Here is a 43,596-nt window from a genome sequence, read left to right on the forward strand (position 1 = left end):
TGCCTTTGCCCCTTCTCGCCCCCTCTCCTACGATGAACTTGTTTTTATCTACATTGTCTACACTGATCCTGCAAACAGCTGTTTCACTGAGTGATACGAATGTAGACAAGCCTTTTTTTCGTCTACAAAACCTACACGTTGTCTACATACCGATGTTCGCGACAGACGGAGAGCGACCATAAGCTCTCCCCAAACAATGAAGAAAGATGTAGAGTGTCTACATCGAAGAGAGGCTGATAATCAGCGGATTGAAACAAAAGAAATGTAGACAACTTTTCGTTGTATACATTTCTATCCCACTGAAATGCAACGAAATAACACAGAAAATGTAGGTATGTAGAGAAAAAACAAAAAAAGACAAGAAAGGAGAGGGAGGGAAGCGGAAGAAACGACACCCGAAAGAGAGGTACGGCGACGGTGGGGACAGGGGAAAGAAAAAGAAAAAATGTTTTTTCAGATGATGCCGCCGAAGTTTTACGCTCATGTCGTAAGTATTCAAAAAAAGGTAAGAGATAGAAATTTCTAAGTCTTACCTAAATTTTTCTGCGCCTTACCTAAATTTCTCCGCGACTGACATAAGTTCTTCCGGTCGCATCTCAAAGCCCACTCCGCCTACCGAAGTCGGGACGGAAGAAGAGGGGGTTGCTCCGTGAATCAATCGGCCTCATCACGGAAAACCGGCCATGTTTTTTCCGAAAATGCCCGGACGCATTGTGCAGGTGGTGCAAGCGTGTCGGACGGAGAAAACGAAGAAAGCATCGTCGAGGGAAATTCGCCACGACAGATTTAGCGACAGAAGGAGTCGGCCGGTCGGGCACGAAACACCGACGGCAGACAAACGCGTCATTTCAGTTTCTTCCAATAAACGCGTTTGAAAAAAGGCCCCAGCTTCCCTTTGACGGTCAGCACGTCGGGCGCGTCAAAATACATATCCACGGCATAGACCTTTCCGCTTGTGGGGTCGTAGATCTTACCGTCTGTCCATTTTCCGTTTTTGAACACCACCTTTTCCACCAACACAATCTTATCCGAGGGGGTGTTGCGTTTGGACGGATCGGGATTCTTTTGATCCGTGCGAAGTGTGCCGTCGGGGTTCTTCATGTTTTCGAGCCAAATGACTTGTGCCCGATAACCGTCGGCATACTTGAATATCTTCACTTTGGAATTGCGGCCTTCTTTTTCGGCTTTGTAAACACCGAGAATTTTATCCGCTTCATGTTGTGCACGAGCCGCAAATCCGAAGCCCAAAACCAACACAAGGAGAATGAGTATTTTCTTCATAATCGTCATTTTAGAATGCAATAAATCTGCACAACGCAGACCATTCTGTGCAAAAATACGACATTATGCTCATATCATCAAAGAGGAGGGGGATATTTTTTCGGCCGACACGAGAAAAATCGTATCGGCCGAAAACCAAAACTATTCAAGGCTGAACGAGGGAGATGTCTACTCTTCGTCCGATTTGCCGCTGTGAGCCGTGGTCTATTTTCCCCTGCGTGGCATGGCGCAAACGACTGCGCCCCACTCCCTGCCTTTGGAGATAATCTGCAACAGCTTCCATGCGCGCACGCCCCAAATAGAGGTTGCGCCTCCTGCCGCCTTCGGGCGAAGCATAGCCTCGGAGGTCGAAAAGGACATTCGGAAACCGATGCAGAAAACGTGCCGCCTCGTCCAGCGTGGCTGCGGCCTGCGGAGTGAGCCGGGCTGTGCCGACGTAGAAGAATACGGAGCGTTTGAAATCTGCCGGGAAGCGAATCAACTTCGCATCGGTCGAAGAGGGCGTTGGCAAGGTGTCAGCTCCCGGCACAGCGAGCTGTTGCAAACGCGCTATGATGGCTTGCTGTTGGGCTTCGATGGCAGCCAATCGCTTGTCGGTGTCATCGGCGGTTTTCCGAAGTGTCGCGAGCAAGGCGGCAGTGCCGGCTGCGTCCGGCAACAGATCGACCGCGCCCCATCTTGAACGCGAGGATTTCGAGAGATCCTCCCCGCTGGCCGATTGCTGCAATGCTGCCAGTTGCTCCGTATTTCGAGAGGTTTGTTCGAGTAGTTGGCGAAGCAAAGGTGACAAATCTTCGGGATTTTGCCGATAGGGCGAAACGCTTTGCGGCACACCGACATTCGGGCGTTGAGCGGTCAATAGATGAATGAGCATCTGATAGCGCAACATCTGTTCCGCCGTCAATCGCTCCGCAGGAGGGGGCGGCTGCGAGTGAGTTGCGGAAAGACGGCTCAATGCTTGGAGCAAGACATCTCGGTCGATTTCGTAAAGTGTGCCGGTGTCCGTCACGATCGTATCAACGGCCAATGCCGGCACAACGGTTGTGTCCGTCTGCACCCAACGCGCCGGCATCGGAAGCGCATTGATCAAAACGAAAAGAAAACTGTAAAATAGGGGATGGCTCATGACAATGATGAATGAAAGAGGTTATTTACCCGTCGGTTTCGGTTTGCTCTTCGACAGTTCCTTTTCGAGTTGCTCGATCCGTTTGCGCAAGGCTTCTATTTCTTCCGCCGAAACGCCCAACACCTCCACACTTCCGGCAACACGCCCCGATGCGCCGAGGGCATTCGCCCCGCTTGGCACAAGACTGTGTCCGTTGTTGACCAACGCAAAAAGCAAAATTTTATCCAAATCGCTCAATGTGACGGGTGCGGATGCCGTAGCATTTGCATGCGTCGGCCTTCCGGCCACAACACTATCGATGATTTCATTGAGCTGTGCCGCCGTGAGCACCACAGTGTTGCGCTTTTTGCCCGCTCCCGAGGTTTCTCGCATCAGCTTTGCGTTTTTCAACGAGTCGGCCTCGGCTTCCATTTTCTTTCGAGCGTCCGGATCGAGAATGTTCAACATTTTTTCTTTGGAATCACTCAACAGTTCTCTTTCCTCTTCAAGGCGACGAATGAGTAAGGTGTCTTCTTCCTGTGCGGAATACAAAATCAGAGAATCAAGCTGGGCGATGCGTTCGTCATAGAAGCTCATCAAGCGAAGTTTTTTCTGACGTTCGGCATCTTCCCTCACCGCCTGTTCCTGCATGTCTATGTTGCGCAAACGCGCCACCTCGCTCATGGCATAGTCGTCGTAGAGTTTGCTCGCATTTTGCGCTCCCTTTCCGATGCGCAGGCGCACTCCCATTCTATACATCATATTGGCTCTGACCTGCGAAGGGCGGTAGGCTTTGGAAAATTCGGGATTTTCATTTTCGCAAAGCATGGCATTGACAGCCCCGAAGATGGAGGCATGGCGGTGAATCGGCATTTCCAAACCGGCTCCGGCGAGTGCAAACCACCCGCTTTCGGCGTTGTGTTCTCCATATCGGTCTACATAAGAGTTTTTTACATTCATGTAGCCTCCTCCCAACGAGAGATAGGGCGTCAGACCACGCAAATAGTTGAGCCTGCCGATGAAGTCCGCCCCATAGAGTTGAACTTTTCCATCGATTTTAAGGCTGAGTTGCGAAGGGTTTTCCGTCGAAGCATAATAGAAAGCGCGCGCGCCCAAGACCGGTGTGAAATCCACCCCTGCCGCAGTTCCCCAAAACCATTGGTCTTGCAGTCGGGAGTTGTGGCTGAAATTGATGTAAGCCACGCTCGGATCGGCCACATACACCCAGCCCTTCAAACCTCCGCTGTATTTGGCACGAAGTGCTTCTTCCAGCGGATTTTTGGAACGGCTCGTTCCGCCCAAATAAAGGTTGAACGACGCCGAGAGCGACCAGTTGTGCAACGTTTTGTCCGTAGAACTGAGGCTGTTGCGATAATGGCTCGACTCGTCAAGGTTGAAGAGCGTGTTGCGCACTTCGAGGCCGAGCGTGAGGCGATGGGTGAGGTTGAACTTCGCTCCAAGACCGAGCACCCCGAAGAGCTGTTCTTCGCGATAGTCCGATTCGCCGATCTCCAAGGCATCGTGGCGTATGGTCATGGCACCTGCTCCTCCGAGTGCATAAGGCGTGAAGAGCGTGTTGGGTAGAAAGTTTACTTTCACCTCTCCTCCCCAACGATCCATGCGCGCGGTCGATCCCTCCATACGGTCGGCAATCGTGTTCAGTACGTTCCAATTTCCTTCACGCAATTTCCCTTTTAAGTCGAAAGTTCGATCGTAAGTACCGTAGACCTCCACGTTTTGCCCAAAGCTCCACCCCACTCTCGCGCCCCAATATGCCGTAGCTCCGAGGTTGGCATGTTTGCTCCAAGAGGTATAGCCCAACGTCGGAGAAACGATAAAGTTAATATCGTTCGTTTGCGCTTGCAACAGCCCCGAAGGAAACAAAACGGACAAAACAAGCCATAGAAACGAGAAATAGTTCTTTTTCATCGTGTGATAGTTTAGAATTTTCTTTGATATAGTGAATGTTATCGGCAAAGATACGCAAAAATAACAAGAAAGCCAAAAAACAATCCCTTGCAGCAAAAGAAACGGCCGCGGCTTGCTCGGCACAGGGGGCTGTCTGCCCGATATCGCCCACAACTCATACCCTCCACAGCCCACAATGGTCAAGAAGAGCTGTCAGAAACCGGGGAGCGGACAGTGGTTTATATCGCTTTTTTTTATTGAAATTTGGCGTTATAACGAGTTCGTTGTACCTTTGCGCGTCAAAAGCGACATAACTCATGTATATCATTCACTCCGTTCAGGAACTGAAACAACTCGTTTCTGCCGCCAAATCGGCAGGAAAAACGGTGGGGCTCGTCCCCACAATGGGAGCACTGCACGAAGGGCACGCTTCGCTCATCGACCGCAGTGTGAAAGAGTGCGACACCACGGTGGTAAGCGTATTTGTAAACCCCACTCAATTCAACGATCCCAACGATCTCAACCACTATCCCCGTACCCTCGACGCCGATTGCCGGCTGATCGAAGAAAGAGGGGGAGATATCGTATTTGCCCCTTCGGTGGAGGAAATCTACCCGGCTCCCGACACGCGCGTATTTTCTTATCCTCCCATCGACACGGTAATGGAGGGCGCGAAACGTCCCGGGCATTTCAACGGCGTGTGCCAAGTCGTGTCCAAACTGTTTGAAATGACAACTCCCGACCGCGCCTATTTCGGCGAAAAAGACTTTCAGCAAATCGCCGTGATCAGAGCCATGATGAAAGATTTGGGCTTCGATTTCAACTTGGTAGCCTGCCCCATTGTGCGCGAAGAGAGCGGTTTGGCATTGTCGTCGCGAAACGCCTTGCTTTCCGAAGACGAACGAGAAACGGCCGCTTCTATTGGTAAGGTGCTCTTCGAGAGCCGCCGACAGATGGCTGATCGCGACGTAAGAGCCACACACGACTTTGTGGTCAATGCGCTCAATGCCATCGACGGTTTGGAAGTGGAATATTTCGACATCGTCAATGCCGACACGCTGCAACCCGTCGCGGCATGGGACGAAGCGCAACGCGTGCAGGGCTGCATCACCGTTTTCTGCGGAAAACGCCCCGTCCGTCTGATAGACAACATCGCCTACAAGGCTTCCTAAAACGAGCAATCGGCATCGCCGAATCTACCCACAACGAGATCTCATCATGACTCTTAGTATTCTCAAATCGAAAATTCATTGCGCCACCGTCACCGAAGCCAACCTCCACTACATCGGCTCAATCACAATCGACGAAGACTTAATGGAGGTCGCCGGACTGCTGCCCAATGAACACGTCCATGTGGTCAATAACATGAACGGCGAGCGCATCGAAACCTACGTCATTCGCGGAGAACGCGGTACGGGCTGCATTTGTCTGAACGGAGCTGCGGCACGAAAATTTCAACCGGGCGACGAAGTGATCATCATGGCCTATGCCGACATGTCGCCCGAAGAAGCGGCCGACTTCCAACCCAAAGTCATTTTTCCGCACGAAAACAACCGCCTCGCCCAATGAAACGCATCGGAGTTTTCGGAGGATCCTTCAACCCAATCCACAACGGACACCTCGGCTTGACACATGCCATTCTCCGACAAACGTTGGTCGATGAGATTTGGTTGCTGGTTTCGCCGCAAAATCCTCTCAAATCCCCCGACGACATGGCGGAAGAGCACGTACGTTTCCGATTGGTGCAAAAAGCGATTGAACACGAAGCAAAAATCAAGGCTTCCGATTTTGAATTTCGGCTCAAACGCCCGTCTTACACTTGGAAGACCTTGGCCGCATTGCGATCGGCGCACCCTGACGTTTCGTTTTCACTGATCATCGGCGCCGATAATTGGGCGTTGTTCGACCGTTGGGCACACCCCGAAGAAATTCGGCTTCATCACCACATCATTGTCTATCCGCGCAACGGCTATTCCCAGCAAAGCGAAACATCCGCTTCCGGCATCTCCTATGTGGACGCTCCGCTCTTCCCTTTCAGCAGCACCGACATCAGACGCGCCATTGCCGCAGGAAACGATATTTCCGCAATGGTCCCCTCCACGATCGTTGAAGAGTGCCGCAAAATTTACTCCGCCTCATAACAGAAGGCCTGTCATCATCTGCCACGACTTGCAGACAACGACAGGCTTTCTGTCATTTATGTTCCGTTCTCTCATCCGTTGTCCGCACCGCCCTCCGTCGAAAACGGGAGAACCAACGGACTTCTCCCGAAAAGCCGATCAACACTCCTTCCTGCTCCGATAACGGCAAGGCCTCTCTCCCTCGAAATTTACATTTTGCCGTCGGGCAGGCAGTGCACTCCAATCGGATTTTTCGTTTCAAAAACTTCGGGAAGGATAAGAAAACATTCAGAAAAAGCACAAGAAACAAAAAATATAGTTACCTTTGTATGCAAAATGGGGAAATCCACCCATTTCACCGTTATCATCACCGGGCATTCAATTTGAAAAAAACTTATAAACAATCCTTCGCATTATGAGAGTTATCATCGAACCCAATTACGAAAAGCTATCACAATGGGCAGCCGACTATGTCGTGGCCAAAATCAATGCGGCAGCCCCCACGGCCGAAAAACCATTTGTATTGGGACTGCCGACCGGTTCCAGTCCGCTCGGCATGTATAAAGCCATCGTCAAAGCCTATCAAGAAGGGCGCGTAAGTTTCAAAAACGTCATCACGTTCAACATGGACGAATATGTCGGCCTTGCCGAAGATCATCCCGAAAGCTACCACTCGTTCATGGCCAAAAACCTGTTCGACCACATCGATTGCCCGAAAGAAAACATCAACCTGCTCAACGGCAACGCCAAAGATCTCGTGGAAGAGTGTGCGGTCTACGAAAGAAAAATCGAAGCAGCCGGAGGCATTGATCTCTTCATCGGCGGCATCGGCCCCGACGGACACATCGCTTTCAACGAACCTTTCTCTTCGCTCACCAGCCGCACAAGAGAAAAGACCTTGACCACCGACACGCGCATTGCCAACAGCCGATTTTTCGGAGGCGATCCGAAGGCCGTGCCCGCCACAGCCCTGACCGTGGGAGTGGGAACCGTGATGTCGGCCAAAGAAGTGCTCATTCTTTGCAACGGACACGGCAAAGCTCGCGCGCTGCAAGCTGCCATTGAAGGCCCCGTTTGCCAGGCATGGACGATTTCGGCACTTCAAACTCACCAACACGGCATCATCGTTTGCGACGAAGCCGCGTGCGAAGAACTGAAAGTAAGTACCTACAAGTACTTCAAAGACATTGAAAAAGACAACATCTGATTAGATCTTTTTCTGCGAAATTTGTGCTGACACTCCCAACCGCTCATGGGAGTGTCGGCACATCTTTTATTCGCTCCGAGAACTTTTTCCCCTACTGCTTTTCTCTCATTATCTTGATCGCCTATGCATCCCATACATCTCATGCCCAAGCCGGCCGGATCCATGTGCAACCTGAATTGTGCCTACTGCTACTATTTGGAAAAAAAACATCTTTACGCACAGACGGCACGGCAGGAAATGAGCGATGCGTTGCTCGAAAAATACATCAAAGAATACATTTCATTGCAACCCTCCGACAACGTGCTCTTCACATGGCACGGAGGCGAACCCTTGATACGCCCCATGGCATTTTATGAAAAGGCACTGCGGTTGCAGGAGAAGCACGCCAACGGAAAACTGATTGAAAACGCCCTTCAAACCAACGGAACACTGCTTACGGAAAACTGGTGCAAATTTCTGAAAAACAATAATTTTCTCGTAGGAATTTCCATTGACGGAACGGAAGAGATGCACGACCGGTACCGAGTGGCAAAAAGCGGCAGAGGAACTTGGAAACAAGTAATGAGAGGAGTGGAACTGCTCCGAAGATTTGCAGTGGACTGGAATGCTTTGGCCGTCGTCAACGACTACAACGCCCACTACCCGACGGAGTTTTATCGTTTTTTCAAGTCAATCGACTGCGCCTATCTGCAATTCACGCCCATCGTGGAACGCTTTCACCGACATCCCGACGGCCGTCTGTTGGCATCGCCCATAGAAGGACTTACAACGGCCGAAATGGCATCTTTCAGCGTCGGTGCGAAAGACTGGGGAAATTTTCTGTGTGGAGTTTTCGACGAATGGATCAAAACAGACGTAGGCAGCACTTTCGTACAAATCTTCGACTCTACTCTTGCCGGTTGGATGGGGGTGCCGGGGGGATTATGTACCATGGCGGCCACCTGCGGCCATGCCACGGCCATTGAGCACAACGGCGATGTCTTTTCGTGCGACCACTATGTGTTTCCTGAATTTAAGTTGGGCAATCTCAACAAACAGACATTGGCGGAAATGCTGTACAGCGAAGAACAAGTGGAATTTGGCGCCAACAAACGAAAGCTACTCACAGCCCAATGCCGGGCTTGCGAATGGAGATTTGCCTGCAACGGCGATTGCCCTCGCACCCGAATAGCCGCCAGTGAAAACGGAGAAATGGGACATCCCTATCTTTGCGAGGGCTGGAAACATTATTTTGCACACGTGGCACCGGCCATGGATTTCATGAAACAGCAACTGCTGCGCGGTCTGCCACCGGCCGACATCATGAAACTGCCCTCTCCTCTTTCTCCTATGTAAAGCTTCCGTTTCACACAACGAGAACGGATGAATTTATAGTTTTTTTTTCTTAGTTTTGGAGAAACGAATATTAAATGGTATATTTGCATCAATTTTAGAGATAATGTTCAACTGCGACAAACTAATACGCTGATAGACATTCTTTTCTCAGGAAACAAAACAAGATAAGACAAACAACACCAAATGGGTATATTCTCAAAGATATTCGGCCAAAAGAAGCAAACGGCACAAGAGCCCGGATGGCGCGTGGGAGGAACGGAAGACTTCATAACACTCATCCGCGTTTACTACCAAGCCGTGATGGCTTCCAACTTCGGCATCAGAGATATGCGCCTTCTTCCCGATTTGCACATATTCAAACACACGTTCAAAGTGCAAACCGTCAATAATCGCATCGGTTTGGGAGAAAAAAGCAGGTGCAAAAAAATGCTGAAAGAAATATATGGCATCTCGGACGATTTTTTCAAAGAAATCGACAACAGCATCAAACGCCGATGCAAAAACATCAACGACATGCAAACCTACCTGTTTCAGTTTCAAGGTTTCTCACAAGAGTTGATGATGCTGATGGGCAATTTGATGAATTGGAAATTCCGATTGCCCGGTTTCTTGAAAGCGACGCTCAAACGACTCACGGAAAAGACAATCAACGACATTTTCACCAAAGAAAATTGGAAAGACGAAGGAGTTCGGCAAGCCGTAGGGCATGTGCGGAGTTATCAAAAACAGCTGGGGTATTCGGCGGCGTGGATGACGGAATTTGTGTATAACGTCCTCATTTTGGCAAAAAAAGAACCCAAAGGCGACGCCACCGCAGAAAAATAATCCTCATTCAACCCAAAGCTTCCGACCGCCATGACTCTTGAAGAAGAAAAAAAACTACATCAGTTTGAGACGCGTGTGCGCCAGCTTGTGATGAAGCATAAAAGTGTTGTGGAAGACAACAACAAACTCCGAATTATGCTTGACGAGCGCGACACACAAATCAATGCGCTCAAAAATCAAGTGGCAGAAATCGAGAAGCAATACGCCACGCTAAAAATGGCCAAGATGATAGAAATCACCTCGGCCGAAACAGAGTCTGCGCAAAAACGCATAGCCAAACTTATCAGGGAGATAGATAAGTGCATAGCCATGCTCAACGTATAAGGCAAACCATTATGGCAGAAATCAGCGACAAACTCGTCATACAACTGCGCATCGGCAACCAGCTGCACCAAATCACCGTGCAACGAGATAAAGAAAAAATCTTTCGAGATGCTGCGGAATTCATCAATGAGAAATTCAATAAATACAGCGCGACCTTTCCCAATCAAAGCCAAGAGAAATACAGCGCAGTGGTTTTGATTGATTTGGCCGTACAAATCTTGCAAATACAACACAACAACGACACCCGTCCCTTCGTGGAAGCGATGGAACAACTCACCAAGGAAATCGAAGAAACCTTGGAAGAATCATAACCTCGACACAACAACCTACAAACAATGAATATTATCACCCTCATCATCGCCACCGTTGGTGCTTTGGCACTTGGTTTTGCGATGGGCTACGGACTATTCAGATATGTGATCGGAGCCATCTATAATAAAAAGATGGAAGCCGCACAACGAGAGGCCGAAGTCATCAAAGAAAAGAAATTGCTCGAAGTTAAAGAGAAATTTCTCAACAAAAAAGCCGAGTTGGAAAAAGAAGTGCAGCAGCGCAACCAACGCATATTGCAAACTGAAAACAAGCTCAAACAAAAAGAACTCGGCATCACCCAACGACAAGAAGAATTGGGACGACGGAAACAAGAGTTGGACTCGCAAATGGGACGCCTGAAAGCGCAAGAGCAGCTCATTGCCCGAAAAGAAGAAGAACTGAACAAAATGCAGCAGAGAGAAATCGAAAAACTCGAAGAGTTATCCGGACTTTCTGCCGAAGAAGCAAAAGAACGCTTGATGGAAGGGCTCAAAGCCGAAGCACAAACAAGGGCACAGAGCTACATCAACGACATCATGGACGAAGCCAAACTCACAGCCAACAAGGAGGCCAAACGCATCGTCATCCAAACCATTCAACGAGTGGCAACAGAAACGGCCATCGAAAACAGCGTCACCGTGTTTCACATTGACAACGACGAGGTGAAAGGGCGCATCATCGGACGCGAAGGTCGAAACATCAGAGCACTTGAAGCAGCTACCGGAGTGGAAATCGTGGTAGACGACACGCCCGAAGCCATTGTCATCAGTGCCTTCGACCCCGTTCGTCGCGAAATCTGTCGTTTGGCTCTCCACAACCTGATTTCAGACGGACGCATACACCCGGCACGCATCGAGGAAGTGGTGGCCAAAGTGAGTAAGCAGGTGGAGGAAGAAGTTATTGAAACCGGAAAACGAACCGCTATTGATTTGGGAGTCCATGGCCTACACCCCGAACTGATCCGCATCGTCGGAAAAATGAAATATCGCTCTTCTTACGGGCAAAACCTTTTGCAACACGCACGCGAAACGGCTAACCTCTGCGGCATCATGGCAGCGGAACTCGGCCTAAATCCGAAAAAAGCGAAACGTGCGGGTTTATTGCACGACATCGGTAAGGTGCCCGACGAAGAAACAGAACTCCCTCACGCTCTCTATGGGGCAAAACTCGCCGAAAAATACAAAGAAAAGCCCGATGTATGCAATGCTATCGGTGCGCACCATGATGAAATCGAGATGACGAGCCTTCTTGCTCCCATTGTGCAAGTTTGCGATGCTATCTCGGGAGCACGCCCCGGAGCACGACGCGAAATTGTTGAGGCTTACATCAAACGCCTCAACGATCTTGAAAATATAGCCATGAGCTATCCCGGCGTTGTCAAAACCTATGCTATTCAAGCCGGCCGCGAACTGCGTGTGATTGTGGGAGCAGACAAAATCAGCGACAAAGAGATCGAAAACCTGTCTAACAACATAGCTACCCGCATTCAAAACGAAATGACTTATCCCGGTCAGGTTAAAATCACCGTCATACGTGAAACCCGTTCTATAAGCTATGCCAAATAAAAGGTAACAGAATAAAAAAGCAGATGAAAGAGACGCGCCGACCTCGGACGCGTCTCTCTGTTGAAACCGCTGCAAAGCCACCCCTATTTTCGTGATGTACTCGAACGCACCTTTGGCTACACACCAAATGCGTTTTTAGTTTTTTAGGGGGGCAGGATTGCCGTTATGCGGACTTCCCCCTATGGTTTATCTCGTAAAACGTCGAAAAACATACACTATTTCTTGCATATTATTGAAATTCAGCAACATGTAAGTGTACATAACAGTTTGACGGCATACACAAGGAGTGTTTAAGTCTTTGATGCACAGACAAAAACGAATGTAGACGGATTTTCCCAAAACCTACACTGTCTACATGGTCGGGGGGGCGAGCATCTGCACACCTTCCCGATAGAGTGTGTAGGTTGTAATGACGAATGTAGTTGAAACCTCGCATTGTCTACATTCCCAACGACCTATATATCTGCGACTTAACAAATAAAATGTAGACAATGTAGATAAAAACAAGAAAAAGTCCCGGTAAAGGCTGAAAGTTCCTTTTTTATAGAAGAAACTCCTCACCTCCTCTTCGGCTTGTCCGAATATATTTTCAATGCGTCGGAGCACATCTTACCTAAGGAGTAGAATAAACGGAGTAACGAGTAGAAAAATCTATCACTGACCTAAATTTCGCAAGTCCTTCATCGGCTCTCTCTCGGTGATTCGGATTTCCCGTAATCGTCTAAAAGGCCTTTCCAATGTATGGAGGCCCTTCACCCTCAAAAATAGAATGAAACTTTTGCAGAAATCTCCTCTGATCTGTCAATCAACCGATCGCATGCACACAAAGAATACAAAAACGAATGCCGGGTAAGCAATGTTTCTTCAAAGCAAATTGCCCTATTTACCACAATAAAACAAACCCAAAAGCGTTTATTCATTAAACCTTGCCTTCGCATTGATACAACGAAACTACTCTTTCACTTCCTTTATCGGAAAAGGAGAAAGGAATAGCTCCGTGAACTGCGAACAGACCTTAAAACAAGAATGAACGCCCATCATTTTATCATGCCTGACACCAACGTAACAGACGACGTAAACAACCACAAACGACTTTCTATCGGCCAACAATATACGAAAAGAGCATTTGATATTTTCTTCTCCTTCTGGGCACTCATCTTTTTGGCTCCCGTATTTTTGAGCATAATCATCCTGCAAAAAGCCACTTCGAAAGAATCCGTTTTTTTTCGACAAGAAAGGATAGGATTGAAAGGAAGACCTTTCATGATTCAAAAATTTAGGACGATGAAAGAAGATGCAGAAGAAAACGGGCCACAGCTGGCCAATGAGAAGGAACTAAACAAATACACCAAGTTGGGACTCTTTCTTCGCAGAACTCATCTGGATGAACTCCCACAATTATGGAACGTTCTGAAAGGAGAAATGTCGTTTGTGGGCTATCGACCGGAACGCCGGTATTTCATCGACCAAATTCTGAAAATAGACAACAGATACATCGAACTCTACGATATGCGCCCCGGCATCACTTCCGAAGCAGCGATCTATAACGGCTATACCGATACGATGGAGAAAATGTTACTTCGTCTTGACATGGATTTAGCCTATATGAAAAAAAGTTCCATCAAAACCGACTTGATCATACTTTTCAAAACTATCGGTATGTTTTTCTAAATAAAGACATACAACATCATAGCTTGCAATACTTTCAATAATGAATATCAAGAAAATTTTCTTTCTGCTTGTTTTGGGCTGTTTATTTGTCCAAACAAGTTTTGCACAAAATACGATGAGCGACGAACAAATCATGTCGTTCGTAGCCAGAGAAAGAGCCAAGAATACTCCAAACAGTCAGATTGTCACACTATTGATCGAAAGAGGAGTTTCCATTGACCGCATCAGGAAGATCAAGGAAAAATACGAAAAACAAAAAAATAAGACCATCCAAGGTGCCATCAATATTTCGGGAATAGACAAAAAGACAGAAAGCAGATTGCGCAAAAACAACGGAGAAAAAACGCAAGAACAAAATCCCAACTTCAAACATACGGCAAAGGAGACAGAAAACGAAATTGAACTTTCCGATTATGAAAAAGAAAGATTAAAAATAAAACGCCGAAAGGCGATGAGAAAAGAGCTTGATTTCGTTTTGGAAGACAGTATAGACTACGACGAAATAGAAGAAGAATATCTGCTCCCCAAGAAAAAAGAGAAACAAGTTTTTGGAAGAAATATTTTCAAAAACAAAGAACTGACCTTCGAACCGGAAATGAATATTGCCACTCCCTCTGATTACAGATTGGGAGCGGGAGATGCCGTATATGTAGATATTTGGGGAGCTTCCCAAAAACAATATATAGCCACAGTCAGTCCCGAAGGAGTGATCAATATTGAAAATTTCGGGCCGATTCAAGTCAGTGGAATGACAGTAGGACAGGCGAACAATCATGTTCGTTCGATACTGGGACAACGCTTCGGAGGTTCAAACATTAAACTCACCGTCGGACAGACCAAAACCATCACCGTCAATGTGATGGGAGAAGTAGAACACCCTGGAACCTATACCCTATCGGCTTTTGCCACCGTATTCCATGCACTTTACATGGCAGGAGGAACCAATGAAATCGGAACGATGCGATCTATCAAGGTATATCGCAACAACAAACTGATTTCCAACATAGACCTTTATGACTATATTCTCAACGGAAATCTCAAAGGAAACGTTCGCCTCGCCTCCAACGATGTCATCGTGGTGGGAGCATACGAATGCTTGGTAAACATCACGGGAAAAGTAAAACGCCCCATGTTTTACGAAATGAAAACTTCGGAAAGCGTTGCCACCTTGCTCAAATATGCAGGCGGATTTACCGGCGATGCCTACGAGGATCAAGTGAAACTCGTGCGCAAAAACGGAGGTCTGATCAGTGTCTATACCCTTGGAGATTTTGAAAGAGGGAAATTCCAATTGATGGATGCCGACTCTATCAGCGTAGATTCCGTGCTCAATCGTTATAAAAACATGGTCGATCTGCGCGGCGCCGTGATGCGTCCGGGATTATATCAAATGGATGGCAACATATCTACCGTTCGACAACTCATCGAAACCGCAGGAGGGCTTACGGAAGATGCCATGACGACGCATGGCTTGATTCATCGTCGCAAAGAAGACCGTACCTTGATGACCGAACGCTTCAACATCGGTGCTTTGCTTAACCACAGCGCACCCGACATCGCGCTTCGTAATGAAGACGCCGTATTCATTCCATCACGAAAAGATCTGAATGAAGAACTCACATTGAGCATCGAAGGAGAAGTACGTTATCCGGGGAAATATCAATTTTCCGAGAATACGACCATCGAATCTTTTATTCTGCAAGCCGGCGGACTGACAGACAAGGCCAGTTTGGCAAAAGTAGACGTATCCAGACGCATTCGCGACAAAAAAGCAATGGTCACCGGCAATCAAATGGCCGAATTTTTCACATTCTCGCTCAAAGAAGGTTTTGTGATCGACGGAGAGTCTAATTTTATACTACAACCTTTCGACGAAGTATTCGTGCGCACTTCTCCCGGATACTACGAACAACAACATGTCATCATCGAGGGGGAAGTACCTTTTGCCGGTCGCTACACCATTACCAAGAAAAACACGCGTCTTTCCGATCTTGTCCAACTTGCCGGCGGAGTAACCAAAGATGCCTTTTTGGAAGGTGCCCGATTAGAACGCCAAATGACCGACATCGAGAAATTGAAACAACAAGAAATTATCAAAATTTCCAGCATTAACGACTCGACCGATGTCCGCAAGATACATATCGGCGAACAGAAGAACGTCGGAATACACCTTGAAAAAGCCCTTGCCAATCCCGGCAGCAACCGTTGGGACATTATTCTCAAAGACGGCGACCGTCTGATTATCCCCCAATTCGACAATACGGTCAGCATCAGCGGAGAAGTCATGTTTCCCAATACCGTGGCTTATAAACCCGGCGCAAACTTATCTTATTATATCAACCAATGCGGCGGATATAGTTTAAAAGCCAAAGAGCGACGTACATTTGCCGTCCACATGAACGGTACAGTGGGAAGAGTTCGTTCTTCAAAAGACATAAAACCCGGTTCCAACATCGTGGTGCCGGCCAAACGCAAGAGCAACATCCCATTCACCTCTTGGGTTTCGCTCTCCATGACCATAGCCACTTTGGCCGCAGTAGTTGTCAGTGCTTTCAAGAAATAAGTACCTTTGCCAATGCAAGATCTTAAAAAACTCTTTTTAAAAGGCATGGGATGGGGAGTCATTGATAATCTCTCCGGCACAGGGATCAACTTCATTGTGGGAATTATCTTGGCTCGACAACTGTCTCCGCAAGAATTTGGCATTGTGGGAATAGCCCTTGTTTTGATAGGCATTTCCAATGTCATTATTGATGGCGGTCTCTCCAATGCACTTATCAGAGATTCCAAAGCGGGAGAAAGAGAATATGCCACGGCATTGACCCTCAATATCACTGTCGGTCTCACCTTATACATGCTCTTCTTTTGGGGAGCTCCTTGGGTTTCTGCATTCTATAAGATTCCCCAACTTACTCAGGTCATCCGCCTGCTATCTTTGGTACTTCTTTTTAACAGTATCACAATTGTTCCCAAAGCCAGATTGAGCAAAGCCGTAGATTTTCGGAAACAAGCAATAGCTTCTCTTTGCTCTTCTTTGATCAGTGCCGCAGTTGGAATTTCCATGGCATTTCGCGGTTTTGGCATTTGGTCTTTGGTGGCACAACAAATCACTCGCCAATCCATTTACGCACTTTGCTTATGGTGGCAGGTTCATCTTCTCCCTCGCCTCGGATTAAATTTCCGAATAGCACAACATTTGCTCTCGTTTGGGCTGCGCATCTTGCTTTCTGCCTTATTGGACAGTTTATACAACAACCTTTATTATATGTTCATCGGTAAGCTCTATTCTCCGCGTCAACTGGGTTTATATACACGAGCAGAGCAATTTAGTTCTATTCTTGCCATCAACTTTGGCATGGTATTACAAAAAGTATCTCTCCCCATTTTAACTCAAAGTCACGAGAATGAGAAAAAGATGCAACACACTTTCATCCGCTTACTGAACTTTTCCACCTTATTCTCTGCCCTTCTTTGTTTCTCCCTTTCGGCCACAGCCGAACACTTAATTGTCGTATTGATCGGGCCAAAATGGATAGAGAGTATTGACATTCTGCGCATTTTATGTTTTGCGGCTTTTTTTCAGCCTCTCATCATTGTTCATCAAAACATTTTGCAAGTATACGGAAAAGCCAAATTATTCTTACACTTGGAAATCTTTAAGAAATCCTTTGCTGTCTGCATCATTGTCGCAGGTATTGCTTGGAGCTTTACGGCATTGCTTTGGGGTATCGTGCTGATCTCCGTTCTTTCTTTAATGATTCATGCTTATCATAGCAGAAAGCTCATTCCGGCAATCACCCTCACCCTGCAACTACGTTCTATTCTCCGTTATCTGTTGAGCATCGGTTCATGGATGGGATTGGTCTATATCGTGGGAACGTTTATCGAAAATCCTTATATGGGGCTTTCGGTCCAACTCGGAGTGCTTGCTCTTGGTGGAGGAATAATGTTGCGTTTCATATTCAAAGAAGAACGCGCACAAATATACAGTCTATTGAAAAGACAAAACGCATGACGACACAGTTTCCATATTTACTAACGATCATAACGGTGGTAAGAAATGCGGCATCCGAAATAGAATGCACGCTACAAAGCATTGCATCTCTTAAATCTGCCCATATCCAATATATTGTTCTCGACGGAGGAAGCACAGACGGAACGCAAGAAATCATTCAACGCTATGCACATATCATAGACTATTGGCATAGCCGCTCTGATCTGGGCATATATCATGCCCTCAATTCCGCTATCCATTTGGCCAAAGGCGCATTTATACTTACGATCAATGCCGGCGATCGTTTGTTGGCTTTTCCCCAAGAAGCATTACAAGAAGCATTGAAAAAAGAATTGGATTTGGTTTGCTTCTCCGTGATGACAGAAGATGAGCAAATTGCCATCCCCGTTTGGAACGGCGATCTCCGGCTTTACAACACTCTTCCTCACCAAGGTTGCTGCTACCATTCACGTCTTTTTGAGCAATACAGATACGACATCCGATACCATGTTTATGGAGATTTTGATCTGAACCAACGTTTGTTTTTAGCCAAGACAAAAGCTCAGGTCTTTCCTGAAATCATTGCTTACCATGATCTGCAAGGTGTATCCAACGACAGTAAATTTGCCTCGGAAATGCTCAATGTAGTCCGTAGAAATTTAGGTCTCACAGGTTTGCTGTTTTCATGGCTCTACTTCAAAAAAGCCGGTCTGAAATTGCGATGGCATCGTTTACAAAACAGACTTCGTTTGTTCTTCTCGTGAATTGACTCTTTAAACTATCAACAATGTACGAATTTGACTTAGCAACACTCCTCCGGACATTGAACGAAAAAAAGAAATATTTCTTCATCAATACCGGTATAGCCATCATCATAGGTTTGATTGTCGCTTTCAGTATTCCCAAGACTTATAAATCCCAAATACGTTTGGCCAGCGAATCTCCCAAGAGTGGGTTGTCCGGTGGTATGGGAGCCGTGGCGGCCATGGCCGGAATCAACCTAAGTACAAACGAAGATGCGATCAGTCCGGAACTTTATCCTACCATAGTGGCATCCAACAAGTTTTTAATAGATCTGCTCTATTTACCCGTAAAAAACAAAGAAGGGAAATCCTATCCCTCCCTTCTTGCATTCTACCAGACCGAAACAAAGGAAGCTTGGTGGAGCGCCGGCATAAATAGCGTTATCAAAGGGATAAAAAGTCTTTTTACGACAAATACGGAGCTCTCTTTCTCGTCAAAAAACAGAATCAATCCCCAACAACTCACTCTCAAAGAAGAAGCTCTGCTCAAATCCTTCAAACAGCAAATCATCTGTTCTATCGACAAAGAAACCGGTGTCATCACCCTCAGTGCCCTTAGTCAGGATCCCCTCGTGGCTAAGAATTTGGCAGAAGCTGCGGCCGTAAAACTCCAAAAGTTCATCACTGATTACAGAACAAACAAAGCCCGAATCGATCTACAATATTACTCGACTTTGGAAAAACAGTTCTACGAAAAATATAAGCATGCACAGCAATCTTACATTGAATTTTCCGATAGTCATAATGATCTCTTTCTGAAAAGCTATACGACAAAAGAAACGGATTTGGAAAATCAAATGCAAAATGCGTTTAACGCCTATGCTCAGATGAAGCAACAAGTCGGTATTGCAGAGGGAAAAGTGCAAGAAAAAACCCCAGCGTTCACCATTGTGGAAGATGCCTACGTTCCCAATCGTGCCGACTCCCCCAAAAAACTTCTGTTGCTCATAGCTTTCTCATTTATCGGTTTTGTGGGAACCGGTATTTGGTTTTATCTGCGGTTGCTTTTCCCTGCCATCACCCCCCAATAATCATCCATCAAAATGCTCAAATGCCCGAAAGATCTCGTTCAACAAGTGGGAAACGTCTTATTTTCCCTCTTTCTTCTTGTATTGATGCTTGATCCGGGCAATGCCATTTTGCATCTGAAAGATAAATTCTTCATACTCTTCTTAGGATACAACCTTTTATTCCTAAAACCTGACCTGCGTTTTCTTCTCCCCATTTTCACTGTTTTTGCTCTGCTTTTTTTCGGTTTTATCATGGGCAATGTTCAGGGCAATCCGATAGACCTCACTTATATGAGTGGAGTGTTCAAAGGAGTGAGTCCTTTGGTTCTTTTGTTGTGGGTAAAACATTACGATGTACTCAAACTGGCTCGCATCCCCGCCCTCATCACTTGCGTAGTCATCCTTATTCTCTATGGGTTCATCGTATCGAGCGACGCCATTCAATATGCCGTTTTTCTATACTCCAAACAGCATAATGAGATGGTCATGATCACGACCCGTAATCTTCTCGGAATCAAATTTTTCGGAATGTATTATCGCTCTATCGTCAGCATCATTCCCATTCTCTTTTGTGTTCTCTTTACGGCTTTTTCTCCCTCTCATAAACGCAAACGCCACTTTTTTTTCGCAATCATTCTCACCGCAACCTTTTTCATCAGCGGTACTCGTGCAATGATGCTCACTCCTTTGTTTGTGATTGGCATTTTACTGTTCAATAAGTTTTCTCAATACCCCAAAGGGAAATACCTACTCTACCCTCTGCTCATATCCGGTGTTTTTGCTTTCTTGTTGCTGATATTCCTACTTGCCACCCAAGAAGGCGATGCCTCCAACACTGTGAAATACGGGCATCTTGCCTCTTACGCCCGGCTCTTCAATGAGCACCCTCAATATCTTCTTTGGGGACAAGGTACCGGCAGCACCTTCTATTCCGAAGGGTTTAATGCCGTCACCGCCGAAACCGAATGGATCTATTTAGAGTTGTTGCGAAATTTCGGAGTTTTGTCACTCTTCATTTTAGGCGTCTATTTTTTTCCTCTTTACATCTTCTTCCGCCACAGACAAGATAAGTTCACCGCCGGTTTCGGACTTTGTTATTTTGGCTTTTTGCTCATTGCCGGCACCAATCCTTTTCTTCTCAACTCCCAAGGAATGACCGTTCTTTGGATGGTCTATTCTCACGCATATCACGTATCCAAAGCCTCCGAATCATGCCAGATGTTAAAATAATATTTCCGGTCATCGTATTGTATCGCACACATCTCCGCGAAGCCCAAACCTACCGGACTTTGTTGTGCAATGATTCTTTTACGCATTTCATGATCTACGATAATTCTCCAGAGGACCATATCGTGGATACTCGTCTGTTGGATCGGCGTGCCGTATATGTCAGAGATACAAAGAATTCGGGTTTATCTCATGCTTACAACTACGCAGGAGCCTATGCCCGACAAGAAGGCTATACTCATCTTCTCATATTGGATCAAGACACCACCTTTCCTCCTCATGCCGCCGAAGTCTATCAAAACATCGCCTCCACCTGTCCCCTCTCTGCTCCTTCTCTCCACATCGGAGAAAAACGCCCATTCTCTCCCGTAGATGTAAAAGGCTGGACATTGAAGGGTGTTTGTTTGCCTCCCGGAGAATATCCGCTCACTCGATTTTCTCCGGTAAACAGCGGCATTTGCGTTCGGTTGGATCTTTTCAACCAAGCCGGCGGCTATGACGAAAACGTGAAGTTAGACTACGCCGATTTTGTTTTTTCCCGACGCCTATCGCCATATCACTCCGTCTTCCGCCTCCTTCCTTTTGTTGCCCATCAGGATTTCTCCGACAACGTCACCGACACCGTCCAACTCCTCAGACGCTTGCGGCTTTATCTGAATAGTGCCACCAACATAAGAACTACATCGTTCATGGAAAAGGCCAAAATCGTCTATCAAACCTTCCGTCACACGCTGTCCATAGGCTTTCGCACACGTTCGTTATCTCCCCTGACCTCCTACGTCAGACACTTCATCTTAAAACACCCCATATGATTTCAGTCTGCATTGCCACTTACAACGGTGCCCGAACCATACACACCCAATTGTCTTCCATCATCGAGCAACTTTCCGAAGACGATGAGATCATCATTTCCGACGATCATTCCGACGACGAAACGCTTCGCATCATCGAGTCGTTTCAAAATCCTTCCATAAAAGTCGTCAATGGGCCCGGGAAAAAATCTCCCATTCCCAATTTCGAGAATGCACTGCAACATGCCAAAGGCGAATACATTTTCCTTGCAGACCAAGACGATCGGTGGGAAAAAGGAAAAGTGAAAACGGTAATGAAAGCCCTGTCCGAGGGGTTCGACTGCGTGGTGAGCGATTGTTTCGTCACCGACGAACAATTCAACGTCACCGCCCCTTCTTTTTTCCAAGAAGTCGGTCTGCGCGAAGGTTTTTGGTATAATCTGCTCGTTCACAACTACTATTTGGGCTGTTGCATGGCTTTCAACCGGAAAGTTCTCGAAAAAGCCCTCCCCTTTCCGCCTCATATCCCGATGCACGACATTTGGATCGGAAACGTCGCCGCCGCTTTCTTCAAAGTGAAATTCCTTCATGCCCCCCTCATCTCCTTCCGAAGACATCACAACAATACCTCCTGCACGGCTTCTCCAAGCCCCTATACACTCAGAGAGAAAGTCCTGTTCAGGCTCAACATTCTTTGCCCTCTTTTTCGCCGTGCCTTGTCTTTTCGTTGATTTTCGATAACACACACTTTCCCTTTCCCCATGGGTTTTCCTTATGAAAATATCCATCATCACCGCCACCTACAACAGTGCCGAGACACTGCCGCAAACGCTCGAAAGCATTCTCTCACAAACCTACGATGATTATGAAGTCATCGTTGTCGACGGCCTTTCCACCGACGACACCATGAAGATTGTTCGGCACTATGCCGGGCGTTTTTCGGGAAAACTGCGTTTTGTCAGCGAAAAAGACCGCGGACTCTACGATGCCATGAACAAAGGTTTGCAAATGGCCGAAGGCGATGTTGTGGGCATTCTCAACAGCGACGATTTTTATACCTCCGACACCATCCTCCGACAAGTCGCCGACGCGCTGCAAACCACAGACGTCGATGCCGTCTACGGCGATGTACACTACGTTTCGCAAAACAACACTCAGAAAATATTGCGACATTACAGTTCTCGCTTCTTCCGCCCTTGGATGATGCGCCTCGGCTTCATGCCCGCCCATCCGTCGTTCTACTGCAAGCGTCGTCTTTATCTTCGCCATGGGCTTTTCGACCTTTCCTACAAGGTGGCGGCCGATTTCGAGCAGCTCCTCCGCCTCATCTTCATTCACCGCATCTCCACTCGCTATCTCCCCCTCGATTTCGTGACCATGCGCGTGGGAGGTGCGTCGAGTTCGGGCTGGCACAGCCACAAGCGCATCATGGCCGACCACCTCAGAGCGTTGCGCGAAAACAAAGTATATTCCAACATCGGACTGCTCGCCATCCGCTATCTCTATAAAATCGGAGAAGTCATCACCACCCGCAGCCTTATGGCCGTCAAAACGCTCACCGCTCGCACCTCGCGCCCGACGCATGTCGGCATCGAATGACCCCATACCTCCTCGCGCTCTTCTCCGTGAGTACGCACCTTCGGCAACACATCAAACGTGTTTTTAGGGGACAATAGCCCGTTATATGGGCTTCTCCAATGTTCTTTTCGTAAAAACGTCGAAAAACATACACTACACCTTTCATATCACTGAATTTCAACAAGATGCGAGTGTAGACAGATGTCTTACGATCATACACGGAAAGAAGTTAAGTCTATGATACACAAACAAAAACGAATGTAGACAGATTTTTCCAAAACCTACACTGCCTACACGGATGATTTCGAGCCTTTGCACGCCGTCCCGATTCCTTGTGTAGAATGTAACAACGAATGTAGATAATTTCTCGTGTTGTCTACATTCGCAACAATCTAAATATCTGCTCCTTAACAACAACAATGTAGATAATGTAGACAAAAAGAAGATAAACTCCCTGTAAGGAGTGAAAGTTGTTTTTTTCTCGAAGTTTTATCCCGATTTCTCTTCAGATTGGCCGGATATACTTTGAAGCGTCGGAGCACACCTTACCCAAGGAGTAATGCAAACGGAGTAACGAGTAGAATTTTTTAGCTCAGACCTAAAAATTTTTTTCTCCAAGGTAGAATGCTCCGGATGCTCTCGGCAGAAAATCTATCACTGACCTAATTTCCCAACAAGCGGATCTGCACCCGTCTTGCGAAATTGTCCCGATATCCGCATTCGTTGTTCTTAAATTCGGAGCAAATCCTTTTTTTTTGTAAATTCGCGGTATTTTGGAGAAATAAAGCCCTCATTGAGGCGTTATAACAAAAAACAAATCATCGTCCATGCCCTCGTCTTTTCAACTCATACTGCTCCTTCTTGCTTTCACCGTGAGCTTTCTCGCTACGCATTTTTTCATGCCTCGTCTGCTCGACCTCTGTCGACGCCGCGGTCTCTACGACATGCCCAACGAGCGCAAGGTGCACCACAACAAGATCCCTCGCCTCGGCGGTCTTCTCTTTGCCCCTTGCATGGGGCTGGGCATGGCTGCCGCCTATGCACTGTTGGCGGCCTACGAACCGCAAGAAGAACTCCCCGTGTTTCGACTTTCCACGATGTTGCTCATCGTCGGGTTGTTCATGATCTATCTCGTTGGCATTCTCGACGACATTCTCGGCCTCAAAGCCTCGTTCAAATTCACCATACAGCTGGCCGCCACCCTTTTCATGCCCCTCTGCGGTCTTTACATCAACAACCTCTACGGTTTTTGCGGCATCTACGAAATTCCTCTTTGGATGAGCTATCCCCTCACCGTGTTCATCTGCCTGCTCATTGTCAATTCCGTCAATCTCATCGACGGCATCGACGGTCTGTCCTCCGGACTTTCGATGATCGCTCTCTCCGCTTTCGCCCTGCTCTTTTGGCAACTCCACGTCATCGCCTACACCTTGCTGGCCGTCGGACTTGTGGGGAGTGTGCTCTCTTTCTTTTTCTTCAACATGTTTGGTTCCGAAAGCAAAGGCACCAAGACCTTCATGGGCGACACCGGGAGTCTTGTGTTGGGCTACGCTTTGGCTTATCTGTCCATCAAATACGCCATGCACAACCCCCACGTTCTCCCCCTCCGCCCTCACGGTTTTCTCGTGGCCTACACGTTGCTGATCGTTCCCTGCTTCGATCTCACCCGCGTTGCCTTCGGCCGCCTGCTTCGCAGAGAGGGCATCTTTCATCCGGACAAAAGTCACCTTCACCACCGCTGTTTGGCGGCAGGTTTCTCCATGCACCAATCTCTTGCGCTCATTTTGTTGCTGCAAGCGGTGCTCAATGTTCTCAATCTCGGCGGCTATTTTCTTCTCCACATCGACACAACGGTAATCGTTGTCGTCGACATCGTTGTTTTCACCGCTTTCGTGGCTTGGTTGAATGCCCGCTCGCGAAAACGTTTGAAAACCAACATCTCATCCATCGGCACATAAAAAAGAAATGTGTTGTCGTGCCTACATTCCCAAACACCCCAAAAGCCTCCGGGGCGACATGTTGTCATAGAAAAGCCAGACTGCCATTCCCCGGATACTTTTTACTGTTCGGCAAATCTACGAACAAGAACATGGTAAACAAAAGAAAGCATTTTTTTGTTCATCAAATTCACCACGAAAAACTTCTTTTTTTCAATACCCTTGTATAAAAGTAAGGTAAAACGTATCTTCGCACAGTCAGTGTTCTCATTTTTTTACCTCTCTCTATCATGAACAACTCTCAACCCTCCCCCACCCCTCCCCGTCGTAAGAAGCGCACCACTCCTCTGCTGATTTTTGCCTTCGCCGCCATAGCCGCGATAATCGGTACTCATTTGTATCACCAACAGCATTCCACTTCCTCTAACGAAGCTGCGGTTTCGGCCGCCGACTCCGCAGATATTCGCAATTTGGAGGCCGGCGAAAAGTTTTTGGCGTCCAAAAGCAAAGAATCGGGCGTTCAGTCGCTCGGTGCCGGCATCTTCTACAAGGAACTGAAAGCCGGTAGCGGATCTTCTCCCACCGCCACAAGCACGGTGAGCGTACACTATGAGGGAACACTCATAGACGGCACCGTGTTCGACAGCAGCTATCAACGCGGAGAGCCGGCCCAATTTCCGGTGTCGGGGGTGGTTGCCGGTTGGCAAATCGCTCTCAAAGCCATGAAGCCCGGAGCGGTTTGGGAACTTTATCTGCCACACTACATGGCGTATGGCGAACGCGGCAGCGGAAACAACATCCCCCCTTTCTCTGCCTTGATTTTCAAAATAGAACTGCTGGAAATCAAATAATGTTCTCATCGCAGCGATAAGCATGTTTTTCCGACATATCTCCTCGTCCAAACAATATGCCACACAGCCGCCCCAAAATAGAAATCAGCTCCCAAACCCGACTTCTTTTCAACGAAAAAGGCTCTTTCATTTGGAGATTTCCGAGAAAATCCCTACCTTTGCGACATCAAAGATAAACGTTTACCCCTTGAAAGCATGAAGAAGAATGTACAATTTTGGTGGCTCTGCTCAAGATAGAAATATCGTGAGTCGCTCGCCCATGTCCATTCTCCGAATGAAAATATCTCTCTGAGGCTTGTCGTTGCTCACGACAAGCCTCGGATTTTTTTATGTCTTTTCATGGGATATTCTTCTATGTAGAGAATAACGAAATTCATCTAAAATAGACTTCAATAGAAATAAGTATGTACCACATCGATTCCAATGGTTATTATGGAGAGTTTGGTGGCACTCACGTGCCCGAAACACTGCGTGAGACCATAGACGCGCTCAAATCCCAATATCTCGACATCATCGAAAGCCGAGAGTTTCAAGAAGAATACCACATGCTGTTGCGCGACTATGTCGGTCGCCCCAGTCCGCTTTATTTCGCCCGCCGCATGAGCGAAAAATACGGCTGTCGTCTTTACCTCAAACGGGAAGACCTCAACCACACCGGCGCGCACAAGATTAACAACGCTATCGGGCAGATACTCCTTGCCAAACGCATGGGCAAGAAACGCATCATCGCCGAAACGGGAGCCGGACAACACGGTGTGGCCACCGCCACGGCCTGTGCCTTGATGAACATGCCCTGCCGCATCTATATGGGAGCCGTGGACGTGGAGCGTCAACACATGAACGTGGAACGAATGAAAATGCTCGGAGCGGAAATCGTGGCGGCACAAAGCGGCGGAAAAACACTGCAAGATGCCGTCAACGAGGCCTTGACCGAATGGAGCAACCACCCCGACGATACGTTTTACGTCATCGGGTCGGCCGTCGGCCCCCACCCTTATCCCGACATGGTGGCACGGCTGCAAAGCGTGATCAGCAAAGAAATTCGGCAACAGCTGCAAGAAAAAGAAGGGCGCGACTACCCCGATTTTCTCATGGCCTGCATTGGCGGAGGTTCCAACGCTTCGGGGACGATTTTCCACTATCTCGACGACCTGCGCGTGAAGCTCGTGCTCGGCGAAGCCGGAGGACGCGGCATGAACAGCGGAAAAACGGCAGCGACCATCAACATCGGCACCGAGGGCATTTTGCACGGCAGCCGCACACTCGTGATGCAAGATGCCGACGGGCAAGTGGTGGAACCTTACAGCATTTCTGCCGGTTTGGACTATCCCGGCATCGGCCCCCTCTTTGCCCACCTCGCCCGAACGGCACGCGCCACCGTGCTCTCCATTGATGACGACGAAGCACTGCGCGCGGCATTCGAACTGACACGCACGGAGGGCATCATCCCCGCACTCGAAAGCAGCCACGCCCTTGCACTGCTGCCTCGCTGCAAGTTCAAGCCCGACGATGTGGTCGTGCTCACCGTGAGCGGACGGGGCGACAAAGACCTCGGTACTTATCTGGCACACAAAGACGACTTTTCGGAAGTCGATGCCCCGGCTCGTTAATTCCCGGCAACCATGAAAATCATCGTTATCGACAATTACGACTCGTTCACCTACAATTTGGTGCATCTGCTCGCCTCACTCGGCGCAGAAGTCGATGTTGTGAGAAATGATGCTTTCGCGCTGTCGGCTCTCGAAGCATACGACAAAATCGTTCTCTCTCCCGGCCCCGGCCTGCCTTCCGAAGCCGGTTTGACGCTCGATGTGATCCGCGCCTATGCCGATCGCAAACCGATGCTCGGCATCTGCTTGGGACACCAAGCCATCGGAGAGGCTTTCGGCGGCAGACTCACTCATCTCGATACGGTCTGTCACGGCGTGGCCTCCGATTGCCGCCCCATGCTCAACGACTACCTCTTTGAAGGTATCGACAGCTCCATGACCGTCGGTCGCTATCATTCGTGGGCGGTAAATGCGGCGTGCATGCCGCGCGACCTCGAAGTGACTGCCGTTTCTTCCGACGGAACCGTTATGGCACTTCGCCACCGCACACTCGACGTAAGAGGCGTGCAGTTTCACCCCGAAAGCATTCTCACCCCGCAAGGTCGGACAATGATGAGCAATTGGCTGCGGCAGCCGACAAGGTCAGGTTTCTGCTTTGCCGTGAGGAAGCGTTGAGAGAGGCTTGAAAGTGGCGAAGAGGTTTCACCGAGAAGCATTATTTTCGTATTTTTGCAACACGTTTTCTTCCATTTTACCGAAATGAAATACCTCATCGTTTCCGACATCCACGGTTCGCTTCCTGCGCTCGACGCCGTTTTGCACTGCTACGAACGCGAGCGTTGCGACATGTTGCTCTTGCTCGGCGACATTCTCAACTACGGCCCTCGCAACTCCCTGCCCGAAGGGCTAAATCCCCAAACCGTGGCCGATCGGCTCAACGCCATGGCCGCCGACATCGTGGCGGTGCGTGGCAACTGCGACAGCGAGGTGGATCAAATGTTGTTGAATTTTCCCATTCTTGCAGACTATGCCTGTCTTGCAGACAACGGCTGCCGCCTCTTTCTCACCCACGGACATCTTTATAATGAGCAGCAACTCCCGACGTGGAAGTTCGACATCATGCTGTGCGGCCACTCCCACCTGCCCCACATCACGCCGCGCCCCGACGGCAGCATCGTGGCCAACACGGGCAGTCCGACGTTTCCGAAAGGGGGAAATCCGCCGACCTTTGCCATTTACGAGGATCGCAAACTCTCCCTCCGACTTCTCGACGGATCGATTTTACAAACGCACATCTTGCCATCATCTCCCAGCGTCTCAACCACATTATGACTTACCGAATTTTGGTGCTCGACCTCGACGGAACGCTCACCAACAGCCGAAAAGAAATCACTCCTCCCACCCTCCGAGCCATCGAACAAGCCCAAGAGCAGGGCGTCACAGTTGTGTTGGCTTCCGGCCGACCCACTTATGGCATTGCTCCGCTGGCCGACCAACTCCGTCTTGATCAGAAAGGCGGTTTCGTTTTGTCTTTCAACGGCGGACAAATCATAGACTGGCGCACGAAAGAAGTGATCTATCAACAGACGCTCCACCCCTCGCTGCCGCCTCGGCTATACGAAAAATCCCAACAACACGGGTTGCCTATCGTCACCTATCACGACGAGGTCATCCTCTCCGAAACGGAAAACGATCCTTATTTGGAAGAAGAGGCCTTTATCAACAAAATGCCCATTCGTCGCATCGACAACTTTCTTGATGCCATCGACGCCATAGGCGGAAGCCCCACGAAATGTCTCATGACCGGCCACCCCGAACAGCTCGTGGAAGTGGAGCGAGAAATGAAGGCAGAGTTTGCAGACGAAATGGAGATTTTCCGCTCCGCCCCTTTCTTTCTCGAACTCATGCCCAAAGGCATAGACAAAGCCCTGTCGCTCTCGCGCTTGTTGGAGCATCTCGACATGCGGCGGGAAGAAAGCATTGCCTGCGGCGATGGTTTCAACGATCTCTCCATGATTCGTTTCGCCGGTTTGGGAGTGGCCATGGCCAATGCCGAAGACGCCGTACGCAACGAAGCCGATCACATCACACTCTCCAATGAAGAAGACGGCGTGGCGGCCGTTATCGAACGTTTCATCCTTTCCACCTGACTATTTGTAATTTTTCTGTAAATCAGTACATTTTTGTTGTGAGAAACAATGGAAAAAGCCTCTATATTTTCCAAAGGTATGGTGTTTTCCACAAAAAACTTGTTTTCTGCTGTCACAAACCGCTCCCTTCTGCGTATTACATTCAGAAGGGAGCGTTTTTTCTCCTTCTCTCCATTCTCATGAAATCGAACCCGACACCACATTTCCCCATGGTTTCGCCACCCGACGACAGCGGCGAACGGCTCACGGCGACCTTTGTACGCATCGGGGGAAGACTGCGCCGACTGGCCTTTCGGCTGTTGGGAGATGAAGATGAGGCAGACGACACCCTCCACGAGGCATTCTGCCGCCTTTGGACAAAGCGCGAACGGATTGCCGTCGCCGAAAACGAAGAGGCCGTGCTCACCACCACCGTGCGCAATCTGAGCATCGACACCTTACGCAGAAAAAAAGCACACCCCACGACCTCGCTTGATGCACAAACCGACGATCGTTTTGAAAACCAAATTTCTGCCGCACACTATGAAGCCGTCGAAACAGACGAAAGAGAAGCGTGTTTCCGACAAGTGGAACGCCTCATCGAAACCCACCTCACACCGCTCCAACAGACACTGCTCAAACGGCGCGACATAGAAGACGAAAGCTATGCCGACATTGCCCGCGATTTGGGCATGCGGGAAGCGGCGGTAAGAATGCAGCTCTCGCGGGCACGACGCACGATACGCGAACTCTATCGACAACAAAAAAACTGACAGCATGACCACTCCCTCTCCTCATATCGAACAATGGCTCCAACTGGCCGAACGCTATTTCGCAGCACAGACCACCGAGAGCGAAGAGACCGAGCTTCGTGCCTTTCTAAACACTCCCGCCGCCGAAAACGAAGCCTTCGACGAACTGCGCGCCGTAATGGGATATGCCGCCGCTGCGCGCCGTCGCCACACGCCACAGACGGGCATCTCCCACGCCACGCGCCACGGGCTGCGCCACCCTGCATGGTTCAAAAACGCCGCTGCCGTTTTGCTCTTTTGCCTGATCGGCACAACCTCCGTAGGCATCTATCGCTGGCGCAATCCCGACTGCATCGCCTACGTCGAGGGGCGGCGCATCACCGACAGCAAGGCCGTCATCGGCCAAATGAAACGCGCCATGCACAGCGCGATGGCCGACAAGGCCGAAACGCCCACTGCCGAAAGGCAGCTTCGCGACATGTTTTCCACACTCGAAACTCTTTCAACCGACAACTGACCTGCCATGAAACGTCTTCTCTTTTTTCTTCTCATCCTATGGGGCACGATCGCGGCCACGGCGCAAAGTCATCTCAATGTTGCTCCTTTTTTCACCGAGCGTTTCACTCGTCGCAACGACGTTGTTTCCGTGATGCTCAAAGGCAGAAAAGCCGCACAATATCGGCTGTCGCTATTTCGCAGCATCACCGTGCCGACCACGCCCGAAGAGGTGGAGCGGGTGGAGCGAGCCGTGCGCAGCGACGCCCGACGTGCGCTGCAACAAGAGGCCGGCACGAAAGACGGCCGCCTATACTACGGCTTCTATCATCTGGCCTCGAAAAAAAACAAAAACACCTTTCTCTTCTATCGCAACAACGCCCTGTCGGGAAGTGGCGACAACACGTTCATCCTTATCTATATCGAAGGCGAAGCAGGGCTTTCGGAACTCAAACGCATCTTTGGAAAATAAAATATCACTCCCCTATCGTGTTATTATGAAAAAGCATCTCCTACTTCTTTCGGCACTGACCGCCATTTCGGCCTTTGCCTCGCAACCCAACGACACCATTACAGACGTTCGGCAACCGCAACGTGTGCTCGTCACCCAAACCGACAATGCCGTCAGCATCGACATACACGGTTCGGCCACCGACAGCACTTATCGTTTCAACTATCAGGTGCCAACCAAAGGCACGTCGCTCGTCATCGAGTCGGGAAACAAATGGGATTTTTCCCTTACACAACTGTTCAAAACCCAAACAAAGAGCAAGAAGCCGTCGCGACATTTTAGCAACAGGAAGTTTCTGGGAGGCGGTCTGAACATAGGTTTCAACCACTTCGTCGGTGCCGGCCGTGAAGCGGACAATGTGGCGGGCAGCAGTTTCGACGCCGATCTCACGATTTTAGGCATTAAGATTGAAAACCATCTTCACTCCTTCATGCTCACTTGGAGCTATGGATGGTCGAAATACAGGCTCGACGGCTACAACTATTTTCACTTCGACGGCTCCCGTGTAAGCATCGGCCCCTATCCCGAAGGGGTGCAACCCGGCCGCTCGGTGTTTAGGCTCAACCGCCACTCGATCAACCTCTTCTATCGCTATGAACCGAAGGGATCATGGAGCGTGACATTCGGCCCGACACTCAACCTGCATGTTCGGCCGCGCATCTACAATCAATATTGGAAAGACGGAATGTTGCAGAAAGAGTTTCACAAACACAACATTCACTACAATCCCGCCACCGTCAGCCTTTTGGGCGCGGTCGGTTATAACGACTTTCATTTCTATGTGAAATACAATCCCGCTTCGGTGTTCCAAAAAGGGTTCGGCCCGCAATTCCAAACCCTCACAACGGGTGTATCTCTTTTCTTCTGATTTCGGAAAGCCGGCCGGACAATGCGGCATAACGCATAGAAAAAACGACTTGGTGAGGCAAAGCATTCTACACCGCGGTGCAGAAATTCCCAAGCAACGAGTAGAATTTCCCAAGCAACGAGTAGAAATTCTCGCCGCCTCCTCCTTCCCCTTTATTGCCGAACGTGGTTTTTAGGGGGAGGAGGGGATTGTCCATGATACGGACTTCCTAAGTGTTCTTTTCGTAAAATCGCCGAAAACATACACTGCGCCCTGCATTCCACTGAATTTCAGTAATATGCGAATGTATATGGCGGTTTGCGATCATACACGGAAAGAAGTTAAGTCAATGATACACAGACAAGATATGAATGTAGGCAGTTTTTCCGAAAACCTACACTGCCTACACGGACGCTGTCGAGCCTTTGCAAGCCTTCTCGATGCCGCGTGTAGGTTATTGCGACGAATGTAGATATTTTTCCGTGTTGTCTACATTCACAACAATCTACATATCAGAGCATTAAAAGGAAAATGTAGACAATGTAGACAAAAATAAGAAAAACTCCCTGTAAGGGCTGAAAGTTGCTTTTTTCCATGAAGAATTGTTTCTGCTCCTCTTCGGTTTTTCCGGATATTCTTTAATGCGTCGGAGCGCAGCTTACCCAAGAAGTAGAATAAACGGGGTAACGAGTAGAAATTCCTAAGCAACGAGTAGAAAAATCTGTCACAGACCTCAATCTCACCGGTTCCTGCTTGCTTTCTCTTTTAGACGACTTCGACTTTCGCCCTTTGTCTGAAAGCTCTTTTCTCATGTAGAGTCGTCCTTTGCCGCAAGAACGGAACGGCAATGTGCTGACAAACAGCTTCGACGTATTCTACCGTGAGTTTTTGCCCCGGTTGCACGGCGCATCAAGGTAAAGCGGGGCGCAGACGCAGGTTGCGAAAAAAACTTGCCGAACCGCAAGTATTCCCTTTTAAGTTTCGACCGCCGTGCACTCTATTGTACACAGCGGTCGAACTCTTTCACTCAAACAGCCGCCGATAGAAGTCGGCTTTTTTCTCCAAAGCCAACGGATAGGCTCTCGACGACGACGGCATGCGCCAAAACTCGATGTCGCGCCCCAAAGCGTGGGTGGAAGCCGGACAGATCGTGCATTGGCCGATGTCGGGCAGACGCTCCACACGAAGCGTTTCGCACAAAACAGCACCGGCCTTGCCTCCCGTCGTGACAATGCGCCGACAATGGGGCATGGGGTCGAGCAGAGAGCGGATGTCGGTGGATTCGACGATTTCGAGAAAAGCATCGGAAGCATTCCCCTTCAACCGGCGAACACGCACCGCCGTGTCGTAAAAAGCCATGCCGCGCTCTTCGGCAAAGGCCACAATCGCATCTCGGTCAAAACGTTTCTCGCCCGGAACGACAAAGTGGGAACGATCGCCGAAAAACAAATGCCCCATGATGCGCCAAAAGTCGTTGATGAAATTGGGATAGAAAAACGGCATCGACCAACGAGAAAGAGGAGGAGGAAAACTGCCAAGAAAAAGCAAACGCCCCTCGGAGGGCAGAAAAGGAGAAAGAGGGTGAGTTTCGATGGGAATAGAAATATTCATATCGGGGAGAACACATTATATATAAGGTGGCAGAATATCATTATTGAAGTGCAACATTTCATTATTAAAGTGGTGCATTTCTTTCAAACGACCCGACTTGCACGGTGGCCGACATAAAAAGAGCGACGGCCGCTATCGAAAAAGCACAATCGTCGGCCGATGCAACGCGAGTTCACGACTGCTACTTTACGGTGAATGCCGCTTCCTCATCACGGAGTCAGCAGAAAATACACTTCACCCTGCAAAAATACAGCTTATATTCCGAATAATCCTAAGTATATACAAGAAAAGGAGGTAAGATGAGTATTTTCCGCAATAAAATAAGATCAATTCAATGTTTTTTAAGAAAAAAGATATCGAAATCCTTGCAACTTTTATTCATAGAGTATATCTTTGCAGAAAAAATACGAGAGATGCGAAAACTAATGTTGGTTTGACGCACAAAGACAGGAAACAAAACCGGTCTGCTGTGATTGTCACCACCAACAATAAAGATTAAAAGAAAGGATAGTTTAGAATGTGAATCGTTCAAACTGCCGCTGGTTTCAGCCGGAAAAATTGAGGCGTTCGTAGCTGCTGGTAGAGCACCCGACCGCACCTTTTCTCCAACAAAGGCGACCTTCTGCATTTTGAACAGAGAGATCCCTCTCCGACGAAAGAATGCTTTCGCGGAGAGGCTCTTCTTTTTTGTCATCGGCTATCGGCGGATTAGCGGAAGGCTATGGGTCGGGGCTACGTATAAATCACGAATCCGTTTGGGGAGCGCATGCTCCATTGCCTACGGACAAACAGACATAGCCAAAGGCGACAACAGAAAACGCGACCGTACATAAAGATGCCGTTAGAAAAAACGTTCGAAACTCAATGAGCTTCGAACGTGATCTTTTTATTTACGTTTCAAGTCGTAGTTCAAACCGGAAGCGGCTTCTTCCCAATCGGAATTCACCATGCGGAGTGTGGTGTCGCCCTTCTGCACGAAATAAAAATCTTCGTTTTCAAAATCCAATTTCAGGCCGCGCACTTCTACGCCTCCGCGTTGTTCCACCACTTGCTCGGCTTTGCCGACATATTGGGTGGTCATGTCTTTGCCGTTTTCGGCTTCAAGATAGGTTTCGGTCATGCGAACGCCCATGGTGCTGTCTTGTGCGAGGGCGATTTCATAACGAACGCCGGGGCCGTCGGCGGCGGGCACTACACCTTCATAATACAGGGTGTCGGCAACAGCCGCTTCTTCAACTTCCGCACCGGTGCTTTTCGCGGTGTTCTGGCAAGACGCCATCAAGGCGCAAGCCGTAAAAAACAAAAGGGTCTTTTTCATTACTTCTTTTTTTTGAGGTGATAAATATAAGAATTGGTATTTGAGACAAAGATAGGCATAATTCACATTCCCTGCCGCTTTATCCCTGTTAAAAAACATTTCGCAGACAACACCCTCTCCCCTTCCCGCAGGAAAGGTCGGCATGCGCCAAAGAAAACGGCAGAGAGGCGTTTTTCCATGGATGGGAAAAACCTATCGGATAGGCTTCCGCTGATGAGAAAAACGCTGAAAGACTTCGAGTTGTCGGGTATAATTTTGCTGATGAAACGTTTCAAAAATGCTATGAAAGGCTTTTTCCCAATCGGTGTCGAGCGAAAAAGGCGTCAGATCCGATCCGACACAATTAACATGTTGCAGAGCCGTATTTTCATCTTCATCAAAAAAACACGGATAAGCCAAAGTTGCCTCTTTGAAAGCAGCTTTTATGCTTTTTTGTTCGTCGGAGGAAATCGCCTCGTCGGTGATGAGGGCTTGATAAAGGGCGAGAAAGTCGGCCAAATGATAAGCCTGATTATCCAACCACTTGAAGTCGGTCGCTTTGGTCTCGTGAGAGGCCTTGCTCTGCAAATAGAGCAAAGCACAGTGTTGAAATCCGGCCACACGAGAGGCCACCAAACCGACCATGGGATTGCGCATGGTGCGAACGCTGCTCTCCAATTCAAAATGAAACACCTCTTGCGCTTGGAGCATCAACTGCCCGAAGACGATGGTGAGCATAAGTAGAAATGTTCTGTTCATAATTCATCAGCCATAAAGGTCGAACATTGGTGTGATTGGGGATTGGGAGGCAAATCAACGATGCACGCGTTGAAGATTGTCTTGCACGAAGTCTGCCCAAGAAGCCGTTTTCTTCCTCTTGTTGCTCCGCTCATCGCGCAACATTGCCACCTGCCCTTTGACGCCCTTGCGCGAAGTGGCAACATGGTGACAATAAGCGGCAGCAACGGCATCTGTGGCATCGAGAAAAGGCGGCAAACCCTCGTCGGAGAGTTTCAGCAGCCGTTGTAGCAAACGCGCCACTTGCTCTTTGGAAGCCGCCCCCGTTCCTGTAATGGTTTGTTTGATTTGCGTCGGGGCATACTCACAAATGGGAATATGACGGGCAATGGCTGCTGCAATGACCACTCCCTGTGCACGCCCCAATTTAAGCATGGATTGCACGTTTTTTCCGAAAAAAGGAGCTTCCACGGCCAGCTCATCGGGATGAAACTCTTCGATCAAGGCAATCATTCGTTCGTAAATACGCCCCAATTTCAAGTAAACGTCCTTCACTTTGCGTAGGTCGATGGCTCCCATGGCCAGCAATTCCACTTGTTGCCCTTCGGCGGCGATCAGTCCGTAGCCCAACAAATTGGTTCCCGGATCTATGCCGAGAATGATGCGGTCATGCCGGCGGCTGTTCCGTTCTCTTTCCGTATCGTTGGAAGAAAAGGAAGATTCGGAAGACGGAGTGTTAGATTTCATAGGGCAAAAATACATCTTATGGCAGTAATGTTGAAAGTTTTTCTGTGAAAGATTATTAGCATTCAAATAAAATGAGTACTTTTGTCGGACAATACATAAACTTAACACTCAAAAGACCATGTTTAAGAAAGTATTGGCAGTTTTTGTATCTGCCCTGTTTTTGGGCGTGACCGGTGCGGCAGCGCAAGCCGTGATCACGTTTAAGAAAAGCAACCACAACTTCGGAACTTTCAAGGAAAGCGAACCTCAATCCGTGGAGTTTGTTTTCACCAATACGGGCGACAAGCCGCTTGTCATCCAACAAGCCTTGGCCTCCTGCGGTTGCACCATTCCCTCTTTCTCACAAGAGCCCATCGCTCCGGGCAAGAGCGGAAAAGTCAAAGTCGTCTACAACGGTAAAGGCAAGTTTCCCGGACAGTTCAAGAAAAGCATTTCCGTCCGTTCAAATGCCTCCAACGAGCTTGTCCGCGTCTTCATCGAAGGCAATATGGTGGCAGAAACACCTCAACAAAAGAAAAGCGAATAAGACTTTCCTTTAATGATTTCTTTTCTGCTCGCCGCACCTCTCCCTTTCTCACAAGAGTTGAAAAGTGCGACGAGCAGAAAATCTTTTTTCATCCCGAGTCGAAAAAGGTTCATTCTGCTCTTTTCATATTCTTCTCTCCATGTTTTCTCATCAACACTTGGTTATTATGGCCGGCGGTGTCGGCAGCCGTTTTTGGCCGATGAGCAGCGAAGAGTGTCCGAAGCAATTCATAGACATTCTCGGTTGCGGTCGCACCATGATCCAACTCACCATGGATCGTTTCCGAACAATCGTTCCGCCGGAAAACGTTTGGGTCGTCACCTCTCGTCGCTACGAGCGCGTGGTCAAAGAGCAACTTCCCGAAATCCCATCGTCCAACATTCTGCTCGAACCCTGCATGCGCGGCACGGCTTCCTGCGTCTGCTACGTTTCGTGGAAGATAAAAAAACGCGACCCCAAAGCCACGATTGTCGTGACCCCCTCGGATCACAACGTGAAAGACGTGACGGAGTTTCGCCAATGCGTCGACGAAGCCTTGGAATTTGCCGCGGAAACCGATGCCATCATCACCCTCGGCATCAAACCCACCGCTCCCTCCACGGGATATGGCTACATCAAAGCCGACCTTTCTTATGCTTCATCTCGCAAACATAAGATTTTTGCCGTCGATCATTTTCGGGAAAAGCCGGATTTGGAAACCGCCAAGAAGTATGTCGCACAACCCTCCTATTTCTGGAATTCGGGCATCTTCGTGTGGAGCGTTTCCACCATTGTCAATGCCTTTCGCGTTTATGCCCCTCAAACTTCGGCCATTTTCGAACAGCTCCTTCCCCACTACGACACTCCCGACGAACAAGCGGCCATCGACACACAGTTTCCTCTGTGTGAAAACATTTCGGTGGACTATGCCATATTGGAAAAAGCAGAAGACGTTTATGTTCGTCCTTCCGAATTTGCTTGGAGCGACTTGGGCACATGGAGCTCTCTTCACGAAGAACTCCCACACGATGCCTATGAAAATGCCGTTGTCGGCGACCGGGTGAAACTTTTCGACACCCACCGCTGCATTGTCCACACCTCCGGCCGGCGTCAAGTCGTCGTGCAAGGACTGGACGACTACATCGTGGTCGAAAGGGACGACGCCGTTTTGATTTGCAAAATGAGCGAAGAGCAACGCATTAAACTATTTCATTGACAACGGCATTCACTGAGTTTTCCGTCAAAACACCTTTCATCGGCAGACGAAGGAATGGACAGCGAGAAAAGAGCGAAACAATGTAATACACAAATTTTTCTCTCTTTGAAACGCTTGTCGTTCCATTCCTTCGTTCTGCCTATTTCTGTGAAAAATCCGCCGTTCCCTCTCTGTTCTCTCTGTTTTTCCCTCTCTTCATTCCTCCATGCCCTCTTTTTCCTCCGCCCTGCTTCGTTGGTACTCCGAAAACGGCCGTTCTCTTCCTTGGCGCAACACACGCGACCCTTATCGCATTTGGATTTCGGAAATTATTCTCCAACAAACCCGCGTCGCACAAGGCTACGAATACTATTTACGTTTTATCGACCGCTTCCCCACGGTGGAAAAACTGGCCGAAGCTCCTCAGGACGAAGTGATGCGTCTTTGGGAGGGTTTGGGCTACTACTCTCGTGCCCGCAATCTTCATGCCGCCGCCCGGCAAGTTGTGTTGCAAGGCCGTTTTCCACAAGACTACGCCGGCGTGAAAGCCCTGAAAGGAGTGGGCGACTACACCGCAGCCGCCATTTGCTCCTTTGCCTACGGACTTCCCACCGCCGTCGTCGACGGCAACGTCTATCGGGTGCTTGCGCGCTATTTCGGCATAGAAACGCCCATCGACACCACCGAAGGGAAAAAGCTATTTGCCCATTTGGCACAAGAACTGCTTTCTGTCCGACAACCAGCGGTCTACAATCAAGCCATCATGGATTTCGGCGCATTGCAATGCACCCCTCGAAATCCCAATTGCAATACCTGTCCGTTGAGTGAAAGCTGTGCGGCCTTGGCCGAAAAGAAAATAGAGCTGCTACCGGTCAAATCAAAAAAAACGGCCGTATCCCACAGATACCTCATCTATATCCTCATTCTCCGCCACAACGCAAACGAAGAAGCCCTCTATCTCCGAAAACGACCGACAGGCGACATTTGGGCCGGTCTGTACGAACCCTTGCTCATCGAGTTTCCACATCAGCCCGAAGACGCGGAGATCATCGCCCGATTAGAACAGCTCTCTCTGCTCGGCCAATCGTCCGTATTGAAGCCGATAGTCCGAAACATCAAGCACCAACTGACCCACCGCCTCCTTCACTGCTCGGCCTTCACGCTGCACGCCCCTCAACATCCTCCCACAGATTTCATCGCCGTCCCGTTGTCGGAATTGTCGCGATATGCTTTTCCGAAACTGGTCAATATCATTTTTGACACCATGGATCTGTCGGCAGCCAAAGAAGTCCGTCTGTCCGACTCGCACCGCGGAGAGTCAGCCCTATCGCTTCAATAAGAGAAAACCGATCAACCCTCCGACGACAGAAGCTCCGAAAATAGCGATTTTGGCTTCGAGCAAAAGTTGTGCGCTCTCAAATGCAAGCGTAGAAATAAACATCGACATCGTGAAACCAATGGCGGCAAGAAACGAGATCCCGACCAACCTTCGCAGGGTAAGCTCCGAGGGAAATTGCGCCCACCCCATGCGTGTGAGCAACAAAGACACCCCGATGATGCCGACACTCTTGCCCAACAACAGCCCCACAAAGACTCCCCACATCGTCGAAGACGCCCACAGGGTTGAGAAGTCCACACTGTCAAACGACACTCCGGCGTTGGCCAACGCAAAGACAGGCATGATGCCGAAAGTGACAATCGGTGCCAAATAATGTTCGAGCGATTGTGAGGGCGGAACGGCCAGTCGTGCCGTGGTCTGCATTTCTTTCAAAAGATGCAGCTGTTCTTCTTCCAGCGTGCGCACATCGTTGCCTTTTGTGTTTCTGAAATCGGCGGCCTGCCTACACATCTTTTTCATGAAAGCCGGTTCGCTGAGCGTAGCCTCTGCCGGAATCATAAAAGCCGCCAACACGGCCGCAATCGTGGCATGCACCCCCGAAAGCAAAAACATCGTCCAAACGCCGCCGATGCCGACAATACCGTAAAACAAAAGATTTTTCACCCCCGACTTATTTGCCGCAAACATCACCGTCAGCAACAGCAACCCTACGCCCAAATTACCAAAAGAAATCTCGGAGGTGTAAAACAAGGCAATGATCACCACCGCCCCCAAATCATCGACCACGGCAAGCGTCGTCAGAAAGACCTTTGCCGCAATCGGCACACGATCGCCCAACAGATAAAGCACTCCGAGTGCAAAAGCGATATCCGTGGCCATCGGTATGCCCCACCCACTCGCCGAAACCGCACCGTGGTTAAAAGCCAAATAGAGCAAGGCTGGCACGATCATTCCCCCGATGGCAGCCCCGATCGGCAAAATCGTCTGCCGGATATTTGAAAGTTCGCCGCCGATAAATTCATGTTTCAACTCCAAGCCCACGACAAAAAAGAATACGGACATCAGTCCGTCGTTGATCCAATGGTGCAGAGAGTGGTTAAAATAGAGTCGGTCGTTGAATGCGATCCCTATGCGTTGCTCAAAAAAATGGAAATACGCTTCCGAAAACGCGGTGTTGGCCAGCACAATGGCCAAAAGCACACTGCCCCCCAACACGATGCTGCCCGATTTTTGCTGTCCGACAAATCGTGTCAAAGGGTGAATTACATGTTTTACGATAGTTTGCTGATAAAGTTTTTTCATATGTTTTACGATGATATGATGGAATGAATATATAAGATTCCAGAGCTTCGGTTTTCATCTCTACTCCAAGCAAGTCAAAATTTCTTTCGTCTCTTTTCTGCGCCGTCCGTGATCGACAAAGGCTTCGGCTGCCCTACCGATCGGAACCATCACGACCGGTGTGACCTCTTTGTTCAAACCCAGTATCTTTCGGCAGGCCTCCACATCGAAATTACATACCCAACACGTTCCCAACCCTTTTTCCGCAGCGGCAAGACACAGATGCTCGGTCGCAATCGCAATGTCGATGTCGCCATGCGGACATTCGTCAGAAGGTCGCACCCACTGCTCTCGCTCATCTTTGCAAACCACGAAAACGGCCGGTGCTGTGGCAAACCACGCTCTGTCATAGGTTGTTTGAAGCTGCACGAGCAATTCGGGGCGAGTCACATAAAACAATCTCCAAGGTTGTTTGTTTACGGCCGATGGTGCAAGGCGCACACATTCAACAATGTAATCGATCGCCGAGGCTGTCGGACGTTCCGGTGCGAAAGCGCGCACGGAGGCACGCTCCCGACAAAGTTCTAAAAATACTTTCATCGTTTCTTATTTGTTGTCGACTTTCGCCGATGCATCCGTTGCATGCACCATGCGCAAAAACTGCTGTCCGAAAGCCCTCACCTCTCCCTCTTCCTCGAAACCGACCGAAGCATACAACCGGCGAGCCTGCCGGTTGTCGTCATCGACAAGAAGCACTGCCGGAAGCGCGCACACCTTGGCCTGCTCCACCGCATTCAACAGCAATCCGCGCCCGACGCCTTTTCCTCTGCATGTCGGTTCCACAGACAAGGAGTCGATGTAAAATTCTCCCCGCTTGGTTTCATCGGGCATCGTCGCCATTTCCCGGGCATCAAACACCGTGATCCGCGAAAATGTGTTGCGACGCATCGCCTCGTAGCCCCCGCCGTCGTAGGCCACCACCATGCCTGCCGCTTCGCCATTGAGCAAGGCAATGGTCGAAAAGGCATAACTATATAGCGTATCGGGCAGGCGGCAAACTTCCGTCAGTTCTCGCCATGCCTTTTGTTTTTCGTCGGTAAGCGGAAGCCCGAACATCTCCCAATGAAGGGCTTCCAGCACATGGCGAGCCAAGAAAGGAGCATCTGCCGGCGTAGCTTTTCGGAATTGAAGCGGTGAGATCATCATCGGTCGTTTTGAGAATAAAAAAATGCGTGGTTTCAAGATGAAAGGAAACGTAAAAAGCGGCAATCATGCAGACGATTCGCTGAAAAGTTGAAACATCGACTATTTTTCATGAATCCTCATGAGTAAATATAGACAAAAATACGAAAAAAGATTTGTACTACCGATGATTTTGAAGTTTTTTTCAGCATCATGTCCGGTTTGAGTTTTCTCTTTCCTTCAAAATAAGTCTTGTTACCAACTAAGTTATATCCTTTTATCTGCCAACACGAGCTTTTCCACAGGTAAGTCAAGTTTGTACAATAGATTCAAAAAAACTAATCATCCAACACTATTAATTCTGCTCCAAAAGGCGTTTTCATTCGTAATCGTATAATAATATTTGTAGCCTTGTTGAAACTGGCCGACTTTCCTCAAACAACATACCTCTTGGAATACATACACCTGCACACACTAAAAGAAAGGATTTACCCATTACTGTTATCCACCATCGTCTACGTCTTTCGTCCAAAAAACCGACGAGGAGAATCCTCCACAACCAACCTCCACACTTAATCATTACACCTGCAGAAATCATTTGGCAACTAAATCCCTCTTCACTATGCAGCGACGAGATTTGGTTGGCAAAATTGAATTGATGGAATAATCTTATAACAATCTAAGGTGCAACGAATTAAGAAAACACTAAAGCAGTTCAACAATAGTTTTGATAATCCCTCTTCAAATGCTTTACTATAATATTCCTCCATCACTTACTCTTGTCATCTGCTCTTGCCGATGAGCATGTCAGATAATATTGTTTCCTTATTTTTTCGTAAAAAACTTTGTGATCATTCTATTTCTTCTTACTTTCGCCGCGTCAAAAGCGAGAATGCTTGCTCATCGCAGCGTTCAGTGTTTTCTTGTATCTCATCTCTTTAACTCCATAAATATTGTTTATGAATAAATTGTTCAGACCGCCTTTACATCGACTATTTTTCTTTCTGTTTTGCACCCAAATGGCGTTTCCCTTTTGGGCACAAACTGTATTCGAAAAAGATAATATTAAATACAAGATAGTTGATGAAACAGCCACTGTTATGGGGTGGGGCGCCTCTTCGGTTTCCGACGGAGTGACGTCACTTACCATCCCCGGTACTATCTCTTATAACGGATCGGACGTGAAAGTGACAGCAATTACTCCTTCCGCGTTTGAAGGAAGCTGCTCTACTTTAAAAAGCATTGTCATCTCCGAAAATATAACTACCATTGGAGACTATGCACTCTATGATTGCAAAGCTCTGACCTCTTTGACCCTTCCGAATAGTCTCGTCTCCATTGGAATCGGAGCTTTTTTTCGTTGCGAGGCTCTTAACTCTTTAACCCTGCCAAGCGGTCTCACCACCATCGGAGAAGCTGCTTTCTTTAATTGCAAAGTTCTAACCGATATCTATGCGATGAGAAAGATAGCACCAACACAAGGAATGAGACCTCTGCAAAATCCTCTTATAAAATTGTCCAATCCGTTCTTTTTCTCGGATTGGACAATTTTGTTTGGAAAATCCCGTGATTT

Annotated in this window: 44 protein-coding genes; 32 read left to right on the forward strand and 12 right to left on the reverse strand. The window is 48.5% G+C overall.

The annotated features are described in order from the left end of the window. Nucleotides 1-667: 667 nt before the first annotated feature. The 4 genes from EII14_RS06070 to EII14_RS06085 all read right to left on the reverse strand — a co-directional run bounded on the left by EII14_RS06070 (nt 668) and on the right by EII14_RS06085 (nt 4,315). Complete coding sequence (locus EII14_RS06070) at nt 668-847, reverse strand: hypothetical protein (RefSeq protein ID WP_148090617.1); 180 nt, start codon at nt 845-847, stop codon at nt 668-670. Further along, nucleotides 844-1,281 (reverse strand): DUF2147 domain-containing protein, encoded by a 438-nt coding sequence (locus EII14_RS06075; protein ID WP_124931657.1) that lies wholly within the window; start codon nt 1,279-1,281, stop codon nt 844-846. The genes EII14_RS06070 and EII14_RS06075 overlap by 4 nt, the downstream gene beginning before the upstream one ends. A gap of 145 nt (nt 1,282-1,426) precedes the next feature. After that, nucleotides 1,427-2,407: an OmpA family protein gene (locus EII14_RS06080; protein WP_124931658.1), complete on the reverse strand. Its 981-nt coding sequence runs from the start codon at nt 2,405-2,407 to the stop codon at nt 1,427-1,429. Between the two features lie 21 nt (nt 2,408-2,428). Beyond that, nucleotides 2,429-4,315 (reverse strand): outer membrane beta-barrel protein, encoded by a 1,887-nt coding sequence (locus EII14_RS06085; RefSeq protein ID WP_124931659.1) that lies wholly within the window; start codon nt 4,313-4,315, stop codon nt 2,429-2,431. A gap of 296 nt (nt 4,316-4,611) precedes the next feature. Here EII14_RS06085 and panC point away from each other — a divergent pair, with 296 nt between their 5' ends. The 28 genes from panC to EII14_RS06225 all read left to right on the forward strand — a co-directional run bounded on the left by panC (nt 4,612) and on the right by EII14_RS06225 (nt 32,149). Continuing rightward, nucleotides 4,612-5,466: a pantoate--beta-alanine ligase gene (panC, locus tag EII14_RS06090; RefSeq protein ID WP_124931660.1), complete on the forward strand. Its 855-nt coding sequence runs from the start codon at nt 4,612-4,614 to the stop codon at nt 5,464-5,466. Nucleotides 5,467-5,512: 46 nt separating this feature from the next. Beyond that, nucleotides 5,513-5,863, forward strand: coding sequence for an aspartate 1-decarboxylase (gene panD / locus EII14_RS06095; protein ID WP_124931661.1), 351 nt, complete (start codon nt 5,513-5,515; stop codon nt 5,861-5,863). Next, entirely contained in the window at nt 5,860-6,435 is a 576-nt protein-coding gene (nadD, locus tag EII14_RS06100; protein WP_124931662.1) for a nicotinate (nicotinamide) nucleotide adenylyltransferase, read from the forward strand. Before panD ends, nadD begins: the two co-directional genes overlap by 4 nt. 394 nt (nt 6,436-6,829) lie before the next feature. Then, nucleotides 6,830-7,621 (forward strand): glucosamine-6-phosphate deaminase, encoded by a 792-nt coding sequence (gene nagB, locus EII14_RS06105; RefSeq protein WP_124931663.1) that lies wholly within the window; start codon nt 6,830-6,832, stop codon nt 7,619-7,621. Between the two features lie 123 nt (nt 7,622-7,744). Continuing rightward, nucleotides 7,745-8,956, forward strand: coding sequence for an anaerobic sulfatase-maturation protein (locus EII14_RS06110; protein WP_158608339.1), 1,212 nt, complete (start codon nt 7,745-7,747; stop codon nt 8,954-8,956). Nucleotides 8,957-9,139: 183 nt separating this feature from the next. Next, on the forward strand, nt 9,140-9,781 hold the full coding sequence (locus tag EII14_RS06115; RefSeq protein ID WP_124931664.1) for a hypothetical protein: 642 nt from the start codon (nt 9,140-9,142) through the stop codon (nt 9,779-9,781). 30 nt (nt 9,782-9,811) lie between these two features. Then, complete coding sequence (locus EII14_RS06120; RefSeq protein WP_124931665.1) at nt 9,812-10,105, forward strand: hypothetical protein; 294 nt, start codon at nt 9,812-9,814, stop codon at nt 10,103-10,105. Nucleotides 10,106-10,116: 11 nt separating this feature from the next. Continuing rightward, entirely contained in the window at nt 10,117-10,416 is a 300-nt protein-coding gene (locus EII14_RS06125) for a cell division protein ZapA (RefSeq protein ID WP_124931666.1), read from the forward strand. Between the two features lie 24 nt (nt 10,417-10,440). Beyond that, nucleotides 10,441-11,982 carry a ribonuclease Y gene (rny, locus tag EII14_RS06130; protein ID WP_124931667.1) on the forward strand — a complete coding sequence of 514 codons (1,542 nt, stop codon included), beginning with the start codon at nt 10,441-10,443 and terminating at the stop codon, nt 11,980-11,982. Nucleotides 11,983-13,029: 1,047 nt separating this feature from the next. Further along, nucleotides 13,030-13,653 carry a sugar transferase gene (locus EII14_RS06135; protein WP_124931668.1) on the forward strand — a complete coding sequence of 208 codons (624 nt, stop codon included), beginning with the start codon at nt 13,030-13,032 and terminating at the stop codon, nt 13,651-13,653. A 40-nt stretch (nt 13,654-13,693) separates the two neighbouring features. Next, a complete protein-coding gene (locus EII14_RS06140; RefSeq protein ID WP_124931669.1) occupies nt 13,694-16,216 on the forward strand; it encodes an SLBB domain-containing protein in 2,523 nt (840 codons plus the stop codon). 12 nt (nt 16,217-16,228) lie between these two features. Further along, nucleotides 16,229-17,668 (forward strand): lipopolysaccharide biosynthesis protein, encoded by a 1,440-nt coding sequence (locus EII14_RS06145; protein WP_124931670.1) that lies wholly within the window; start codon nt 16,229-16,231, stop codon nt 17,666-17,668. Continuing rightward, complete coding sequence (locus EII14_RS06150) at nt 17,665-18,411, forward strand: glycosyltransferase (protein ID WP_158608340.1); 747 nt, start codon at nt 17,665-17,667, stop codon at nt 18,409-18,411. Before EII14_RS06145 ends, EII14_RS06150 begins: the two co-directional genes overlap by 4 nt. 23 nt (nt 18,412-18,434) lie before the next feature. After that, nucleotides 18,435-19,481: a Wzz/FepE/Etk N-terminal domain-containing protein gene (locus EII14_RS06155; RefSeq protein ID WP_124931672.1), complete on the forward strand. Its 1,047-nt coding sequence runs from the start codon at nt 18,435-18,437 to the stop codon at nt 19,479-19,481. A 12-nt stretch (nt 19,482-19,493) separates the two neighbouring features. Beyond that, nucleotides 19,494-20,690, forward strand: a complete 1,197-nt coding sequence (locus EII14_RS06160; RefSeq protein WP_124931673.1) for a hypothetical protein — start codon at nt 19,494-19,496, stop codon at nt 20,688-20,690. Next, nucleotides 20,672-21,499, forward strand: coding sequence for a hypothetical protein (locus EII14_RS06165; protein WP_124931674.1), 828 nt, complete (start codon nt 20,672-20,674; stop codon nt 21,497-21,499). Before EII14_RS06160 ends, EII14_RS06165 begins: the two co-directional genes overlap by 19 nt. Continuing rightward, nucleotides 21,496-22,209 (forward strand): glycosyltransferase family 2 protein, encoded by a 714-nt coding sequence (locus EII14_RS06170; RefSeq protein ID WP_124931675.1) that lies wholly within the window; start codon nt 21,496-21,498, stop codon nt 22,207-22,209. The genes EII14_RS06165 and EII14_RS06170 overlap by 4 nt, the downstream gene beginning before the upstream one ends. 43 nt (nt 22,210-22,252) lie before the next feature. Next, on the forward strand, nt 22,253-23,077 hold the full coding sequence (locus tag EII14_RS06175) for a glycosyltransferase family 2 protein (protein WP_124931676.1): 825 nt from the start codon (nt 22,253-22,255) through the stop codon (nt 23,075-23,077). Nucleotides 23,078-23,883: 806 nt separating this feature from the next. Beyond that, a complete protein-coding gene (locus EII14_RS06180; protein ID WP_124931677.1) occupies nt 23,884-25,014 on the forward strand; it encodes an MraY family glycosyltransferase in 1,131 nt (376 codons plus the stop codon). A gap of 269 nt (nt 25,015-25,283) precedes the next feature. Next, the gene (locus tag EII14_RS06185) at nt 25,284-25,844 is read left to right on the forward strand and encodes an FKBP-type peptidyl-prolyl cis-trans isomerase (protein WP_124931678.1); all 561 of its coding nucleotides are present in this window, start codon (nt 25,284-25,286) and stop codon (nt 25,842-25,844) included. A gap of 404 nt (nt 25,845-26,248) precedes the next feature. Continuing rightward, nucleotides 26,249-27,454 (forward strand): tryptophan synthase subunit beta, encoded by a 1,206-nt coding sequence (trpB, locus tag EII14_RS06190; protein ID WP_370242052.1) that lies wholly within the window; start codon nt 26,249-26,251, stop codon nt 27,452-27,454. Nucleotides 27,455-27,466: 12 nt separating this feature from the next. Beyond that, nucleotides 27,467-28,069, forward strand: a complete 603-nt coding sequence (locus EII14_RS06195; protein WP_124931680.1) for an aminodeoxychorismate/anthranilate synthase component II — start codon at nt 27,467-27,469, stop codon at nt 28,067-28,069. Between the two features lie 84 nt (nt 28,070-28,153). Continuing rightward, nucleotides 28,154-28,726 carry a phosphodiesterase gene (gene yfcE, locus EII14_RS06200; RefSeq protein ID WP_124931681.1) on the forward strand — a complete coding sequence of 191 codons (573 nt, stop codon included), beginning with the start codon at nt 28,154-28,156 and terminating at the stop codon, nt 28,724-28,726. After that, entirely contained in the window at nt 28,723-29,544 is an 822-nt protein-coding gene (locus tag EII14_RS06205; protein ID WP_124931682.1) for a Cof-type HAD-IIB family hydrolase, read from the forward strand. Before yfcE ends, EII14_RS06205 begins: the two co-directional genes overlap by 4 nt. 179 nt (nt 29,545-29,723) lie before the next feature. Continuing rightward, complete coding sequence (locus tag EII14_RS06210; RefSeq protein ID WP_233569391.1) at nt 29,724-30,296, forward strand: RNA polymerase sigma factor; 573 nt, start codon at nt 29,724-29,726, stop codon at nt 30,294-30,296. A 4-nt stretch (nt 30,297-30,300) separates the two neighbouring features. Continuing rightward, complete coding sequence (locus EII14_RS06215; protein ID WP_124931683.1) at nt 30,301-30,792, forward strand: hypothetical protein; 492 nt, start codon at nt 30,301-30,303, stop codon at nt 30,790-30,792. A gap of 6 nt (nt 30,793-30,798) precedes the next feature. Next, nucleotides 30,799-31,242 carry a DUF6108 family protein gene (locus EII14_RS06220; protein WP_124931684.1) on the forward strand — a complete coding sequence of 148 codons (444 nt, stop codon included), beginning with the start codon at nt 30,799-30,801 and terminating at the stop codon, nt 31,240-31,242. Nucleotides 31,243-31,267: 25 nt separating this feature from the next. Next, nucleotides 31,268-32,149 (forward strand): hypothetical protein, encoded by an 882-nt coding sequence (locus tag EII14_RS06225; protein WP_124931685.1) that lies wholly within the window; start codon nt 31,268-31,270, stop codon nt 32,147-32,149. Nucleotides 32,150-33,151: 1,002 nt separating this feature from the next. On the opposite strand, the gene EII14_RS06230 is transcribed toward EII14_RS06225, so the two are convergent. The 5 genes from EII14_RS06230 to ruvC form a co-directional block, all read right to left on the reverse strand. After that, a complete protein-coding gene (locus tag EII14_RS06230) occupies nt 33,152-33,739 on the reverse strand; it encodes a uracil-DNA glycosylase family protein (protein WP_233569392.1) in 588 nt (195 codons plus the stop codon). Between the two features lie 331 nt (nt 33,740-34,070). Beyond that, nucleotides 34,071-34,433, reverse strand: coding sequence for a hypothetical protein (locus EII14_RS09220; RefSeq protein ID WP_148090619.1), 363 nt, complete (start codon nt 34,431-34,433; stop codon nt 34,071-34,073). Nucleotides 34,434-34,625: 192 nt separating this feature from the next. Beyond that, nucleotides 34,626-35,057, reverse strand: coding sequence for a copper resistance protein NlpE N-terminal domain-containing protein (locus EII14_RS06235; RefSeq protein ID WP_124931686.1), 432 nt, complete (start codon nt 35,055-35,057; stop codon nt 34,626-34,628). Nucleotides 35,058-35,249: 192 nt separating this feature from the next. Then, nucleotides 35,250-35,795 (reverse strand): hypothetical protein, encoded by a 546-nt coding sequence (locus tag EII14_RS06240; protein ID WP_124931687.1) that lies wholly within the window; start codon nt 35,793-35,795, stop codon nt 35,250-35,252. A gap of 54 nt (nt 35,796-35,849) precedes the next feature. Beyond that, nucleotides 35,850-36,521: a crossover junction endodeoxyribonuclease RuvC gene (gene ruvC / locus EII14_RS06245; RefSeq protein WP_124931688.1), complete on the reverse strand. Its 672-nt coding sequence runs from the start codon at nt 36,519-36,521 to the stop codon at nt 35,850-35,852. 118 nt (nt 36,522-36,639) lie between these two features. Here ruvC and EII14_RS06250 point away from each other — a divergent pair, with 118 nt between their 5' ends. From EII14_RS06250 to mutY, 3 genes are all read left to right on the forward strand, one after another. Beyond that, on the forward strand, nt 36,640-37,047 hold the full coding sequence (locus EII14_RS06250) for a DUF1573 domain-containing protein (RefSeq protein WP_124931689.1): 408 nt from the start codon (nt 36,640-36,642) through the stop codon (nt 37,045-37,047). A 139-nt stretch (nt 37,048-37,186) separates the two neighbouring features. Then, the gene (locus EII14_RS06255; protein ID WP_233569393.1) at nt 37,187-38,242 is read left to right on the forward strand and encodes a mannose-1-phosphate guanylyltransferase; all 1,056 of its coding nucleotides are present in this window, start codon (nt 37,187-37,189) and stop codon (nt 38,240-38,242) included. Between the two features lie 205 nt (nt 38,243-38,447). Beyond that, entirely contained in the window at nt 38,448-39,560 is a 1,113-nt protein-coding gene (gene mutY / locus EII14_RS06260; RefSeq protein ID WP_124931690.1) for an A/G-specific adenine glycosylase, read from the forward strand. On the opposite strand, the gene nhaA is transcribed toward mutY, so the two are convergent. Genes nhaA through EII14_RS06275 form a run of 3 tightly spaced genes read right to left on the reverse strand, consistent with a single transcriptional unit; the run spans nt 39,546 to nt 42,044 of the window. Then, nucleotides 39,546-40,862 carry a Na+/H+ antiporter NhaA gene (gene nhaA / locus EII14_RS06265; protein ID WP_124931691.1) on the reverse strand — a complete coding sequence of 439 codons (1,317 nt, stop codon included), beginning with the start codon at nt 40,860-40,862 and terminating at the stop codon, nt 39,546-39,548. The two genes, mutY and nhaA, sit on opposite strands and share 15 nt — an antisense overlap. 60 nt (nt 40,863-40,922) lie before the next feature. Beyond that, nucleotides 40,923-41,441 (reverse strand): nitroreductase family protein, encoded by a 519-nt coding sequence (locus tag EII14_RS06270; protein ID WP_124931692.1) that lies wholly within the window; start codon nt 41,439-41,441, stop codon nt 40,923-40,925. Between the two features lie 6 nt (nt 41,442-41,447). Continuing rightward, entirely contained in the window at nt 41,448-42,044 is a 597-nt protein-coding gene (locus EII14_RS06275) for a GNAT family N-acetyltransferase (RefSeq protein ID WP_233569394.1), read from the reverse strand. Between the two features lie 938 nt (nt 42,045-42,982). Here EII14_RS06275 and EII14_RS06280 point away from each other — a divergent pair. Next, nucleotides 42,983-43,596, forward strand: a 614-nt coding sequence (locus tag EII14_RS06280; protein ID WP_148090621.1) for a leucine-rich repeat domain-containing protein, incomplete at its 3' end; no start/stop codon positions are given.

Origin of the sequence: Alloprevotella sp. OH1205_COT-284 (genome assembly GCF_003859795.1) — a bacterium.
Taxonomy (GTDB): Bacteria; Bacteroidota; Bacteroidia; order Bacteroidales; family Bacteroidaceae; genus Alloprevotella.

What these genes read in the sequence shown, in the direction of transcription:
- EII14_RS06070 (WP_148090617.1), bottom strand. Translation starts at nt 847, where the DNA reads ATGACGCGTTTGTCTGCCGTCGGTGTTTCGTGCCCGACCGGCCGACTC.
- EII14_RS06075 (WP_124931657.1), bottom strand. Translation starts at nt 1,281, where the DNA reads ATGAAGAAAATACTCATTCTCCTTGTGTTGGTTTTGGGCTTCGGATTT.
- EII14_RS06080 (WP_124931658.1), bottom strand. Translation starts at nt 2,407, where the DNA reads ATGAGCCATCCCCTATTTTACAGTTTTCTTTTCGTTTTGATCAATGCG.
- EII14_RS06085 (WP_124931659.1), bottom strand. Translation starts at nt 4,315, where the DNA reads ATGAAAAAGAACTATTTCTCGTTTCTATGGCTTGTTTTGTCCGTTTTG.
- panC (WP_124931660.1), top strand. Translation starts at nt 4,612, where the DNA reads ATGTATATCATTCACTCCGTTCAGGAACTGAAACAACTCGTTTCTGCC.
- panD (WP_124931661.1), top strand. Translation starts at nt 5,513, where the DNA reads ATGACTCTTAGTATTCTCAAATCGAAAATTCATTGCGCCACCGTCACC.
- nadD (WP_124931662.1), top strand. Translation starts at nt 5,860, where the DNA reads ATGAAACGCATCGGAGTTTTCGGAGGATCCTTCAACCCAATCCACAAC.
- nagB (WP_124931663.1), top strand. Translation starts at nt 6,830, where the DNA reads ATGAGAGTTATCATCGAACCCAATTACGAAAAGCTATCACAATGGGCA.
- EII14_RS06110 (WP_158608339.1), top strand. Translation starts at nt 7,745, where the DNA reads ATGCATCCCATACATCTCATGCCCAAGCCGGCCGGATCCATGTGCAAC.
- EII14_RS06115 (WP_124931664.1), top strand. Translation starts at nt 9,140, where the DNA reads ATGGGTATATTCTCAAAGATATTCGGCCAAAAGAAGCAAACGGCACAA.
- EII14_RS06120 (WP_124931665.1), top strand. Translation starts at nt 9,812, where the DNA reads ATGACTCTTGAAGAAGAAAAAAAACTACATCAGTTTGAGACGCGTGTG.
- EII14_RS06125 (WP_124931666.1), top strand. Translation starts at nt 10,117, where the DNA reads ATGGCAGAAATCAGCGACAAACTCGTCATACAACTGCGCATCGGCAAC.
- rny (WP_124931667.1), top strand. Translation starts at nt 10,441, where the DNA reads ATGAATATTATCACCCTCATCATCGCCACCGTTGGTGCTTTGGCACTT.
- EII14_RS06135 (WP_124931668.1), top strand. Translation starts at nt 13,030, where the DNA reads ATGCCTGACACCAACGTAACAGACGACGTAAACAACCACAAACGACTT.
- EII14_RS06140 (WP_124931669.1), top strand. Translation starts at nt 13,694, where the DNA reads ATGAATATCAAGAAAATTTTCTTTCTGCTTGTTTTGGGCTGTTTATTT.
- EII14_RS06145 (WP_124931670.1), top strand. Translation starts at nt 16,229, where the DNA reads ATGCAAGATCTTAAAAAACTCTTTTTAAAAGGCATGGGATGGGGAGTC.
- EII14_RS06150 (WP_158608340.1), top strand. Translation starts at nt 17,665, where the DNA reads ATGACGACACAGTTTCCATATTTACTAACGATCATAACGGTGGTAAGA.
- EII14_RS06155 (WP_124931672.1), top strand. Translation starts at nt 18,435, where the DNA reads ATGTACGAATTTGACTTAGCAACACTCCTCCGGACATTGAACGAAAAA.
- EII14_RS06160 (WP_124931673.1), top strand. Translation starts at nt 19,494, where the DNA reads ATGCTCAAATGCCCGAAAGATCTCGTTCAACAAGTGGGAAACGTCTTA.
- EII14_RS06165 (WP_124931674.1), top strand. Translation starts at nt 20,672, where the DNA reads ATGCCAGATGTTAAAATAATATTTCCGGTCATCGTATTGTATCGCACA.
- EII14_RS06170 (WP_124931675.1), top strand. Translation starts at nt 21,496, where the DNA reads ATGATTTCAGTCTGCATTGCCACTTACAACGGTGCCCGAACCATACAC.
- EII14_RS06175 (WP_124931676.1), top strand. Translation starts at nt 22,253, where the DNA reads ATGAAAATATCCATCATCACCGCCACCTACAACAGTGCCGAGACACTG.
- EII14_RS06180 (WP_124931677.1), top strand. Translation starts at nt 23,884, where the DNA reads ATGCCCTCGTCTTTTCAACTCATACTGCTCCTTCTTGCTTTCACCGTG.
- EII14_RS06185 (WP_124931678.1), top strand. Translation starts at nt 25,284, where the DNA reads ATGAACAACTCTCAACCCTCCCCCACCCCTCCCCGTCGTAAGAAGCGC.
- trpB (WP_370242052.1), top strand. Translation starts at nt 26,249, where the DNA reads ATGTACCACATCGATTCCAATGGTTATTATGGAGAGTTTGGTGGCACT.
- EII14_RS06195 (WP_124931680.1), top strand. Translation starts at nt 27,467, where the DNA reads ATGAAAATCATCGTTATCGACAATTACGACTCGTTCACCTACAATTTG.
- yfcE (WP_124931681.1), top strand. Translation starts at nt 28,154, where the DNA reads ATGAAATACCTCATCGTTTCCGACATCCACGGTTCGCTTCCTGCGCTC.
- EII14_RS06205 (WP_124931682.1), top strand. Translation starts at nt 28,723, where the DNA reads ATGACTTACCGAATTTTGGTGCTCGACCTCGACGGAACGCTCACCAAC.
- EII14_RS06210 (WP_233569391.1), top strand. Translation starts at nt 29,724, where the DNA reads ATGAAATCGAACCCGACACCACATTTCCCCATGGTTTCGCCACCCGAC.
- EII14_RS06215 (WP_124931683.1), top strand. Translation starts at nt 30,301, where the DNA reads ATGACCACTCCCTCTCCTCATATCGAACAATGGCTCCAACTGGCCGAA.
- EII14_RS06220 (WP_124931684.1), top strand. Translation starts at nt 30,799, where the DNA reads ATGAAACGTCTTCTCTTTTTTCTTCTCATCCTATGGGGCACGATCGCG.
- EII14_RS06225 (WP_124931685.1), top strand. Translation starts at nt 31,268, where the DNA reads ATGAAAAAGCATCTCCTACTTCTTTCGGCACTGACCGCCATTTCGGCC.
- EII14_RS06230 (WP_233569392.1), bottom strand. Translation starts at nt 33,739, where the DNA reads ATGAATATTTCTATTCCCATCGAAACTCACCCTCTTTCTCCTTTTCTG.
- EII14_RS09220 (WP_148090619.1), bottom strand. Translation starts at nt 34,433, where the DNA reads ATGACAAAAAAGAAGAGCCTCTCCGCGAAAGCATTCTTTCGTCGGAGA.
- EII14_RS06235 (WP_124931686.1), bottom strand. Translation starts at nt 35,057, where the DNA reads ATGAAAAAGACCCTTTTGTTTTTTACGGCTTGCGCCTTGATGGCGTCT.
- EII14_RS06240 (WP_124931687.1), bottom strand. Translation starts at nt 35,795, where the DNA reads ATGAACAGAACATTTCTACTTATGCTCACCATCGTCTTCGGGCAGTTG.
- ruvC (WP_124931688.1), bottom strand. Translation starts at nt 36,521, where the DNA reads ATGAAATCTAACACTCCGTCTTCCGAATCTTCCTTTTCTTCCAACGAT.
- EII14_RS06250 (WP_124931689.1), top strand. Translation starts at nt 36,640, where the DNA reads ATGTTTAAGAAAGTATTGGCAGTTTTTGTATCTGCCCTGTTTTTGGGC.
- EII14_RS06255 (WP_233569393.1), top strand. Translation starts at nt 37,187, where the DNA reads ATGTTTTCTCATCAACACTTGGTTATTATGGCCGGCGGTGTCGGCAGC.
- mutY (WP_124931690.1), top strand. Translation starts at nt 38,448, where the DNA reads ATGCCCTCTTTTTCCTCCGCCCTGCTTCGTTGGTACTCCGAAAACGGC.
- nhaA (WP_124931691.1), bottom strand. Translation starts at nt 40,862, where the DNA reads ATGAAAAAACTTTATCAGCAAACTATCGTAAAACATGTAATTCACCCT.
- EII14_RS06270 (WP_124931692.1), bottom strand. Translation starts at nt 41,441, where the DNA reads ATGAAAGTATTTTTAGAACTTTGTCGGGAGCGTGCCTCCGTGCGCGCT.
- EII14_RS06275 (WP_233569394.1), bottom strand. Translation starts at nt 42,044, where the DNA reads ATGATCTCACCGCTTCAATTCCGAAAAGCTACGCCGGCAGATGCTCCT.